The sequence below is a fragment of the Nocardioides sp. genome, assembly GCF_035697785.1.
Classification (GTDB): Bacteria; Actinomycetota; Actinomycetes; order Propionibacteriales; family Nocardioidaceae; genus Nocardioides_B.
In genome coordinates this window covers 1-55,471 of the sequence record NZ_DASSCL010000067.1, presented here as the reverse complement: position 1 = coordinate 55,471, position 55,471 = coordinate 1, and the positions used below count along the sequence as shown (strand labels likewise).

Sequence of the window (55,471 nt, the reverse complement as noted above, 5' to 3'; positions counted from 1 at the left end):
AGGACGGCGAGCAGGGTGCCGCCGCGGTCGGCACGGGCCAGGGCGTGCTCGATCCGGTCCAGCACCAGAGCCCGGTTGGGCAGGCCCGTCAACGGATCGTGCAGGGCCTGGTGCTGCAGGGCGTCCTCGAGCTCCGAGCGGCGTACCGCCGCGCCGAGCAGAGCGGCCACGGACTCGACGAAGGCGATGTCCGCACCGGTCCAGTCGCGCGGCTCCGCGCCCACGGCCTCGACGACCCCCCAGGCGCCGTCCGAGCCCGGCACCGGCGAGCTCAGGGCGCTGCCGGTGACGGGGGCCTCGGTGGTCGCGTGGAACCGCTCGTCCGTCGTCAGGTCGGCGGAGGTGGTCGTGCGGTCCTGGGTCACCGCGGCGCCCGACACGGTCGCCGGGTCGATCCTGCTGCTGAGTCCGTCCGCCGCCGGATCGGTGGTGCTGACCGTCACGAAGTGGTGACGGTCCAGGGATCGCTGCATGACGCCGCATCGCAGTCCGGGAAAGCGCGAGTGCAGCAGGCTCACCGTCTGGTCCATCAGTGCGTGGACGGGCTCGGTCACGGCGAGCCGGCTCAGCTCGGCGATCCGGCGCTGCTCCTGCAGCCGCCGGCCAAGGTCACGTTCGGCCGCGATCCGGGCGCGCAGGTCCCGCTGGACGGTTGCCAGCGCCAGCGGTTCTCCGGTGGACCGGCTGGTGACGAGGAACGAGTTGACGCTGACCGGGATCGACTCGCCGGTGCCGAAGTGGTGCAGCTCGCTCTCACCCTGCCAGTAGCCCCGGGTCCGCACCGCCTCCTCCACCTCCTGGGACTTCGCCCGTCCGGTCTCGGTGAAGTAGTCGTCGGTGGGTCGGCCCAGGGCCTGGTCGTGAGGGCCGAGGCCGACGAGCTCGCGTCCCGCGGCGTTGAGGTAGGTGACCGTGCCGTCGGGCTCGGCCATCGCGATGAAGTCGGCGGACAGCTCGACGAGGGCCGCGAGCTTCTCCAGCTCCTCGCGGCGCGCGGCGAGGTCCTGGGCGACGGTCTCGTCGTCGTAGGTGAACACGGCGACGGCGCCTCCACCGGCGACCGGGCGGGCCTCGAACGCCCAGTCCTGGTCCTGGAGCGAGACGTCCGTGCCGGCGGGCTCGCCGTCCATCGCCCGTGCGATGCACGCGACGAGCGGGTCCGGCAGGTCGAGGTCGGTGTAGTGGTGACCAACGATCACCGCGGGGGTCAGCCCGAGCCGGTCGAGCAGCGGCCCGCGGAGGTCGGCCACGGTGCCGTCCGCTGCGAAGCGACTGAGCACCACGGGTGCGTGCGCGCCCACCATGGCCAGGGCGACCTCGACCGGCGCGGCGGCATCGTCTCCGAGGGGAGTGGAGGGCACCCAGCCAGCCTGAGGCACGCGTACCCCCCTCGCAACGAGTTCACGGACTTCGGACAGGGGAGCCGTGGACGCTTATCAGATCCACTGCCTGAACCAGATGCGCTCCAGCCACTCGGGCGTGGTGATCAGCTCCCCGGTGTAGATCGGCCAGAACCAGGCGAAGTTGACGACAACGAGGACCACGAATGCCCCGACCACCCCGGTGCCCCACATCCGGCGGTTCGCGGAGGCTCGGGGCCCGCCCAGGACGGTGCCGAGCAGCAGCGTCAGCCCGATGATCATGAAGGGCAGGATCGACACCGCGTAGTAGGAGAAGATCGGCCGGTCGTCGTAGCGGAACCAGGGCAGCCAGGTGGAGGCGACGCCCACGACGACCAGGCCGTAGCGCCAGTCCCGACGGGCGATCCAGGCGTACACCGAGTAGACGAGCGCGGCGGTCGCGCCCCACCACAGCACCGGTGTGCCGAGCAACAGCACCTGGCGCAGGCACGTGCTGGTCGGAGCCGCGTCACAGCCCTGGGTGCCGGGCTGGACGTCGAGGTCGGCCAGCATCCCGACCGGGCGGTTCACGACCAGCCACCACTGCGGCTTGGACTGGTAGCTGTGTGTCGCGTCGTTGAGGAACTGCGTGTGGAACGTGTAGACGTCCTGGTGGTAGTTCCACAGCGAGCGCAGCGACTGCCACAGCTCGGGGAGGAAGCCGGTGGCGTCCTGCTCGATGTAGCTGCCCCAGTAGGCGCCGTACTGCGTGTTGGAGAGCGTCCGTTCGTACTCCTCAGCGTGCAGCAGCCAGCCGGTCCACGACGCGACGTACACGACCAGCGCGACGACGACGAGGTAGCCGAACGCCGGCAGCGCGTCGGCCACGAACGAGCGGAGCCGCGAGTTGCGTACGCCGAGCGCGCGGCGCGCCCCCGCGTCCCACATCCACACCAGCAGCCCGAACGCCGCGAGCGGGAACAGCGCGTTCCACTTCGTGGCGCACGCCAGTCCGAAGGCGAGGCCGGCGGCCAGCCGCCACGGCCGCCAGAGCAGGCCGCGCACCGGCCCCCAGTCCGACGCCGACGTGCGGTAGCCGGAGGGGACGAGCCGCGCCATCCGCAGCCGGCCCCAGTCGCGGTCGGCCACCAGGCAGCCGACCGCGCAGAGCAGGAAGAACGCCAGGAAGATGTCGAGCAGGGCCGACCGGGACATCACGAAGTGCAGGCCGTCGAACGTCAGCAGCACGCCGGCGGTGCAGCCGAGCAGGGTGGACCCGGTGAGCCGGCGGACCAGCCGGATCAGCACCAGGACCATGAGGGTGCCGACGATCGCCGCGGAGAACCGCCAGCCGAAGGAGTCCAGGCCGAACAGCTGCTCGCCGAGCGCGATCACCCACTTCCCGGCCTCCGGGTGCACCACCATGCTCGGGTCGTCCCTCATGAGCCCCGTGGTGCGGCCGGCGATGATCGACTTGTCGGCGCCGACGACGTAGTCGGTGACGTAGCCGTGCTTCAGCAGCGACCATGCGTCCTTGGCGTAGTAGGTCTCGTCGAAGAGGAACCTGTTGGGCGAACCGAGGTCCCACAGCCTCAGGAACCCGGCGAGCACGGTGACCGCCGCTGTCGCGCCCCAGCCGGAGCCGTGCCCGTCCCGGTGCAGAGGCGGCACCAGGCGCCGGCGGGCGCTGGGCACGGGGCGGCCGTCGGCGGTGCGGGACAGACCCATCGTGCGGCCGCCCGCGTCGTGCGGGGCCTCGTGGGTGACGGTCACCGGGCAACTCTAGACACGCCCGGGACAGCAGGCTGGGAGGATCGGCCCCGTGAACACCACCGACCGCGCACCCGGCGTCCTCGTGCTCGCGGCCACCCCCATCGGCAGGTCCGCCGATGCCCCGCCCCGGCTGGCCGAGGAGCTCGCGACCGCGGACGTCGTGGCGGCCGAGGACACCCGACGGCTGAGGCGGCTGGCCGCCGACCTCGGCGTCACCGTCACCGGCCGGGTGGTCTCCTACTTCGAGGGCAACGAGGCGGCCCGGACCGGCAGCCTGGTCGAGGCGATGGAGTCCGGCGACCGGGTGCTGCTCGTGACCGACGCCGGTATGCCATCCGTGTCGGACCCCGGCTATCGGCTCGTCGCCGCCGCCGTCGAGCACGGCCTGCACGTGACGGCAGTGCCCGGCCCGTCGGCGGTGCTCACCGCGCTCGCCGTGTCGGGGCTGCCGGTGGACCGGTTCTGCTTCGAGGGGTTCCTGCCCCGCAAGGCCGGGGAGCGGTCGCGGCGGCTGGCCGGGCTAGCCGACGAGCAGCGCACGATGGTGTTCTTCGAGGCGCCGCACCGGACCGAGGCGGCGCTGGCGGCGATGGCCACCGCCTTCGGTGACGACCGAGCTGCCGCCGTGTGCCGTGAGCTCACCAAGACCCATGAGGAGGTACGCCGGGGCGGGGTGGCGGAGCTGGCCGCCTGGGCCGCCGACGGCGTGCGCGGTGAGGTGACGATCGTGGTGGCGGGGTCCGTCGGCGGTTCCGACGTACCGACCGACCCGGCGTCCCTCGCGGCCCTGGTCGCGGAGGCGGAGCAGGACGGTCTGCCTCGCAAGGACGCGATCCGCGACGTGGCCCGGCGTGCGGGGCTGCCCAAGCGCGAGGTGTACGACGCGGTACACAAGTCGCCATGACCCACCGCCCACCCGCACCCGAGGCACTGCCGCACCCGGTGGTGGACAACCACTGCCACCTCGACATCACCCGCGACGGCGACACCGCGCTGCCCACGGAGGAGGCGCTCGCGGCCGCGGCGGCCGTCGGCGTCACCCGGATCGTCCAGATCGGCTGCGACCTGCCCGGCGCCCGCTGGGCCGTCGAGGCGGCCAACGACCACGCCGCGATCGTCGCCGGGGTGGCCCTGCACCCCAACGAGGCGCCGCGGCTCGCCGCCGCCGGCCGGCTCGACGAGGCCCTCGACGAGGTTGAGGCACTGGCGGCGTCGAGTGACCGGGTCCGGGCCGTGGGGGAGACAGGGCTCGACTACTACCGCACCGGCGACGACGGGCGGGCCGCTCAGCACGAGTCGTTCCGCCGGCACATCGACGTCGCCAAGCGGCTCGACCGCACCCTGGTCATCCACGACCGGGACGCGCACGACGACATCCTGCGGATCCTCGACGAGGAGGGCGCGCCGGACCGCTTCGTCATGCACTGCTTCTCCGGCGACGCCGACTTCGCGAAGGCCTGTCTCGACCGCGGCGGGTGGCTGTCGTTCGCGGGCACAGTGACGTTCAAGAACGCCGAGCTGCTGCGCGAGGCGCTCCGGGTGACCCCGCGGGACCGGGTGCTGGTCGAGACCGACGCGCCGTACCTCACCCCGATGCCGTACCGCGGCCGGCCGAACGCTTCCTACTTGGTGCCGCTGACGATGCGGTCGATGGCAGCCACCCGAGGCGAGGACCTGGCGGAGCTCTGCGCCGCGGTCGACGCCAACACCGAGGCCGCGTTCGGCCGGTGGTGAGGGGTCTCGCCGGGCTGGACCACGCTCGGCACTGTTGTATGCAACAGGCGGAGCCGCTGGTCTGATCCGGGTGATTCGCACCACCTGCGCCGGGGTAAATCCTCCCCAACGGCACGATCCCGGCTTGGTGCTCGGGCCCACTGCCGTTATCGTCTTGAGACTGTTGGCCGGGAGCGGGGAAGTTCTCGGGCGGCATCCGGGGCCCACACAGCGACCTGGCGGTGCAATTGCCGCCGAGGTGAGGTGCGGGCCATTGCGTTGTATGACCGCGGTACCAGGCCCACAGGTCGGTCCCGCACGCGCGTCGGAGTGTCGCCCCCGTGGCCCGGGGAGCACCACCATTGGAGAAACGTGCGGAATCGCATCGCACTGCTGACCAGGAGCAAGTCCGCCCTCGCCGTCCTCGTCACGGCCGTCACGCTGGCCGTCGCGGCCACCGGTGTCGGGTACGCCGCGATGAGCAAGACAGTGACCCTGTCGCTCGACGGCCGGGAGACCGAGGTCCGCGTGCTCGGTGACACCGTGGCCGACGTCCTCGAGAGCCAGGACATCAGCGTCGGAGAGCGCGACGTCGTCGCCCCCGGCCTGGACTCCACCGTGAGCGACGGGAGCAACGTCGCGGTGAAGTTCGCCCGACCGCTCGACGTCAACCTCGACGGCGAGGAGTCCCGCTACTGGGTCACCGCCACCGACGTGTCCTCCGCGCTCGACCAGGTGGGGATCCGCGTCGCGGCCGCCGACCTGTCGGTCAGCCGTGGTGCCCCGATCGGTCGTGACGGTCTCGACCTCGACGTGGTGACCCCCAAGAAGCTCACGGTCCGCCTGGCGGGCGACAAGCCGGCCAAGAAGACCCTCACCGCGCTGACGGTGGGGCAGGCGCTCGACGAGCTGGGTGTGGACGTCGACAAGCACGACAAGGTCCGGCCCAAGCTGGGCGCCACCCTCGAGGACGGCGACCGCGTGGTCTTCACCAACGTGCGCAAGGTGACCAAGAAGGTCACCGAGGCCGTCTCCCACGACACCGTGGAGCGCACCGACTCCTCGATGTTCGACGACGAGTCCGAGACCGTCCGCGCGGGCCGCGACGGCACCCGCCGCGTCGTCTACAAGATCACCCTCGAGAACGGCAAGGTCGCCTCGCGCAAGGCCGTCGAGACGACCGTGCTGCGCAAGCCGGTCGCCGCGGTCGTCCGCGTCGGCACCAAGGAGCGTCCGGTCGAGGCCCCCGCCGCGCCGAACTACGCCGGTGGCAGCACCGTGTGGGACCAGATCGCCAACTGCGAGTCCGGCGGCAACTGGGCCATCAACACCGGCAACGGCTACTACGGCGGACTGCAGTTCTCGCTGAGCACGTGGCGCGCCTACGGCGGTCCGGGCTACCCGCACCAGCAGAGCCGCGAGACCCAGATCGCGATCGCGACCAAGGTGCGCGACGCCAACGGCGGCGGTTACGGCTCCTGGCCGCACTGCTCGCAGCAGCTCGGCCTGCCCCAGTAGGTCCCCGCCTGGCGACGGATAGTGTCGCCCGCGTGGGCGACGACGACATGACCTCCGCCGGTCCGAGGCTCCTCGGGCCGGCGGAGGTCCGTTCGCTCGCGGCCGCGCTCGACCTGCGACCGACCAAGCAGCGCGGGCAGAACTTCGTCATCGACGCCAACACCGTGCGTCGGATCGTGCGTGCCTCCGGCGTCGGCCTCGACGACGTGGTCGTCGAGGTCGGGCCGGGCCTGGGCTCGCTCACGCTGGCCCTCCTCGACGAGGTACGCCGGGTGGTGGCGATCGAGATCGACCCGGTGCTCGCCGCCGCGCTCCCGGACACCATCGCCGACCGGGCACCGCACCATCTGGACCGCTTCGAGGTCGTCGCCGCCGACGCCCTCCGGGTCACCGAGGTGCCGGGACCGCCACCCACCGCCCTGGTCGCGAACCTGCCCTACAACGTGTCGGTCCCGGTGCTGCTGCACCTAATGGCGCTGCTGCCGTCGCTGCGCCGCGGGCTCGTCATGGTCCAGTCCGAGGTCGCCGACCGGCTCGCCGCCGCGCCCGGGTCGCGCACCTACGGTGTTCCGTCGGTCAAGGCCGCATGGTTCGCCGAGGTGCGCAGGGCCGGCGCGGTCAGCCGCTCGGTCTTCTGGCCGGCCCCCAACGTCGACTCCGGCCTGGTGGCCTGGGAGCACCGCGACCCGCCCCCGGTCTCGGTCTCCCGCGAGGAGGTGTTCGCGGTCGTCGATGCCGCGTTCGCCCAGCGTCGCAAGACGCTGCGCTCGACGCTGAAGCGCATGGCCGGCTCCGCCGCTGCCGCCGAGGCGGCACTCGCCCACGCCGGGATCGACCCGCAGCAGCGCGGCGAGCAGCTCCGGGTGGAGGACTTCGCGCGGATCGCCGAGGGTCTGGCGGCCGCGAGGTGAGGGCGTCCTGGGTGCGGGCGTCCGCCCCGGCCAAGATCAACCTCCATCTGGGCGTCGGGCCGGTGCGACCGGACGGCTACCACCCGCTGGCGACGGTCTACCAGGCCGTCGGGCTGCTCGACGAGGTCACCGTGAGTCCTGCTGACACCTGGTCGGTCACCGTCGCGGGGGACGAGCGGCTGGCGCTCTCCGACGTACCAGCGGACGGGTCCAACATCGCCGTCCGCGCCGCCCAGCTGCTCGCCGAGCACGCCGGGGTGAAGACCGCCCTCGACATCCGGATCGACAAGGGCATCCCGGTCGCGGGCGGGATGGCCGGCGGCAGTGCCGACGCCGCGGCCGCGCTCGTCGCCGCCGACGCGTTGTGGGAGCTGTCGACCCCGCGCGAGGAGCTGATGGGCCTGGCCGCCGAGCTCGGCAGCGACGTGCCGTTCGCCCTCGTCGGCGGCACCGCCGTCGGCACCGGGCGCGGTGAGGTCGTGGTGCCGGCGATGGTGCGTGGCGACTACTGGTGGGTGGTGGCGCTGTCGGGCCAGGGACTGTCCACCCCGGCGGTCTACGGTGAGTTCGACGTGATCTCCGAGGAGCTCGGGCTCGACGACCCGGAGATCCCCGACGAGCTCATGGAGGCGCTGCGCGCACACGACCTGGAGAAGCTCGCCCTGTCGCTGCACAACGACCTCGAGCCGGCCGCGCTGCGGCTCCGGCCGGCCCTGTCCGACGTGCTCGCCGCCGGCATCGAGGAGACCGCTCTCGCGGCGCTGCTCTCCGGGTCCGGGCCCAGCTGCCTGTTCCTGTGCTCCTCGCGCGACCACGCCCAGCAGGTCGGCTACGGCCTGCGCAGCTCCGGCCGCGGACCGGTGACGATCGCCGAGGGCCCGGTCGGCGGCGCGCGCGTCGAGATGGTCGGCTAAGGCGTGCCCTGATGGCGAACCTGGTCAGCCTCGAGCGGGTGCACAAGGCCTACGGCGTCCGGCCGCTCCTCAACGACGTCAGCATCGGCGTCGGCGCCGGCGAGCGCATCGGCGTCGTGGGCCGCAACGGCGACGGCAAGACCACGCTGCTGCGCGTGCTCGCCGGCCTGGAGGGGCCCGACGAGGGGCGGGTGGCCCGCAACCGCGGGCTGCGGCTGGGCTTCCTGACGCAGGGCGACGACCTCGACCCCGGCACGACGGTGCGGCAGGCCGTCCTCGGGGACCGCGCGGACCACGAGTGGGCCGCGGACGCGACGACGCGGGAGACGGTCGAGGTGCTGCTCGCCGGGGTGGCCCTGGACCGTTCGGTCGACGGTCTCTCCGGCGGCGAACGTCGACGGTGCTCGCTGGCCCGGCTGCTCCTCGGCGACCACGACCTGGTCGTCCTCGACGAGCCCACCAACCACCTCGACGTCGAGGCGGTGGCGTGGCTCGCCCGGCACCTGCTCCGGCGTACCCCCAACGGCATGGGGCTGGTGGTCGTCACCCACGACCGCTGGTTCCTCGACGCGGTCTGCGAGCGGACCTGGGAGGTGCACGACGGCGTCGTCGACGTGTACGACGGCGGCTACGCGGCGTTCGTGCTCGCCAAGGCGGAACGGCAGCGGCAGGCGGCGGCCTCGGAGACGCGGCGGCAGAACCTGATGCGCAAGGAGCTCGCCTGGCTGCGCCGCGGGGCGCCCGCGCGGACCAGCAAGCCGAAGTTCCGCATCGACGCGGCGACCGCGCTGATCGAGGACGAGCCGCCGCCTCGCGACCGGCTGGCCCTCCAGCAGTTCGCGACCCAGCGGCTCGGCAAGGACGTCGTCGACCTCGAGGACGTCGACCTCGTGCGCGGCGAGCGGACGCTGCTCTCGCACGCCACGTGGCGGCTAGGGCCCGGCGACCGGGTCGGCCTGGTCGGCGTGAACGGCGCTGGCAAGACCTCCGTGCTGCGGCTGGTCGCCGGCGAGTTGGCGCCGACCGCCGGCCGCGTCCGGCGCGGCCGCACCGTCGCCCTGGAGCACCTGACCCAGGCGCTCGACCAGATCGACCCCGAGGAGCGGGTGCTGCCGTCGGTCGAGCGGATCAAGCGGGTTACCCGGGTCGCCCCTGGCGGAGCCGGGAGTGGGCGGGGCGGCGAGGTCACGGCGACGTCGATGCTGGAGCGGTTCGGTTTCACGGGCGACCGGCTGACCGCCCGGGTCGGCGACCTCTCCGGCGGCGAGCGGCGGCGGTTCCAGCTGCTGCGGCTGCTGCTCTCGGAGCCGAACGTGCTGTTGCTCGACGAGCCGACCAACGACCTCGACATCGAGACCCTGAACGTCCTGGAGGACTTCCTCGACGGGTGGCCCGGGACGCTCGTGGTGGTCTCCCACGACAGGTACTTCCTCGAGCGGGTGTGTGACTCGGTCTGGGCCCTCCTCGACGACGGGAAGATCTCGATGCTGCCCCGCGGCGTCGACGAGTACCTCGAGCGACGCGAGGCCGCGCTGGCCGCCGCCGTACTGCAGGCGTCGTCGGCCGAGACGACAGCCTCTCCCGCTTCACCCGCGGCGTCCACCCAGGAGATTCGCGAAGCCCGCAAGGCGATCGCTCGCATCGAGAAGCAGCTGGCCCGAGTCTCCGAACGTGAGAGCGCGCTGCACGCGGAGCTGGCCGAGCATGCCGCCGACTACGAGAAGCTGGCCGAGCTCGACTCGGCGCTGCGCGCGGTGACCGCCGAGAAGGAGGCACTCGAGGAGGAGTGGCTCGAGGCGGCTGCCGTCCTGGAGTGAACAACGATTCGTCTGCGAGATATGGGGTGATTCACGCAGGTGGATCGCAGACGAATCGTTGTCTCAGCTCGTCTCGAACGGGACGACGAGGGAGCGCAGGAGTGCGGCGAGCTGCTGCTGCTCGGCGGCATCGAGCCCGGTGAGCAGGTCGCGCTCACGGTCGAGCAGCGCGGACATCGCCCCGTCGACGGTGGCACGGCCGACGTCGGTGAGCCGCACCAGCACGCCGCGGCGGTCGCGCGGGTCCGGGAGGCGCTCCACGAGGCCGCGAGCCGCGAGCCGGTCGACCCGGTTGGTCATGGTGCCGCTGGTCACCAGGGTCTCCCGGAGCAGCCGGCCGGGGGACAGCTCGTACGGCGGGCCCGCCCGGCGGAGCGCGGCGAGGACGTCGAACTCCCAGGACTCGATGCCGTGCTCGGTGAACGCCTGGCGCCGGGCCCGGTCGAGGTGATGGCTGAGGCGGCTGACCCGGCTGAGCACCTCCATCGGGCGCAGGTCGAGGTCGGAGCGCTCGCGGCGCCACGCCTCGACCAACCGGTCCACCTCGTCCTGCATGCGCTCAGGGTACTGGTCGAGATTCTTGACATCGAGATAATCGCCCGAAATGAAACACTGGCGAAGTCTCTCGAATCCAAGTATCTTGACATCAAGAGAGTTGTTGAAACCGCCCGACCCGTCAGGAGCGTCATGACGCACGTGTGGGACCCGGACCGCTACCTCGTCTACGCGGACGAACGAGGTCGGCCGTTCGTCGAGCTGCTGGCCCGCGTCGGGGCCGCGGCGCCACGCCGCGTGGTCGACCTCGGCTGTGGGCCCGGCAACCTGACCCGGCTGCTCGCGGAGCGCTGGCCCGAGGCCGAGGTGCGCGGCCTGGACTCGTCCGCCGCGATGGTCGAGCAGGCGCGTTCGGTGCCGGGCGTGCGGTTCGACGTCGCGGACCTGCGCTCCTGGCGGCCCGACGAGCCGGTCGATGTGCTCGTCTCCAACGCCACGCTGCAGTGGGTTCCCGGCCACCTCGACCTCCTGCCCCGGCTCGTCGAGCACGTCGCGCCCGGCGGCTGGTTGGCGTTCCAGGTGCCCGGCAACTTCGAGGAGCCCAGCCACGTGATCCGGCGCGCGCTCGCGGCCGAGGAGCCGTTCGCGGCGCACACCGCCGGCGTCGCGGCTCCCGACGCCTTCGGCCCCGAGACCTACCTCGCCTTGTTGGCGGGGCTCGGCTGCACGGTGGACGCCTGGGAGACGACCTACCTGCACGTGCTGCACGGCGAGGACCCGGTGTTCACGTGGGTCAGTGGCACCGGCGCGCGGCCGACCATCCAGGCCTTGCCGGACGGGCTGCGCGAGCGTTTCGTCGCGGAGTTCAAGGCCCGGCTGCGCGCGGCTTACCCGCCGGCGCGACACGGCACGGTGCTCCCGTTCCGTCGGGTGTTCGTCGTCGCGCAGGTGCCGGCATGAACATCCGCGAGGCCCGGCCGGCCGACCTCGAGGCCGTCGTGCAGCTGCTCCGCGAGGACGTGATCCGGGAGGTCGACGAGTCAGAGGTGCCGGTCTCGTCGTACGCCGACGCGTTCACGGAGATCCTGGGCGACGCCCACCAGCAGCTGCTCGTCGGCGAGCTCGTCGGCGAGGTGGTCGCGACCGCCCAGGTCACCTGGGTCAGGCACCTGACCTACGTCGGCGGCCTGATGTGCTCCCTGGAGTCGGTCCGGGTCCGCTCCGACCTGCGAGGCAAGGGGCTCGGCGGCGAGCTGATCCGTCACATCGTGGGCCTCGCGCGCGACCGCGGTGCCGCACGTGTCGAGCTGACCACCAACGCCAGACGCACGCGGGCTCGCGAGTTCTACGAGGACCTCGGGTTCGTCCCGTCCCACATCGGCATGAAGCTGTACCTAGGAGAGATGGCATGAGGCTGCATCACGTGCAGGTGTCCTGTCCCGTCGGTGGCGAGGACGCCGCCCGCCGGTTCTACCGCGACGTGCTCGGGCTGCCCGAGGTGGAGAAGCCGCCGGCACTCGCGGCGCGCGGCGGTTGCTGGTTCCGCGACGGTTCCGTGGAGGTGCACGTCGGGGTCGAGGAGGACTTCGCGCCGGCTAGGAAGGCGCACCCCGCCTTTCTCGTGGACGACGTCGACGCCGTCGCGTCCCGGGCCGGGGACGCCGGCTTCCCGGTGACCTGGGACGGCGACTTCCCCGGCTACCGCCGCTTCCACACCGCCGACGGCAACGGCAACAGGGTCGAGCTGCTGGCCACGTCGTGAACCACGGTTCGCAACCTACGGTTGCGTAGGTTACGGTGGCTGGGACGGGTCCGACCGCCACCGATGAGGGAGAGACCCATGACCACGATGACCCAGACCCAATTCCTGCTCGAGCTCGAGCAGGTGGTCGAAGAGAACCTCAACCGGCACCTGAAGGTGGCCAAGGAATGGTTCCCGCACGAGTACGTGCCGTGGACCGACGGACGCAACTACGACGGGCCACTCAACGGTGACCCGTGGTCGCACGACGACTCCCAGATGTCGGACGTCGCCAGGTCGGCCCTGATCGTCAACCTGCTGACCGAGGACAACCTGCCCAGCTACCACCACGAGATCGCCTCGCTGTTCGGCCGTGAGGCCGCCTGGGGCGAATGGGTGCACCGGTGGACCGCCGAGGAGGGTCGGCACGGCATCGCGATCCGCGACTACCTGCTCACCACGCGCGCCGTCGACCCGATCGAGCTCGAGCGGCTCCGGATGGACCACATGTCGACGGGCTACGAGTCGGCGCACAGCCAGGACCTGCTCCGGTCGCTGGCCTACGTGTCGTTCCAGGAGCTCGCCACCCGGGTGTCCCACCGCAACACCGGGAAGGTCACCGACGACCCGGTCGCCGACCAGCTGCTCGGCCGCGTCGCCGCGGACGAGAACCTGCACATGATCTTCTACCGCAACCTGCTGCAGGGCGCCCTCGAGCTCGACCCCGACCAGGCCATGCGCGCGATCACCGATGTGGTCACCACCTTCGCGATGCCCGGCACCGACATCGCCGGCTTCCAGCGCAAGGCCGTGCAGATGGCCGTGGCCGGCGTCTACGACCTGCGCCAGCACCGCGACGACGTGGTCGCGCCGGTGCTCCGTTTCTGGAACGTCTTCGAGATCGAGGGACTCTCGGCCGAGGGCGAGCAGGCACGCAACGAGCTCGCCGAGTTCATGGAGAAGCTCGAGAAGCAGGCGCTGCGGTTCGAGGACAAGCGCGACATGCTCAAGGCCCGGATGGACGCGAGCTGACCGCGGGTCAGGACACCGTCACCAGGGTGGTGCTCGGCGCGGCGGCGTACCGCCCCAACGCGTCGATGGCCCAGGCGGTGAAGCACTGCACGCCGGCCGGGAAGAAGCCGTCGAGCACGAGCTCAGGGGTGCCGGGGGCCGCGGTCCACGGGTAGCGCTTCTCGATCGTCAGCTCGTTGCCGGCCGTCGCGGAGCACGCGCCCGGGGTCAGGTGCACCTCGTACATCGGGGGAGCAGCCGAGCCGACGAGCCAGCTCGGGAGCGCCGGCTCCGGGTGCCGGTGCAGCGTCACCTGCGCCCCGCTGCCGCCGGTCGCGACGGCCGTGACCGGACCGGTGGCGGGCAGCAGCGGCACGATGTCGCACCAGGGCGTGACGGGCACCTGGACCCTGCCGCCGTACATGCGCTTGGCGCGCTTGATGTCCTTCTTCACCAGGCCGCCGCACCACCACCGGCCGGGTGACTCGTCGAAGTCGGCGGGGTCGGGGGTGAAGCACTGGCCGGGCGCCACCCCGTTGACGTGGTAGCTGTTCATCACCGAGCAGCGGGAGTCGTCGTGCTGCAGGCCGAGGACATGGCCGAGCTCGTGTGTCAGCACCAACGTCTGGCCGGGCCACGCGCAGGACTGTCCGTCGGCGTCGGTGCCGTGCAGGATGCGCACGAAGGCCTGGCGCCGTCCGGTGTAGCCGAGCGTCGCGACGCCGGTGCCGCAACCAGACGGCACCTTCTTGGAGTTCTTCAGGACCAGGTCGGCCGTGCGCTTGCTGGAGATCTTCTTGAAGCGCATCTTCATGCCGCTGGTGTTCCAGATGCGCACCGCTCGCTTCACCGCGTCGGGGTCCAAGGTGTCGTCGTAGTAGGTGATCTTGCGACCCGGCCACTTGCGGACCTTGGCGATCCGCGCGTGGTCGAACGACTGCACGACCCGGGCGCCGGGTCGGGCGGCCGGGGACGAAGGCTGGGCCGGGTCCGCGGCGTCGCGGTCGCTGGCCGCGGCAGGTGCGACGGGTGCCAGCAGGGCGACGATGAACAGCAGGACCAGAGCGGCGGCGGGTCGCGTCACCCGCGGCACATTAGCGGACCAGGGCGTCTCGGACAGGTGGTTTCGGCGGCGGCAGGAGGGCTACATCGTGCTGCGCAGCGTCGGCTTCTTCTCCAGGCCGGCCAGGCCGTGCCAGGCGAGGTTCACCAGGTGGGCGGCGACCTGCTCCTTCGACGGCTTGCGCTCGTCCAGCCACCACTGCCCGGTGGTGCCGACCATGCCGACCAGCATCTGCGCATACATCGGCGCCGCCTTGGCGTCGAAGCCGCGGCTCTTGAACTCCGCGGCAAGGATGTGCTCCACCCGGCTCGCGATGTCGCCGATGATCGAGACGAACGAGCCGGACGCCGAACCGATCGGGCTGTCGCGGACCAGGATCCGGAAGCCGTCGGGCGTCTGCTCGATGTAGTCGAGGAGCGCCATCGCTGCCTGCTCCAGCAGCATCCGCGGCTGTCCCGCGGTCAGGGCGGTCTGCATCATCGTCAGCAGGCTGCGCACCTCGCGGTCCACGACCACGGCGTACAGGCCCTCCTTGCCGCCGAAGTGCTCGTAGACGACCGGCTTGGAGACCTCGGCCCGGGAGGCGATCTCCTCGATGGAGGTGCCGTCGTACCCGCGCTCGGCGAACAGCCCGCGCGAGATCGAGATGAGCTGCTCGCGACGCTCGGCTGAGCGCATCCGTCCGCGTGAGCTGCGCTTGGCCTTGGGCTCGCTCACGTCGTCCGCCACTTCCTCATTGAAGCAGCGCAGAGGACTGACGCTGGTACGTCGGTCGGGTGCGCGCGGCGAACGACGATCGGGGTCAGGCCGCCTCGGCCTGGGGCGCCTGGTTGGCGACCAGCTTGGCGTCGATCCGCGAGCGGACCGGCCAGCGCACGTCGTCGACCCAGCCCAGCTTCTCCATCACCCAGATGATCCGGGCGCTGGTGTCGAGCTGGCCCTTGAGCACACCGTGCCGGGCGCAGGTCGGGTCGGCGTGGTGCAGGTTGTGCCACGACTCGCCCATCGACGGGATCGCGAGCCACCACACGTTGGCGGACTTGTCGCGGGAGACGAACGGGCGCTCGCCGATGGTGTGGCAGATCGAGTTGATCGACCACGTGACGTGGTGCAGCAGCGAGACGCGCACCAGGGAGCCCCAGAAGAACGCGGTAAGAGCGCCCTGCCAGGACATCGTCACCAGGCCACCCGCGACGGCGGGGAGGAGCAGCGACACGAGCACCCAGACCGGGAACTGCCGCGACACCTTGACGATGTCGGGGTCCTTCATCAGGTCGGGGGCGTACTTGCGCTGCGGGGTCTGCTCCGGGTTGAACAGCCACATCATGTGGGCGTAGAGGAAGCCCTTGGTCAGGGCGCCGACGCCGGTGCCGTAGCGCCACGGCGAGTGCGGGTCGCCGTCGCGGTCGGAGAACTTGTGGTGCTTGCGGTGGTCGGCCACCCAGCGCACGACCGGGCCCTGGATCGCCATCGAGCCGGCGACCGCCCAGAAGATCTTGACCGCACGGTTCGGCTTGTAGGACTTGTGCGTGAACAGCCGGTGGAAGCCGACCGTGATGCCGTGACCGGTCAGGAAGTACATGAAGACGGCGATGGCGACGTCGGTCCAGCCCAGCCAGCCGCCCCAGGCGATCGGGACGGCGGCGACGAGGGCCAGGAACGGGACGACGATGAAGATGCCGAGCACGACCTGGTCGAGGCGGGAGAGCGTGTCCCCGCCGAGGGTGGCGCTGATGCTGGAGAGGTCTTCGGACCCGGACGGGGAGGGGTCGGGGGATGTTCTCACGAGCTCGGGGGCAGGTGCGGACATGCAGTTCGTTCCTTCGGGCTCGAAAAGCGCTTACCTACGCAACCGTAACCTACGGGACCGTAAGTTCAAACCGAACGGCGGTGCCGGGGCCGTGATCCCGCGCACGCGGCGGTGGGTTCCCGGGCGTCCCGAGGGTCGGGTTTGCGTAGTCTGTTGCCCGCGGCGGCCGCTGCTCAAACGGTCGCGATCCCCGGTAGGTCTGTCGGGCGAGGCTTCGGTCCCGCCAGACGGGCCGGCGGGGGGTGATCCCCGGTTGGTCTGTCGGCAGGGCCCGCCTGACTTTGAATCAGGACAAGCGACGTAGGTTCGACTCCTACCCGGGGAGCGAAGCGGGAGACCGCGAGCGTGCTGCGTCGCGTGCAAGCTCCCCCCGCCACGGGCTGCGCCGACATATCGAGGAGAACCACGTGGAGCAGGTACGACCGGCAGCGGTGATCGTGCTGGCGGCAGGCAGCGGCACCCGGATGAAGTCCAAGCTGATGAAGGTGCTGCACCCGGTGTGCGGCCGCAGCATGATCGGCCACGTTCTCTCGGCGGCGCTCGCCGTGCAGCCCGACCGCGTGGTGGCGGTCGTCGGACACGGCCGCGACCAGGTCGGTCCGCACGTGCTCGAGCAGGCGCCGGGTGCGTTGCTCGCGGTGCAGGAGACCCAAGAGGGCACCGGGCACGCCGTACGGATGGGCCTGGAGGCGCTTCGGGCGGCGGTCGGTACGACGAGCGGCACGGTCGTCGTGATGGCCGGCGACACGCCGCTGATGGAGGGCGCGACGCTGTCGGCGCTCGTCGCCGACCATGCCGCGGCAGGCCGGGCGATCACGGTGCTGAGCGCGGAGCTGGACGAGCCGTTCGGCTACGGCCGGGTCATCCGCGACGCGGACGGCTCGGTCACCGCGATCGTGGAGGACAAGGACGCGACGCCGGAGCAGGCGGCGGTCCGGGAGATCAGCAGCGGCGTGTTCGCGTTCGACGGGGAGTTCCTCGCCGATGCGCTCTCCCGGATCACCAACGACAACGCCAAGGGGGAGTACTACCTCCCCGACGTCGTCGGCATCGCACACGCGGACGGCCGGCCCGTCGGCGCCCACCTGATCGACGACGTGATGCAGACCGAGGGTGCGAACGACCGTGCCCAGCTCGCCGCGCTCGGTGCCGAGCTGAACCGCCGGATCGTGAACCGCTGGATGCGCGACGGCGTGACGGTGATGGACCCGGCCACGACGTGGGTCGACGCCGACGTGGTGCTCGAGCCGGACGTGACGCTGCTGCCGGGCGTGCAGCTGCTCGGGGCCACCGTCGTGGCCGAGGACGCCGTCGTCGGTCCGGACACGACGCTCAAGGACGTCGAGGTCGGCCGCGCCGCCCGCGTCGTACGAACCCACGGCGAGCTGGCGGTTGTCGGCGAGGGCGCCGACGTGGGTCCGTTCGCGTACCTGCGGCCGGGCACCGTCCTGGGGGCGCGCGGCAAGATCGGCACGTTCGTGGAGACGAAGAACGCCCAGGTCGGCGACGGCGCGAAGGTGCCGCACCTCTCGTACGTCGGGGACGCCGAGATCGGCGAGGGCACGAACATCGGGGCGGGCACGATCTTCGCCAACTACGACGGGGTCGCCAAGCACCGCACGACGGTGGGCCGGCACGCCAAGACCGGCTCCAACAACACGTTCATCGCGCCGGTCACGATCGGCGACGGCGCCACCACCGGCGGCGGCACCGTGGTACGACGCGACGTGCCCCCGGGCGCGCTCGCGGTGTCGACCGGGCCGCAGCGCAACCTCGAGGGCTGGGTGCTCAAGAGGCGGGCCGGCACGGCGTCGGCCGAGGCGGCTGCGGCTGCTGGGGCACAGCCGAGCGAGGCGCCGCACAGCGAGCCGCCCCGAGTCGCCTCCGACGGCGGGTCTGCGGGACAATCGGGTTGACCCCGAGCTCGAGGAGACCTTTGTGGCGAGCGGACTGAAGCGCACGACGGAGAAGAACCTGATGGTCTTCAGCGGCCGCGCCCACCCCGAGCTCGCCGAGGAGGTCGCGGAGCTGCTCGGCACGGGGCTGGTGCCCACCTCGGCGTACGAGTTCGCGAACAGCGAGATCTACGTCCGCTTCGAGGAGTCGGTCCGCGGCTCCGACGCCTTCGTGATCCAGAGCCACACCGCTCCGATCAACGAGTGGATCATGGAGCACCTGATCATGGTCGACGCGCTGAAGCGGGCGTCCGCCAAGCGGATCACCGTGGTGATGCCGTTCTACGGCTACGCCCGGCAGGACAAGAAGCACCGCGGCCGCGAGCCCATCTCGGCACGGCTGATGGCCGACCTCTTCAAGACCGCCGGCGCCGACCGGCTGATCGCGGTCGACCTGCACACCGCGCAGATCCAGGGCTTCTTCGACGGCCCGGTGGACCACCTGATGGCGCTGCCGATCCTGTCGCGGCACGTCGCGGCGAAGTACGGCCACGAGCGCTTGGCCGTCGTGTCGCCGGACGCAGGCCGGATCAAGGTGGCCGAGCAGTGGTCCAACCGCCTCAACGGCGCCCCGCTGGCGTTCATCCACAAGACCCGCGACGAGCACCGGCCCAACGAGTCGGTCGCCAACCGTGTCGTCGGCGACGTCACCGGCCGGATCTGCGTGCTGGTCGACGACATGATCGACACCGGCGGCACGATCGTGAAGGCCGCCGACGCGCTCATGAACGACGGCGCCGCAGGCGTGGTGATCGCCGCGACGCACGCGATCCTCTCCGACCCCGCCGTCGACCGGCTGAAGAACTGCCCGGCGGCGGAGGTGGTCGTCACCAACACGCTGCCGATCCCGGCGGAGCGGCGGTTCGACAAGCTCACCTGCCTCTCCATCGCGCCGCTGATCAGCCGCGCGATCCGCGAGGTCTTCGAGGACGGCTCGGTCACTTCGTTGTTCGACGGTCAGGCCCAGTAGCCAGACCCGCCTCGGCCGCCCGGCCGGTGACGAGCATCAGCAGCTCCTCCATCGGCGCCTCGACGACCTTGCCGCGCCCGCGCGCCCAGTCGGTGTCGGTGGCGACCAGTCGATGGGTGCGCACGAGCCGCGCGGTCCCGAACAGCGGCGCCGCCAGCCGGGCCCGGTCGGCCGCGACCGCGGCGGCATCGGGTGGCATGTGGTGCTCCACCCCCAGCGGCCGCAGCATGTCCTGGGTGTGCACGAGGACGTCTATGAGCGGATCGACGACCGTCGTGAGCGGTACACGGTGCCGGGAGCCGTCGAACCGCTCGTAGTCGGCGAGGATCGCATCGGGCGTGGCCAGCCCGCGCCGCTTCACGTCCCGGAAGATCGCCTGGTTGTAACCCCGCAGCAGGGACGGGGCCAGCCGCAGAGTCTCGCCGAGACCGATCTGAGGTGTGGAGATCACGTGGGCGGCAACGTCGCGGACGGTCCAGCCCGAGCAGAGCGAGGGCTGCTCCCACTGGTCCGCGTCGAGAGTCGCGAGGTGCGCGGCCAGCGCCCGACGCTGCTCGTGGATGTGTCGCCAGACCTCGTCCTTGTCCATCCACGCCAGCGTAGGAGGCCGGTTCGACGACGGCACCCTCGCTCTCCCTCGCCGACCTGCGCACCCGGACCGATCCGTGGCGGTGACGCTCGTCGGATTCGCGTGCTCCGGCTGCCGCGGCTAGACTCGGGCAGTTGCCTCGGCGAGGGAGACGTTCTCGCTCCGTGATCGACGCGGTGGCTCGACCGGCCTGCTGGTTCTCCGGCCCGGTCGTGCGCCCGTGTCCGGTGCGCCCCCTCCTCGATCGCCGTGGCCCGACGAACGCACGAAGTTGATCGCATTCAGTTGAGGAGTTTCACGCATGTCCGAGAGCAACATCCAGGCTGAGCCGCGCACCGAGTTCGGCAAGGGTGCCGCACGCCGCATCCGTCGCGCCGACAAGGTCCCCGCGGTGCTCTACGGCCACGGCACCGACCCGGTCCACATCACCCTGCCCGGCCACGACACCATGCTGGCCCTCAAGCACGGCGGCGCCAACGCGCTGCTCACGCTGACAGTCGACGGCAAGGAGCAGCTCGCGCTGCCCAAGCAGATCCAGCGGGACCCGATCAAGGGCTTCCTCGAGCACCTCGACCTGATCCTGGTCCGCAAGGGCGAGAAGGTCACCGTCGAGATCCCGGTCCACCTCAACGGTGAGCCCGGCCCCGACGCGCTCGTGGTGACCGAGCACTCGACCATCACGGTCGAGGCCGAGGCCACCCACATCCCCGAGTACGTCGAGGTCTCGATCGAGGGCGCCGAGGTCGGCACCCAGATCTTCGTCCGCGACCTCGAGATGCCCAGCGGCTCCACGATCCTCGCCGACGAGGACACGCTGATCGTGAACATCACCCACGCGCCCACCGCCGAGGAGCTCGAGGCGGAGCTGGAGGAGGCCGAGGCCGAGGCCGGCATCGAGCGCGAGGAGGCCGAGGAGCCGGTCGCCGAGGGCGAGGCCGCTGCGGGCGAGGGCGAGGCTGCCGCCGAGGGCGGGACCGCCGAGGAGGAGTGACCTCCTGCTGTCGCACTACTCTCGGCGGGTGTGGCAGCGCCTGAAGTCGATCGTGAACAGGAAGGCCGGGGTACCCGTGAGCACCGAACCGACCAGCTCCGACGGAGTCTGGTTGGTCGTGGGTCTCGGGAACCCCGGCCCTTCCTATGCCGGCCACCGGCACAACGTCGGCCACCTCGTCGCCGCCGAGCTGGCCAGCAGGATGGGGTCGGGGTTCCGGCCGCACAAGTCCGGCCGCGCCGACGTCGTCGAGGGCCGGCTCGGTGGCTCGGGGGGCGTCGGCGGCGTGCGCGCCGTACTCGCCCGTCCGCGTTCGTACATGAACGAGTCCGGAGGTCCGGTGTCGACGCTGGCCAAGTTCTACAAGGTGCCGGTCGAGAGGATCGTGGCGATCCACGACGAGCTCGACATCCCCTTCGACACGCTGCGGATCAAGCTCGGCGGTGGCGACAACGGCCACAACGGGCTCCGCTCGCTGCGCAAGTCGCTCGACTCCGGTGACTTCCACCGGGTGCGGGTCGGCATCGGTCGTCCGCCCGGCCGGCAGAACCCTGCCGACTTCGTGCTGTCCGACTACTCGTCGGGCGAGCGCAAGGTGCTGCCGTTCCAGGTGGACCGCGCCGCCGACGCCGTCGAGTCCCTCCTGACCGAGGGCCTCGCCCAGACCCAGAGCCGCTTCAACAGCTGAGGAGAACCCCGTGACCCAGACCCACGACCTGCCCGTCCCGTCCGCGGACGTGGTCGCCGACGACCACCTGTTCGCCGCCTGGACGGCCACCGTCGCGGGCGAGCTGCTGACCGAGGTGCGCGGCCAGGGACTCGAGGGCAAGGCGCTCAAGGACGCTGGAGACCAGGCGGCGCACGAGCTGCTGGTCGCGCTGCTCGCCGAGCACCGGCCCGGCGATGCCGTGCTCTCCGAGGAGGGCAAGGACGACAAGGCGCGCCTCGGGGCCGACCGGGTCTGGATCGTCGACCCGCTCGACGGCACCCGCGAGTTCTCCGAGCCGCCCCGCGAGGACTGGGCCGTGCACGTGGCGCTGTGGTCCCGGACCGGTGCCGACGCCGGCGAGCTCGTCGCCGGGGCCGTCGCGCAGCCCGGCCTGGGGACGACCTTCCACACCGGCCAGCCGCCGAAGGTGCCCGCGCGCACGTCCGACCGCCCGCGCATCGCGGTCTCGCGCACCCGCCCGCCGGCGTTCGTGCATGCGCTCGCCGAGGAGATCGACGCCGAGCTGGTGCCGATGGGCTCGGCCGGCGCGAAGGTCATCTCCGTGGCCCGCGACGTCACCGACGCCTACGTGCACGCCGGCGGCCAGTACGAGTGGGACTCCGCGGCGCCGGTCGCCGTGGCCCGCGCGGCCGGGCTGTTCACCAGCCGGGTCGACGGTTCGCCGCTGGTCTACAACCAGGACGACGTACTGCTCCCGGACCTGATCGTGTGCCGGCCGGAGCTCGCCGACCGGATCGTCGACTTCGTGCGGCGGCACGGCACCGAGTGAGGCCGGCGAGTCGATGACCGTGCGGGCGATGCTGTGGGACGCCGACGGGGTGCTGCAGGGTCTCCCGGCCGGCTGGGAGGCGTCGATGCGCCCGGCCGTCGGTCACCTGGTCGACGACGTCGAGGGGTTCCTCACCGAGGCGTTCGCGGCGGAGAAGGCGACGCTGACCGGGCAGGCCCGTTGGGTGGACGTGCTGCGGGACCTGATGCGGCGCTGGGACATCGAGGACGCCTACGAGGACGCGCTGGCCGTGTGGCTCACCATCGAGCCGGTCGTCGAGAGCCGCGAGCTCCTCGAGAAGGTCCGCACGTCCGGGGTGCCGTGCTACCTGGCGACCAACCAGGACGTGCGCCGCGGCACGTACATGCACGAGAACCTCGGGTACGCCGACATCCTCGACGGCGCGTTCTACTCCTACGAGCTCGGCCTGGCCAAGCCCGACCCGGCGTACTTCGAGGAGATCGCGCGCCGGCTCGACCTGCCCGCCGGTGACGTGCTGTTCGTCGACGACAACGTGGCCAACGTGGACAGCGCCCGTTCGGTCGGCATGCGCGCCGAGAAGTGGCACCTCGACGACGGGGTGGACGCGCTGCGCGAGGTGTTGGGTCGGCACGGGTTGCTGGCGGGGTGAGGGTGAATTACCACGGTCCCGTGGTAATCGCCCGCTTCCCGGTGTGAACTCTCCGCGGGGAGCGGCAGTTCACCACGGGACCGTGGTAATCGGCCACCCGGCGCCGGTCACTCCTCGGGTACGTCGGGGACCTCGGCGCCCTCGGCCTCGTCGCGGTCCGCCCACTCGAGCAGGGGCGTGAATTCGAAGACGTGGTCGTCGATGTCGCGGTGCAGGTCGCCGAGCTCGGCGTAGCGCTCGGGGACGGTCGCGATCGTGAAGTCGGCCGGTTCGGCGTCGTCGACCTCGTCCCAGCGGATCGGGGTGGACACCGTGCCCTCGGGGTTGCCGCGCACGGAGTAGGCGGCAGCGATGGTGTGGTCGCGGGCGTTCTGGTTGTAGTCCACGAACAGCTTGGTGGGGTCGCGATCCTTGCGCCACCAGGTGGTCGTGACGTCGTCGGTACGTCGCTCCACCTCCCGCGCGAACGCCAGCGCCCCGCGGCGCACGTCCTTGAAGCCGTGGTCGGGTGGGATCCGCACGTAGACGTGCATGCCCTTGCCCCCCGAGGTCTTCGGGTAGCCGGTCGCGCCGAGCTCGTCGAGCACCTCGTGCACGACGTGCGCCACCCGCCGGACCGTCGCGTAGTCGCACTCGTCGCCGGGGTCGAGGTCGATGCGCCACTCGTCGGGCTTCTCGGTGTCGGCGCGGCGGCTGTTCCAGGGATGGAACTCGACCGTGGACATCTGCACCGCCCAGACGACCTGGGCGATCTCGGTGACGCACAGCTCGTCAGCGGTCCGGTTCCAGCGCGGGAAGTGCAGACGCACGGTCTCCATCCACGGCGGCGCACCTGACGGCAGCCGCTTCTGGTGCACCTTCTCGCCGCTGACGCCGGTCGGGAACCGGTGCAGCATGCACGGGCGCTCGCGCAGGGCGTTGACGATGCCGTCGCCGACGGCCAGGTAGTACTCGACGAGGTCCATCTTGGTCTCGCCGCGCGCCGGGAAGTACACCCGCTCGGGGTTGGTGATCCGGACGACGCGGTCCTCGACCTCGAGCTCGACCGCCGGGGCCTTCGAGGACGCCATGTCCCCGAACCTAGCCGACCGTGCGGGCGGGCTGCGGCGGGCCGGTGAGGAAACCCGGTTGACGGCGGACCAGCGCCGCACCGAGAGTCGGCAGATGACCGAGACGACCCGCGGACTCACCGACAGCAAGGTGCTGGTGGCGGACACCACCCCCTTGCACACCCTCACCGACGTGGTCGACCTCGTCGGCAACGCGTCGTACCAAGGTGTCGCCTGGGTGGCCGTCCCCGCCGACCTGCTTCCCGCCGACTTCTTCCGGCTGCGCACCGGGTTCGCCGGCGAGGTGATGCAGAAGTTCGTCAACTACCGCGTCGGCTTGGCCGTGGTCGGCGACATCTCGGCCCACACCCAGGAGAGCACGGCGCTGGCCGACCTGGTCCGGGAGAGCAACGCCGGCACCCAGATCTGGTTCCTGCCTGACCTCGCGACGCTGGAAGGACGGCTGGCCCGGTGACGTCGTACGTCTCGCACACCACCGTCGACTGCGCGAACGCCTACGAGCTCTCCGAGTGGTGGAAGCAGGTGCTCGGGTACGTCGACGTCGAGGGCGACCCCAACGAGCCCGGGCACGAGGAGTGCATGATCGTGTCCCCGGACACCGGTCACCACCTGCTGTTCATCGAGGTGCCCGACACCAAGACGGTCAAGAACCGGCTGCACCTCGACCTCCGGCCGCAGACCGGCACCCGTGACGAGGAGGTCGCCCGGGTCGTCGGCCTCGGTGCCACCGAGATCGACGACCAGCGCGACCACTACGGGCCCGGGATCGGCTGGGTCGTGCTGGCGGACCCAGAGGGCAACGAGTTCTGCATCCTGCGCAGCGAGGCCGAGCGCGCGGCCGCGTCGTCGTGACCTGGACCCTCCGCACCGGCAAGCACGCCGGGCTCGAGGACGCCGTCACCGAGCAGCTCGTCGCGCACAACATCGCTGCCTCGGCGATCGTCCGGCAGCGGTTCGAGCCGGAGCACCTGCGATCCCGGCCGGTCGCCGCCTACGCCGTCGAGGACGACCGGTTGGTCGGCGGCTGTGTCGGCCACTCCGAGGATCTCTGGCGCTGGCTGACGATCGACACGATGTGGGTGGATCCCGCGCGACGAGGGGCGGGGATCGGCCGCGCGCTCCTGGAGTCCGTCGAGCAACAGGCCCGCGAGCGCGGCTGCTCGTGGTCGAAGCTCAACACCTTCGACTTCCAGGCGCCCGGCTTCTACGAGCAGTGTGGGTACGTCGAGTACGGCCGCGAGGTGGACTACCCGCCCGGCCACGTCAACCATCTGCTGCGCAGGACCCTGTAGGGCCGACTGGGCCGTTGTCGAGCGAACCTCTACGCGGAAGACTCGATCCGTGTCCCCGCCCGTCGTGCCCGAGGTGCCCGAGGTGCCCGAGGTGCTGAGCGAACGTCTGGACGGGCTCACCGCGCAGGTCCACGAGACCGACCAGATGGTGCGCGACGAGCACCCCGACGGCGTGCATGACCTGCGCGTGGCCATGCGGCGCACCCGCAGCCTGCTCACGACGTTCAAGCGCGAGCTTGGCCCCGATCGGTGCGCCCCGTTGAAGGACGAGCTGCGCTGGGCCGGCGGCGAGCTCGGCCCGGTGCGTGACCTCGAGGTGGTCCACGAGCGGATCGGGGCCGTGCTCGGCGACCAACGCGTCGAGCTGGTGCTGGGCGGGGTGCAGGCGCGCGTCGACGACCACCTCCGGCGGCGCCGTCCGGAGGTGACGGCCCGCGTGGAAGCCCTGCTCGACTCCGAGCGCTGGCGGCGGCTGCTGGCCGACCTGGACCGGTTCGGGCGGGAGCCGCCCACCGGCACCGAGGTCGACGCGCGCCGCCGGCTGAGCAAGGACTGGCGACGGCTGCGCCGCCGCGCGAGGCAGGCAGCACAGGCCGTCGACGAGCGCGCCCACGAGACCGCCCTGCACGAGGTGCGCAAGGCCGCGAAGCGGGCGCGGTACGCCGCGGAGACGCTGGGTCCGCTCTTCGGCGAGGACGCCGCCCGCATGGAGGCCGCCGCCGAGGCCGTACAGCAGTCGCTGGGCGACCATCGCGACACCCTGCTCACCCGCCGCGTGCTCCGCGAGCTGGGGGTGCAGGCGCACCTCGACGGCGACAACGGGTTCACGTTCGGCCGGCTGCACGCCCTCGAGGAGGCCGCCGCGTCGGCCGCGCTCGGCGCCTACGAAGAGGCGCACGCGCTCGTGGAGCGGCCCCGGCTGCGCCGCTGGCTGCGGTAGCCCGGCGACGTCGCCGGCCACGTAGACTGGTTGCCCAACCCCCTGTCGTCCGCGACCGGGGGCCGTCGTGTTGCGGTGAAGGAGATGACCGACAGGTGACCGACGTGGCTGCCCCCACGCTCTCAGGCCTCGCCGAGCTGGTGCTGGCGGACAAGACGTTGAGCGGCGCCCTCGACGACGCCCGGTCCGGCGCCGTGCCGTCGCTGGACCTCACCGGTCCCGCCGCGTTGCGGCCGTTCGTGGTCAAGGGCCTGGTCGACGCCGGCCGCACCGTGCTCGCGGTGGCCGCGACCGCCCGCGAGGCCGAGGACCTCGTCGACGCGCTCGGCGGGCTGATGGACGCGGCGCTGGTCGGCTACTACCCGTCCTGGGAGACGCTGCCGCACGAGCGGCTCTCACCCCGCAGCGACACCGTCGGACGCCGGCTGGCCGTGCTGCGTCGACTCCGGCACCCCGGCACCGACCCGAGCAACGGTCCGCTGAAGGTCGTCGTCGCGCCGGTCCGCTCCGTGCTGCAGCCGCAGGTCAAGGGGCTGGCGGACCTGGAGCCGGTCGAGCTCACGGTCGGCCAGGAGGCGGACCTCGAGGACGTCGTACGACGGCTCGCCGGCGCGGCGTACGCCCGGGTGGACCTGGTCGAGAAGCGCGGCGAGTTCGCCGTGCGGGGCGGCATCGTCGACGTCTTCCCGCCGACCGAGGAGCACCCGCTGCGCGTGGAGTTCTGGGGAGACGAGGTCGAGGAGATCCGCTCGTTCGCGGTGGCCGACCAGCGCACCCTGGAGTCGGCGAGCCGGCTGTGGGCGCCACCGTGCCGCGAACTGCTGCTCACCGACGAGGTGCGCGAGCGGGCCCGCGTGCTCGGCGAGGAGCACCCGCAGCTGCTCGAGATCACCGAGAAGCTCGCCCAGGGCCACGCCGTCGAGGGCATGGAGTCGCTGGCGCCCGCGCTCGTCGACGACATGGAGATGCTCGTCGACCTGATGCCGCAGGACACCCACGTGCTCGTCCTCGACCCCGAGCGTGCGCGCAGCCGGGCGCACGACCTGGTCGCCACCAGCGAGGAGTTCCTCGGCGCCTCGTGGGCCGCGGCCGCGGGCGGCGGGCAGGCACCGATCGACCTCGGCGCCGCGTCGTACCGCGCTCTCGGCGACGTCCGCGCCCACACGCTCGAGCAGGGCAAGCCGTGGTGGAGCGTGTCGCCGTTCGGCATCGCGGACGAGGGTCTCGACGGGCTCGACCACCGGGGTGACGGGCTCGACCAACGGGGTGCCGGCCCGCTCCGGGACTCGCTGGGGGAGATCGTCCGGGCGGACGTCGACTGGGAGTCCGGCGCGGTCGAGAGCCGGCCCGTCGACGTGCGGCCGGCGGAGGAGTACCGCGGCGACATGGAGCGGGCGATCCTCGACATCAAGACCTGGCTCACCGGCGGCAGCCGGGTGGTGCTGGTCAACGAGGGCCACGGTCCCGCGCAGCGGCTGACCGAGGTGCTCCAGGAGCACGACGTGCCGGTCCGGCTCGTCTCCGCGATCGGGTCGCCCTCCGACATCCCCACGGACGTCGCCCTCGTCACCTGCGCCACGCTCGCCCACGGCCTCGTCGCCGACGGGCTCGCGGTCATCACCGGTGACGACCTGTCCGGCCAGCGCGCGTCCACCAAGGACATGCGCAAGATGCCGACGCGGCGCAAGCGGCAGATCGACCCGTTGGAGCTCAAGCCCGGCGACTACGTCGTGCACGAGCAGCACGGCGTGGGCCGCTACGTGGAGATGAAGCAGCGCGAGGTGCAGGGCGCGACCCGCGAGTACCTGGTGCTCGAGTACGGCGCCTCGAAGAAGGGGCACCCTCCGGACCGGCTGTACGTGCCCACCGACCAGCTCGACCAGGTCACCCGCTACGTCGGCGGCGAGCAGCCCAGCCTCGACCGGCTGGGCGGCGCCGACTGGTCCAAGCGCAAGGGCCGGGCCCGCAAGGCGGTGCGCCAGATCGCGGCGGAGCTGATCAAGCTCTACGCCGCGCGGCAGGCGACCAAGGGGCACGCGTTCGGGCCTGACACCCCGTGGCAGCGTGAGCTGGAGGACGCGTTCCCGTTCGTGGAGACGCCGGACCAGCTGTCGACCGTCGACGAGGTCAAGGGCGACATGCAGCAGGTCGTGCCGATGGACCGGCTGGTCTGTGGCGACGTCGGCTACGGGAAGACCGAGATCGCGGTGCGGGCGGCGTTCAAGGCCGTGCAGGACGGCAAGCAGGTCGCCGTGCTGGTCCCCACCACGCTGCTGGTGCAACAGCACTTCTCGACGTTCGCGGAGCGGATGTCGAGCTTCCCGGTCGTGCTCAAGGGCTTGTCCCGGTTCCAGACCGACAAGGAGGCGGCCGAGGTCATCGAGGGCCTGCGCGAGGGCTCGGTCGACATCGTCATCGGCACGCACCGGCTGCTCAACCCCGACATCAGGATCAAGAACCTCGGGCTGATCGTCGTCGACGAGGAGCAGCGGTTCGGCGTCGAGCACAAGGAGCAGATGAAGCGGCTGCGCACGTCGGTCGACGTGCTCTCCATGTCCGCGACCCCGATCCCGCGCACGCTCGAGATGGCGATCACCGGCATCCGGGAGATGTCCACGATCACCACCCCGCCGGAGGAGCGGCACCCGGTGCTGACGTACGTCGGCGCCTACGAGGACCGCCAGGTCACCGCCGCCATCCGGCGCGAGCTGCTCCGCGAGGGCCAGGTGTTCTACATCCACAACCGGGTGCAGTCGATCGAGAAGGCCGCCGCCCGGATCCGGCAGCTGGTCCCCGAGGCCCGGGTCGCCACCGCGCACGGTCAGATGGGCGAGCACCAGCTCGAGCAGGTGATGGTGGACTTCTGGGAGAAGCGGTTCGACGTGCTGGTGTGTACGACGATCGTGGAGTCGGGTCTCGACGTCTCCAACGCGAACACGATGGTGATCGAGCGCGCCGACATGCTCGGGCTCTCGCAGCTGCACCAGCTGCGCGGCCGGGTCGGTCGCGGCCGCGAACGTGCCTACGCCTACTTCCTGTACCCGCCCGACAAGCCGCTCACCGAGACCGCCCACGAGCGCCTCGCCACGCTGGCCCAGCACTCCGACCTCGGCGGCGGCATGGCGATCGCGATGAAGGACCTGGAGATCCGCGGCGCCGGGAACCTGCTCGGCGGCGAGCAGTCCGGGCACATCGCCGACGTCGGCTTCGACCTGTACGTGCGGCTGGTCGGCGAGGCGGTGCACGAGTTCCGCGGCGACGGCGTACCGGAGCCGGCCGACGTCAAGATCGAGCTGCCGATCGACGCGCACCTGCCGCACGACTACGTGCCGAGCGAGCGGCTCCGGCTGGAGATGTACAAGCGGCTCGCGGAGGTCCGCGCCGACGAGGACGTGACGCTGCTCCGCGAGGAGCTGGTGGACCGCTACGGCGAGCCGCCGCAGCCGGTCGCGTCCCTGCTCGACGTCGCCCGGTTCCGGGCCCGGATGCGGGGGGCCGGGCTGACCGACGTGACGGTGCAGGGCAAGTACCTCCGGTTCGCCCCGGTCGAGCTGCCGGACTCCGCGGTGGTGCGCCTGAACCGCCTGCACCCCAAGAGCATCGTCAAGGCCAACCTGCGTACCATGCTCGTGCCCCGTCCCTCGACCGCCGTCGTGGGTGGCAGCCCCATCCGCGACGAGGCGCTGCTGACGTGGGCGCGTCAGGTTGTCGACACAGTGATCGACCCGGCCGGGGCCGCGCAGGCCGCGGGACGGGACGGGAAACCACGAGCATGATCGGGATGGTGGAGAAGTCGTGACCCGTGCGTTGCACGCCAAGCAGGTCAAGGTGTCGCTGGTCGTCGCGTCCGCGGTGATGCTGGTCGCCGGATGCGGGACGCACCCGGGTGCCGCCGTCGTGGTCGGCGACACCAGCATCTCCAACCAGGAGGTGAACGACGCAGCGGCCGCGCTGTGCGCGTCCACGATCTCGTCGGCCGAGGCCCAGGGGCAGCCCCGCCCCGAGCTCGCGGCCCGCGGTGCCCGCCAGGCCGCCGTCCAGCTGATGCTCGACAGCGAGCTGACCCGTCAGTTCGGTGAGGCGGAAGGCATCGAGCCCAGCCAGGGCGACGTCTCGGCGGCGCTGGCCCAGAACGCGCAGGGCATCGACGCGATCCCGGCGGAGCAGCGCGACGACTTCCGCGCGCTCTTCCGCGGCTTCCAGGAGTCGCAGCTGATCATCGAGGAGGCCGGCCGTGCCTCGCTGACCAGCCAGGGCAACGCCGAGCCGACCCCCGAGGAGGTCACGGCCGAGGGCACGCGGCTCCGGAACCGGTTCGCGAGCGACCTCGACGTCGAGGTCGACCCGCGTTTCGGCGAGCTCGCCAATGGCACCGTCACCCCGACGAGCGGCTCGCTGTCGATCCCGGTGTCCGAGCGTGCCGCCCAGGGCGCCGCCGCCGAGCCCGGTCCCGAGTGGACCTCGGGGCTGCCCGCGTCCCAGAAGTGCTGACCCTCCTCGTCACCAGCCCCCGGGTCGCACCGGGTCTGATGTCCTGGCCGGCCTGGCAGGCGGTGAGCGGGTCCGCCACCCTGCTCGCCTCGTCGCTCGACCACCCGGTCTGCCGCGCGGTGACGGCGGCCGGATTCGAGGTCTCCGTGCTCGAAGCCCCGACCGGACCGACCCTGCTCGAGGCGGGCGCGTCCGGACCGGTCGTGTGGCTGGCCGACGACGCCGAGGCGGACCGGCTGCCCGGCGAGCTCGCGGAGGCGATCGTCGACGCGTCAACGGGCTCGGGACGCGGCGCGGCGGTCGAGGTCGAGGTGCTGCACGCGTCGTACGACGTGCCGGGCGCCCGGCTGCTCGACCTGGTCACGGTCATGGACCAGCTACGTCTGCACTGTCCCTGGGACAAGGAGCAGACGCACCGCTCGCTGGCGACGTACCTGGTCGAGGAGGCCTACGAGACGCTCGAGGCGATCGAGAACGGCGACACCGACCACCTCCGTGAGGAGCTCGGTGACCTGCTCCTCCAGGTGTACTTCCACGCCCGCATCGCCGCCGAGTCCACGCCCGAGGAAGGCGGCTTCACCATCGATGACGTCGCCGCCGGCATCGTCGACAAGCTGGTCAGCCGGCACCCGCACGTGTTCGCCGGTCTCGACGTCGCGGGAGCCGACGAGGTGGAGGCCAACTGGGAGACGCTGAAGGCCGCCGAGAAGGGCCGGTCGTCGGTGCTCGAGGGCGTGCCGACGGCGTTGCCCGCGCTCCACCTCGCCGACAAGGTGGTCGGCAAGGCGGCCAAGATCGGTGTCTCGCCGGGCGCCGTCGGATCCGCCCGGGACGCCGTGTCGATCGGCGACCGGCTGCTCGCCCTGGTGGTCGAGGCCCGCGCGGCCGGGGTCGACCCGGAACAGGCGCTCCGTGACGTCGTACGCCGGCTCGCCGACGCGGTCCGCGCCGCCGAGGCCCAACCCCCCATGTAAAGCGGAGTTATGGCCGCATCGCGGCCCGCCGGCGCCCCGCGAGGGCCCCATAACTTCGCATTACATAGGAGTGGGGGGTCAGCCGCCGAACAGCTGCTTGGCCTGGTCGATCAGCAGCACCACGGAGAAGAACCCGTAGAAGGCGACGGCCCAGATGATCGCGGCGAACCGACCGCCGCGCAGCCCGATCTCGCGAGGCAGCACGCCCCGGTTCAGCTGGAGCAGCAGGACCGAGTAGACGAACATCACCAGCCCGTTGAGGGCAGAGGCGATCACCAGCAGCACCAGCGGCTGGTCCACTCCGGACAGCAGGATCAACGAGCCGAAGAGGATCATCGCCCAGACCGTGACGAAGTACAGGCGGCTCTCGCTCCAGCGGTCGTTGTCGCGCAGGCTCGTGGTCTTGAGCGCATCGGCGGTGAGCCGGCCGATCATGTCGAGCACGGTCAGGTTCGTCGAGAACAGCACCACGCTGCCGATCAGCCAGAACACCGTGCCCAGCCAGGCGCCCTTCTCGGCCTGCAGCGCCTCACCCTGCACCTGGATGAAGTCGAAGCTCTCCACGTCGGTGCTGCCGACGCCGATCGTCACGTAGGTGAGCGCCATGAAGACCAGCAGGGTGACCCCGCCGATGACGAAGAACGTCGTGAACTGCTCGCGGTTGGCGACCTTCCACCAGGCGTTCCACCGGCGCATGTTGTCCTCGTCGCGGCGGAAGAAGTAGCCGGTGGTCGGTGCGGCGATCTCCTCGCCGGTGAACGGCGAGACCACCTTGGGCAGCTTGGCGCCCATGCCCAGGCCCTTGTCGCGGACCCAGTTGGACTGGACGAGGTTCATCACGCCGCCCGCGCCGGCGAAGGCGATGGCGCCGAGCAGCGTGGCCGCCCCGATGTCGCGGATGCCGTCGGGGATCTTGTCCACCTCGACGAACCCGCGGGCGAGGCCGGCGTAGCCGTCGCCGCCGATCAGCGCCACGATCGCGTAGAGGACGAACAGCACGATGAGCGCGACCATGAAGAACTGGATCTTCTCGACCGTGCGGTAGACGACCGGTGACACCGTCAGCACGATGCCGATGAGCACGAGTACGCCGATCGTGACGTAGGGGATCGCGTCCTCGGAGAAGCCGAGCGCGAAGCTCAGCGTCGTGGTGCCGCCGGTGGCCCATCCCGGCCACATCCAGGCGACGACGCCCATGATGATGAACAGCACTCCCCAGGGCTTCCAGAGCCGGGTGAAGCCGGTCACCGCGGTCTCGCCGGTGGCGAGGGTGTAGCGCTCGATCTCCATGTTGAGGAAGTACTGGGTGCCCACGCCCAGGACGACCAGCCAGACCAGCACCAGCCCCACCTGCGAGGTGATGTACGGCCACAGGACGTACTCCCCGGAGCCGATGGCGCCGGCGAGCAGCAGGACGCTCGGGCCGATCACCTTGCCGATCGGCAGCGGCTCCGGCAGGTCGGTGTAGGTGACCGGTGGTACGTGCTTGTCGGGTATCTCGGTGGCCATCGACCCTTGGTCGGCGGCGCCGGTCGACTTGCTCATTGTTCTCGTCCCTTCGGTGGGGGTTCTCCTCGGCCCGTCAGGGCATCCGTTCGTAGGCGGGGATGGTGAGGAAGTCCTCGTAGTGGTCGGACAGCGCCATCTCGGTGAACAGGTCGCGGGCGTCGGCCAGCCCGGGCGAGGCGTCGTCGTCGGCGAGGTCGGCGTACTCGTCGTCGATGAGCTTCTCCACCAGCTCGCGGGTGACGACGCGACCGTCGGCCAGGGTGGTGCCGGTGTGCAGCCACTGCCAGACCTGCGAACGCGAGATCTCGGCCGTGGCGGCGTCCTCCATCAGGTTGTGGATGCCGACCGCGCCGGTCCCACACAGCCAGGAGTCGAGGTAGCGGATGCCGACCTCGATGTTGGAGCGCAGCCCCTGCTCGGTGACCTCGCCGGGCGTGCTCGCGATGTCGAGCAGCTGCTCGGCGGTGACCTCGACGTCGTCACGGGTGCGGTGCCGCTGGTCGGGGTCGTCACCGAGGACGTCGGTGAACACCTCCGCGCAGAGGTCGACCATCCCGGGGTGGGCCACCCAGGAGCCGTCGAAACCGTCGCCGGCTTCACGGGTCTTGTCGTCGCGCACCTTGGCGAACGCCTGCTCGTTGACCGACTCGTCGCGGCTCGGGATGAACGCCGCCATCCCTCCGATCGCGTGCGCGCCGCGCTTGTGGCAGGTGCGCACGAGCAGCTCGGTGTAGGCGCGCATGAACGGCACCGTCATCGTGACGGTGTTGCGGTCGGGAAGCACCCAGTCGTCGCCGCGGCTGCGGAAGCTCTTGATGACGCTGAACATGTAGTCCCAGCGGCCGGCGTTGAGCCCCGAGGAGTGCTCACGGAGCTCGTAGAGGATCTCCTCCATCTCGAACGCCGCCGGGAACGTCTCGATCAGCACGGTGGCACGGATCGTGCCCCGCGGGATGCCGAGCCGCTCCTGGGCGTGCACGAACACGTCGTCCCACAGGCGCGCCTCGAGGTGGCTCTCCATCTTCGGCAGGTAGAAGTACGGACCGACACCGCGTTCGACCAGCGCCCGCGCGCAGTGGAAGAAGTAGAGGCCGAAGTCGAACAGGCTGCCCGACATCCGCTCGTCGTCCACCAGGACGTGCTTCTCGGTCAGGTGCCACCCGCGCGGGCGTACGACGACGGTGGCGGTCTCGTCGCGCAGCGCGTAGTGCTTGCCGTCGGGACCGGTGAACTCGAGCCGACCGGCGACGGCCTCGCGCAGGTTGAGCTGGCCCTGCACCATGTTGTCCCACAACGGGGTGTTGGCGTCCTCGTGGTCGGCCAGCCACACCTTGGCGCCGGAGTTCAGCGCGTTGATGGCCATCTTGGCGTCGGTCGGGCCGGTGATCTCAACCCGCCGGTCCACCAGGCCCGGCGCGGGGTCGGCCACCCGCCAGTCGCCGGTGCGGATGCCGGCGGTCTCGTCGAGGAAGCCAAGGGTGCCGCCGGCCGCGAGGTCCTCGTAGCGGCGCGCACGCGCCTCGAGCAGCGCGCGGCGGCGGGCGTCGAAGGTGCGGTGCAGGCCGGCGAGGAAGTCCAGCGCGTCGTGAGTGAGGATCTCGTCGTAGCGCGCGGACCGCGCGCCGGTGATCTCGATTCCGCCGGGCACCCGAGATGCTCCTTCCACCATGCGGAAGTGATCTTCTACACTTCGGAACCTAAACCCGCCGTCGAGGGTGGTCAACAGTCTCGGAGGGTGAAGTGGCCGGTGGGCAGCACGATGCCGATGTGCAACGGGAGTCGCGCGGAGCGGTCCAGTCCGTCAGTCGCGCGTTCGAGGTGCTCGAGACGCTCGCCGAGCACGGCCCGCTCACCCTGTCCCGCCTCGCCACCGAGTCCGGGCTCCCGCTCAGCACCGTGCACCGGCTCGTCGGCAGCCTGGGCGCCCTCGGCTACGTCCGGGTGGGGGCGGACAAGCGCTACATGCTCGCCCCCCGGCTGATCCACCTGGGCGAGCGGTCCGCACGGACGCTGTCGCGGTGGGCGGTGCCGCACCTCGCCCCGCTCGTCGACGAGCTCGGCGAGACCGCCAACCTCGCCATGCTCGACGGCGACCACGTCGTCTACGTCGCACAGGTGCCGTCGCGACACAGCATGAGGATGTTCACCGAGGTCGGCCAGCACGTGCTGCCGCACTGCACGGCGGTGGGCAAGGCGCTGCTCGCCGAGCTGTCCGGCGCCGAGGTCGGTTCGCGGGTGCGGCGCACCGGCCTGCCCGCACGCACCGAGCGCACCTTGACCACCCTCGAGGACCTGGACGCGGAGCTCGAAAAGGTCCGGACGCGGGGGTACGCCGTCGACGACGGAGAGCAGGAGGTCGGGGTCCGCTGCGTGGCGGTCGCGGTCCGCGACTCCGTGCTGCCGCTGGCGATGTCGGTGTCCGGGCCCGCGACCCGGCTGACCGACGAGGTCGTGGAGCGGGCGGTCCCCGCGCTCCGCGCCGCGACCGAGGCCCTCGCCAGGGACCTCTCCGGCTCCGGCCGGCCAGCGGGCTGACCACGGGGCGAGCCGTCGCGGCGACGCGGCCCGTCGCCGTTAGGCTGGGGCGCGTTCGTCATCCCCTGGTACTAGGAGCATGCGTGGCCACCATCGAAGCCGTCGGCGCCCGCGAGATCCTCGACTCGCGAGGCAACCCCACCGTCGAGGTCGAGGTGGCCCTCGACGACGGCACGATCGGTCGCGCGGCCGTCCCGTCCGGTGCGTCCACGGGCGCCTTCGAGGCGGTGGAGCTGCGCGACGGCGGCAAGCGCTACCTCGGCAAGGGAGTCGGGAAGGCGGTCGACGGGGTGCTCGACGTGATCGGTCCGGAGCTGGTCGGCTTCGAGGCCTCGGAGCAGCGCCTCGTCGACCAGCGCCTGCTCGACCTCGACGGCACCCCCAACAAGGCCAAGCTCGGCGCCAACGCGATCCTCGGCGTCTCCCTGGCGGTCGCCCGGGCCGCCGCCGACTCCGCCGGCCTGCCGCTCTTCAGGTACGTCGGAGGGCCCAACGCACACCTGCTGCCGGTGCCGATGATGAACATCCTCAACGGCGGCGCGCACGCCGACACCGGCGTCGACGTCCAGGAGTTCATGGTCGCCCCGATCGGCGCCCCCACGTTCCGCGAGGCGCTCCAGCAGGGCGCCGAGGTGTACCACGCGCTGAAGTCGGTGCTGAAGGAGAACGGCCTCGCCACCGGGCTCGGCGACGAGGGCGGCTTCGCCCCCGACCTGGCCAGCAACCGGGCGGCGCTGGACCTGATCTCCACCGCGGTCGAGAAGACGGGTCTCAAGGCCGGCGACGACATCGTGTTCGCGCTCGACGTCGCGGCCACCGAGTTCTGGTCCGACGGCGGCTACACGTTCGAGGGCGCCACCAAGTCGAGCGACGAGATGATCGCCTACTACAGCGAGCTCGCGTCGTCGTACCCGATCGTCTCCATCGAGGACCCGCTCAACGAGGAGGACTGGGAGGGCTGGAAGGCCATGACCGCCTCGCTCGGGGAGAAGGTGCAGCTCGTCGGTGACGACCTGTTCGTGACGAACGTCGAGCGCCTCGGACGCGGCATCGACGAGAAGTCGGCCAACGCCCTGCTGGTCAAGGTCAACCAGATCGGCTCGCTGACCGAGACCCTCGACTCCGTCGACCTCGCGCACCGCAACGGCTTCCGCTGCATGATGAGCCACCGTTCCGGCGAGACCGAGGACACCACGATCGCCGACCTCGCGGTCGCCACCAACTGCGGCCAGATCAAGACCGGCGCCCCGGCCCGGTCTGAGCGGGTCGCGAAGTACAACCAGCTGCTCCGCATCGAGGAGGAGCTCGACGACGCCGCCCGGTACGCCGGTCGCGGCGCCTTCCCGCGCTACACCGCCTGACCGACCGTCACCGACACCGAACGCCGCACCGGACGCCGCAGGGAGGATCATGGCCGGCCACCGCCCGACGTCGCGGGGAGCGCGCCCCCGGGCAGCCGGGAGCAACGGGCGTCCCCGCAGCGGGCCTTCCCGCCCCGGTGCCCCCCGGGTGCGGGCCCAAGCAGCCGGCCGCCCGGCCGCGCCGCGGCGTCCGCGGTTCACGGGGCGGGCCGCGATCCTGGTGCTGGTGCTGGCCGTGCTGATGGTGTCCTACGCGTCGAGCATGCGTGCCTACCTCGAGCAGCGGCACCACCTCGACACCCTCGCGGACAGCATCGCGACCTCCGAGGCCAACATCGCCGAGCTGGAGCGCGAGAAGGCGCGGTGGGAGGACCCGGCCTACGTGCGCTCGCAGGCGCGTGAGCGCTTCGGCTGGGTGCTTCCCGGCGAGATCGGCTACCAGGTGATCGACGAGGACGGCAAGCCGCTCGGTCACGACGACTCGCTGACCGACGCGGCGGCGCCGTCGGAGGAGGACGAGCGTCCCGAGTGGTGGCAGGCGGCCTGGGAGAGCATGGAGGTCGCCGGCAACCCCGAGGAGCTGGCGCAGCAGCCGGAGCCCGCCGACCGGATCCGGGTCCCGAAGCGGCAGACACGTTGATAGCGCCTCGCGACGAGGCGGTCATCGGGGCGCAGCTCGGACGGCCGCCCCGCTCGATCCACGGCATCGGGCACCGCTGCCCCTGCGGCAACCCCGACGTGGTCGCCACCGAGCCGCGGCTCGACGACGGGACGCCGTTCCCGACGACGTTCTACCTGACGTGTCCGCGCGCCTCGTCGCTGATCGGCACCCTCGAGGCGTCCGGGCTGATGAAGGAGATGACCGACCGGCTGGAGTCGGACCCCGAGCTGGCGGCGGCCTACCGGCGCGCCCACGAGCAGTACCTGGCCTACCGCGAGGCGATCGGGCACGTCCCGGAGATCGCCGGCGTGTCCGCCGGCGGGATGCCGACCCGGGTCAAGTGCCTGCACGTGCTCGCCGGCCAAGCGCTGGCGCAGGGTCCGGGCGTGAACCCGCTCGGCGACGAGGTCGTCGACGCGCTCGGCGAGTTCTGGGCGGCAGGTCCGTGCGTCGATCCCGTCGAGACCCCGGACGAGGCCCCGTGACGCGCGTCGGCGCGATCGACTGCGGCACCAACACGATCAAGCTGCTCGTCGCCGACCTCGACACGACCACCGGTGAGGAGTACGTGCTGGCCCGGGAGGTGCGGATCGTCCGGCTCGGTCAGGGCGTGGACCGCACCGGTCGCCTGGCCGAGGAGGCGGTGGCCCGCACCCTGGCTGCCGTGGACGAGTACGCCGCGCTGCTCGACGAGCACCGGGTCGACGCGCTCAGGTTCTGCGCGACCTCGGCGAGCCGCGACGCGTCCAACGCGGCCGAGTTCAGGGCCGCGGTGCGCCAGCGGCTCGGCGTCGAGCCGGAGGTGCTCTCGGGCGACGAGGAGGCTGCGCTGTCGTACGACGGCGCGACCCGGTCGCTCCGGTCCGCCACCGAGCTGTCGCGGCCCTTCCTGGTCGTCGACATCGGCGGCGGCTCCACCGAGCTGGTGCTCGGCGACGGCGAGGTCGAGGCGGCCCGGTCGCTCGACATCGGGTCGGTGCGGATGACCGAACGGCTGATGCCGTCCGACCCGCCGACGGCGGACGAGGTGAGCGCGGCGACCACCGCGATCGACGAGGCCCTCGACACCCTCCCCGACGCCGGGGTCGAGCCCGCTCGGGCCGGCACCGTCATCGGGGTCGCCGGCACCGTCACCACGGTCGCGGCGCTGCTCAAGGGGCTCGACCACTGGGACCGCGCGGTCATCCACCACGCGACGTTCCCGGTCGGTGACGTGCATGAACTGACCGAGCGGCTGCTCGGCATGACGACGGCCGAACGGGTGGCGATCCACGTGCCCGAGGGCCGGGCCGACGTGATCGGGGCCGGCGCCCTGGTGCTCGACCGGGTGCTCCGGCGTACCGGCGTGACCTCGTTGCTGGTCTCAGACGCCGACATCCTCGACGGCATCGCCTGGTCCCGAGCCTAGGGAACGGTCTGCGAGCGACACCAAGCCTCACTGGATCCGGACCAGGATCCGGCCTGTGCCGTCGTTCTCGTTGAACTCGGTGGCGATACCGGTCATCCCGGTGAACCGACCCGTCCCGCCGGTGACGGCGATCCGGTTGACCTCGGCGTCCGTCGACAGCAGCGCCGACCCGATCAGGGTCCCGCCGGGTAGTCGGTAGACGCCGGTGCACAACAGCGGGGTATTGCCCGGGCTGGTGCCACGGTTGGTGATCACGCAGGTGGCGTGCAGAGCGCCCAGGCGCCGGTCGCCCTTGAACAGCCGGTTCTTGAGCACGAAGTAGTCGCCGGGGCCGGGCGGCGACGTCTCCGAGGCGGCCGCCGGCGGCACGTCGACCAGCTTGAAGCTCGCCGGCTCGAACCGCATCGTGAAGACGGAGGCGTCGTCGGCGCCCGTCGCGGTCGACTGGTGACCGGCCAGGACCAGCAGGGGCACCGCCGCGAGGGCGGCGCCGACGGCAAGGGTGCGAATAGGGGATCTGAGCAGGGGCATGACGACTTCCCGATCGGAGGGGTCCACGGTGGCCCCCTCTCGCACGGTAGGACCCTCCAGGTGTGGCGACCATCCACAGGACGTGCCACCCCGGGTAGTCAGTACCGCGGACGAACGCGGCAAACCGCGCGTTCGCCGTGGGCTTCAGTCCTGCGTCACCGTCGTCGACATCATCGGGCATCGCCAGGTCCTGCGGCCGGTCCCGTGTCGGCGCGACCCCGAGGGTTGCCGATCGTCGCAGTGGGTACTCGGTGGATGACCGACATCGCGACGAAGGAGCGAACATGAAGAAGCTGACCCTGCTCGCCGCGGGTGCGGTGGGATACGTCCTCGGCACACGCGCCGGCCGCGAGCGTTACGAGCAGATCAAGGCCGGCGCCAGCAAGATCGCGTCCGACCCGCGCGTGCGCTCCAAGGCCGCCGACGCCGGCCACGCCATCAAGGAGCAGGCACCGGTCGTCAAGGACAAGGTCGTCGACGCCGCGTCCACCGCCAAGGACAAGATGCACGGCAGCAACGGCAGCACGTCCGACACCACCGGCACGCCCACCACCACGGTGTAGCACGGACGGTGTAGGACGCCCACCCGAGCACGGGCCGGGCCGCGGACCCCTGGAGGATGGGGCCATGGCTCGGCCCGTTTCACGTCCGCACCCGGTGACCGGTCGGCCGTTTCCGAGCCCCGTACCGCCGGGGACCGGCTGGCCCGAGGACCCCGCCGCGCCCGAGACACCCGTCGCCCGGACGCCTGCCGCCGTACGCCGGGCCGCCGCCACCGCCACGCTCGATGAGCTGGGGGCCGCGGTGTCGGTCTGCCGGGCCTGCGACCGCCTCGTCCGGTGGCGCGAGGACGTCGCACGGGACAAGCGGGCGTCGTTCGCCGACCAGCCCTACTGGGGGCGGCCGATCGCGGGCTGGGGCGACCCGGCCCCGGGCGTGCTCATCATCGGCCTGGCGCCGGCCGCCCACGGAGGCAACCGGACCGGCCGGATCTTCACCGGCGACCGCTCCGGCGACTGGCTCTTCGCGTCCCTGCACCGGGTCGGGCTCGCCGTCCAGGAGACCTCGCTGCACGCGGGCGACGGCCAGCGGCTCGTCAACGCCCGCATGGTCGCCACGGTGCGCTGCGCCCCGCCGGACAACAAGCCGACGACGGAGGAGCGCGACACCTGCGCCCCGTGGCTGCTCCGCGAGGTCGCGCTGGTGGAGCCGAGCGTGCGTGCCGTCGTCTGCCTCGGGTCCTACGGCTGGGACGCCGCGCTCCGGGTGCTCCGGGAGGCCGGCTACACGATCCCGCGGCCCAAGCCGCGGTTCGGCCATGCTGCCGAGGCCGTGCTGACCGCGCCGGACGGGCGCGACGTGCACCTGCTGGGCAGCTACCACCCGTCGCAGCAGAACACCTTCACCGGCAAGCTCACCGAGCCGATGCTCGACGCCGTGCTCGGACGCGCGGCGGCGCTGGGTCGAGGGGTGGAAGACTGACCGCCGTGACTCTCCAGGCCATCACCGTCCTCGGCCACGACCGGCCCGGGATCATCGCCGAGACCACGCGGATCCTCGCCGACCTCGGGCTCAACCTCGAGGACTCGACGATGACGCTGCTGCGCGGCCACTTCGCGATGACGCTGATCTGCGCCGGGGACACCGGCTCCGCCGACGTCGAGGCCGCACTCGCCCCGCTCACGGCCGACGACACGCTGATGGTCGCCGTGCGTGAGGTGCCCGTGGAGTCGGTGCCCGAGGCGGTGGGCGCGTCCTACGTGCTGACCGTGCACGGCGGTGACCGCCCCGGGATCGTGTCCCGCGTGGCCGGCGAGGTCGCCCGGGTCGGCGGCAACATCACCGACCTGACCACCCGGTTGGCAGGTGAGCTGTACATCCTCGTCGCCGAGGTAGACCTCCCGGCCGCCGCCGACGTCGACGTGCTCCAGGAGTCGCTGCGGGCGGCGGCCGCCGACCTCGGCGTCGGTGTCACCCTGCGCGAGGTGGAGAGCGACGAGCTGTGAGCGCCGAGTCGGACGCGCGGCTCGTCGACGACGCGGTCGGGCGCTGGACCGAGTCGGCGCTCGGCGTCGAGGGGCGGGTGCTCGACGTCGTGCGCGCGCCGGCCGGTGTGCTCTCCACGGCCGGCGAGGAGGTGGACCCGGCCGCCACCGACGTCGTACGGCTGGCGGCGGACCTGGTCGCCACCATGCGGGTCTCGCCGGGGTGCGTCGGGCTGGCCGCACCGCAGGTCGGGGTGAACGCGAAGGTCTTCTGCGTCGACGTGACCGACCACCCCAAGACCCGCAGCCATCACGGCACGTTCGTGCTGTGCAACGCGGTCGTCGTCACGTCGTCCCGGAACGAGAGGGCGCGCGAGGGCTGCATGAGCGTGCCGGACCTCACCGGCGACGTGAAGCGGGCCGCTCGCGTGTTGGTGCGCGGCGCGTTGCCGGGCTCGGGTGCGCCGGTCGAGCTCGCGGCCGAGGCGTTCGAGGCACGAGCGCTCCAGCACGAGATCGACCACTGCGAGGGACTGTTGTTCCTCGACCGGGTGGCCGGTGCGCACGCGATCCACCCTCGCAAGACCTATCTTTGATCGCGCTCGCCCCCGTAGCCCAATGGCAGAGGCAGAGGTCTTAAACACCTCTCAGTGTGAGTTCGAGTCTCACCGGGGGCACTGCGTCGGCCCTGCTGCGCGGAAATGGGTGGCACCACCCATTCAGTCACGGCCCCGGGGCCCGTTGACTTGACGCATGGGCCGCCGCCGTTCGTTGACCCACTGCCACGACGGCGTCCAGCCCAGCCCGCACCCACGAGGTGGAAGCACCGATGGGACCCGCTGAGCTCGAGCTGGCCGTCTCCGCCGGGATGCTCTGCGCGGCTGTGGGCTTCACCGTCGGCCTGGCGATCGGCCGCGGCCGGCAGCCCCGCTGGAACGAGAAGGGCAGCTTCGTCCACAAGGTCTCCATCGGGTTCGCGACCCTCGACCGGCTCGATGCCGTGCTGCTCCGCTTCGAGGTCGAGCCGGAGTCGCGGTTGGCCGGGGTGGAGGTGGACGAGCTCCGCCTGCCCACTGGGTCGACCGTCGCTCTCGTCACCCGGGGGTCGAAGGTCTTCGTGCCCGGCGGGTCGACCGTGCTCCGGACGGGTGACCAGGTCCTCGCGGTGACCGCCCGCGACCGGGTCGGCGAGGTGGAGGACCGACTGCGCTCGGTCAGCCGGTTCGGGCGGCTGGCCGGCTGGTACGAGAGACTCGAGCCGACCATCGCCGGCCGAGACCGCGACGTACGGCGGAGACCGGCGTGATCCTCACGTCCGCCGCCATCTCCGTCTTCATCGTCAGCTACGCCCTCATCGCGACCGAGCGGGTCCACCGGGTTGCCGCCGCGCTCGGGGGCGTGGCCGCGATGATCGTGATCGGCCTGGTCGACGCCGAGACGGCGTTCTTCGACCAGGAGACCGGCATCGACTGGAACGTCATCTTCCTGCTCTTCGGGATGATGGTGATCGTCGGCGTCCTCAAGCAGACCGGGCTCTTCGAGTTCCTGGCGCTGTGGGCGGCCCGGAGATCGGACGGGCACCCCTACCGGCTGCTGGTGCTCCTGGTGCTGGTCACCGCCACCGTCTCGCCGATCCTGGACAACGTCACCTGCGTGCTGCTCGTCGCCCCCGTGACCCTCTCGGTCTGCCGCCGGCTCGGGCTGCCCCCGGCGCCGTACCTGATCTCCCTGATCCTGGCCTCCAACATCGGCGGTACCGCGACCCTCATCGGCGACCCGCCCAACATCATCATCGGCAGCCGGGCCGGGTTGAGCTTCGACGACTTCCTGGTCCACTCCCTTCCGCTCACGGTCGTCCTGCTCGGCGGCTTCCTGCTGCTGGCGCGGCTGCTGTTCCGCCGCCAGCTGACGACCCCGGTCGACGTCGACGGCCGGCTGGGCGACCTCGACCCGCGAGCCGCCATCACCAACATGCGGCTGCTGGTCCGCTGCCTGGTCGTGCTGGGACTCGTCATGGTCGCGTTCGGGCTGCACACGGTGCTCCACCTCGACCCGTCGATGGTCGCGATGATGGGCGCCGGCGCGGCCGTGCTGGTCTCCCGCACCACGCCGGAGGAGTTCCTCGAGGAGGTGGAGTGGGGCACGCTCGCCTTCTTCATGGCGCTCTTCGTGCTCGTCGGGTCGCTGGTGAAGGTCGGTGTCATCGGCGAGCTCGGCGAGCTGGCCGCGGGCGCCATGGGCGACCGCGAGCTGCTCGGGGCCACCGCCTTGCTCTTCGGATCGGGCCTGATCGGTGCCTTCGTCGACAACATCCCCTACACCACCGCGATGGTGCCGATCGTCGAGGACATGGTCGCGGCCACGCCGTCCTCCGGACCCGAGAGCCCGCTCTGGTGGGCGTTCGTCTTCGGCGCCGACCTCGGCGGCAACGCCACCGCCGTGGCCGCCGGCGCCAACGTCGTGGTGCTGGGCATCGCGGCCAAGGCCGGGGAACCGATCAGCTTCTGGGGCTTCACGAAGTACGGCGTCGTGGTGACCGTGGCCACGCTCGCCGTCGCCTGGCTCTACGTGTACCTGCGCTACTTCGCGATGACGTGACGGGTCAGTGTCCCGACCCTCGGCGCCGGAGCTCGAACTTCTGGATCTTGCCGGTCGCCGTCTTCGGCAGCGGGCCGAACACGACATGCTTCGGGGCCTTGAAGTGGGCGATCCGTGAACGTACGAAGTCGACCAGCTCCGCCTCCGTCACGTCGTCACCGGACGCGGTGAGCGTCACGTAGGCCACCGGGACCTCCCCCCACTTCTCGTCCGGGTGCGCGACCACGGCCGACTCGCTCACCGCCGGATGCTCGGCGAGCACCCGCTCGACCTCGATCGAGGAGATGTTCTCGCCGCCGGAGATGATGATGTCCTTCGCCCGGTCCTGGAGCTGGTAGTAGCGGTCGTCGTGCTGAACGCCGAGGTCCCCGGTGCGGAACCGGGTGCTGGCGACAGACGCACGCGCGGTCGCCTGCTCGTCGCGGTAGTAGCCCGCCATCACGGTGTTGCCCTCCACGGTCACCTCGGCCAGCCCACGGGCGTCCCCCTCGACGGCCTCCAGCACGACCGAGGACGAGATGATGTTCGGAATCCCCTGCCGGGACAGGCGATCCGCCTGCTCGTCCTCGCCGAGCGCGTCCCACTCCGGCTGCCACTCGCAGATCAGCGAAGGTCCGTAGGTCTCGGTCAGGCCGTAGAGGTGCACGACGTGCAGTCCGAGCTGCTCGGCACGGCGGATCAGGGCCGGGGTCGGCGGCGCGCCGCCAGTGGCGACCGTGAGCGGGTGCTCGACGCGCGCCGCCGCCGCGGACGTCAGCAGACCGGTCAGCAGGGTGGGCGCCGCACAGAAGTGGGTGACCCGTTCGGTGCGGATCAGGTCCCAGAGCCGCTCCGGATCGGTGGTGTCCGTGCACAGCGACGTCGCGCCGGCCGCGGCCACCGCCCACGGGAACGCCCAGCCGTTGCAGTGGAACATCGGCAGCGTCCACAGGTAGACCGAGTCCAGCCCGAGGCGCAGGTGGTAGGCCATCGCGAGTGCCTGCAGCGCGGCGCCGCGGTGCCGGTACATCACCCCCTTGGGCGCCCCGGTCGTCCCGCTCGTGTAGTTGAGGGTGATCAGCCCGAGCTCGTCGGTCACCGGGTGCCGGGTCGGCACCTCGCCCGGGCTGGCGGCCATCGCGTCGTCGCCGGGCACGACCGGCACGTCGAGTCCCGTGACCGCCTCCCCGGCGAGGCCGGCCAGCGCCGGCTCCGTGAGGAGCAGCCGCGGCTCGGCGTGGCGCAGGATGCCGTTGAGCTCACCACCGGCCAGCCGGTGGTTGAGTGCGACGAGCGTCGCGGCGGCGTACGGCACGGCGAAGTGGGCGAGCAGGCTGAGCGGGACGTTGCGGGCCAGCAGGGCGACCCGGTCGCCGGGTCGCACACCCTGGTCACGCAGGTGCGCCGCCAGCCTGCGGACCTGCCCGCGCATCTCGTCGTACGACGTGGTGGCACCCTCGAACCGGTAGGCCACCCGCTCCGGGAAGTAGTCGGCGGCCCGGTCCAGCTGGGCCAGCGGTGTCAGTGGGGCGACCCCCATCAGCTGCTGCGACATCGCGCTCCTTCGGTGGACCGGCATCGACCGTCTCCACCCTGTCAGACCGCGGCCGAGGCCCGGTATGACCCGGGACGCGCAGGTTTACCATCCGGTGACCTGGGCACGGGTCAGACATGTCCGAGACCCAGCAAACCAGCACCGCCCAGGACCCCACCCTCGGCGCCCTGGTCCATGACCTCAGCGAGCAGACCAGCGCACTGGTCCGCAGCGAGGTCGAGCTCGCCAAGGCCGAGCTCGCCGCGAAGGGGAAGGCCGCCGGCATCGGCGCGGGTCTGTTCGGCGCCGCCGGGCTGCTCGGTGTCTTCGGCGCCGGCGTCCTGATCACCACAGCCATCCTCGCCCTGGCGCTGGTCCTGCCCGCCTGGGCGGCCGCACTCATCGTGGCCGTCGTGCTCCTCGCAGCGGCCGGCATCGCGGCCCTCCTCGGCAAGGGCAAGGTGAGCGAGGCGACCCCGGCCGCGCCCGAGCGCGCGGTCGAGGGTGTCAAGCAGGACGTCGAGACGATCAAGGGAGGCCACCCCGCATGAGCGACACCATCGCCGCGAAGGAGCGCGAGGTCGAGCGCAACCGCGAGCAGCTCGCCCAGACCGTCGACGCCCTGCACGACAAGCTCGACGTGAAGGCGAAGGCACAGGCCCGACTGCGCGAGACCAAGGACCGCGCCACCACCGCCGACGGCAAGCCGAAGCCGGTGGTCATGGCCGGCGCCGCGGCCGTCGTCGCCGGAGTCGTCGGCCTGATCTGGTGGCGGCGCCACTAGGGGTGCCGCCGGCCCCATCGGGACCACCTGCACCGCGGGTCACGGGAACACCGGCCCGGCCGCGCACGTTGAACGTGCGAAGGGTCCGTACGATAAGAGTGCAGACCCGCGGGATCTCTCCAGACGGGGGAGACCTCAGGCCTCCAAGGAGGAGACCACAGATGCAGAGCAGCAACCCGGTGTTCGCGCGCTCAGAGGGCTTCAACGGTCGCGGCAGTAGCAGCGGAATGCGCTACCCCGGACAGAACGCTCCTCAGGCGCCGCAGTACGACCAGTCGGCGTACACCCAGACGCAGTACGGCGGCGGCACGCCGCCGACCCAGACGCCGGTGGGCACCGGTCGGATGACCATCGACTCGGTGGTGCAGAAGACCGGGATCAGCCTCGGCATCGTGATCGTCGTGGCGGTCGCTACCTGGATCATGACGGGCCCGATCGACAACCCGGACACGCTGACCACGCTCTACATGCTCTCCATGGTCGGTGCGCTCGGCGGCTTCGCGCTGGCGATGGTGAACTCGTTCAAGCGGGTCATCTCGCCGGCCCTGGTGATCGCCTACGCGGCGCTCGAAGGAGTGTTCGTCGGCGCGTTCAGCAAGGCGATCGAGGCGCAGTTCGGCGACGGTCTCGTGATGGGCGCGGTGATCGGCACCTTCGCGGCGGTCGCCGGCACGCTCGCGGCGTACAAGTTCTTCAACATCCGCGTGAGCAACAAGTTCCGCAAGTGGACCGTCGCCGCGCTGTTCGGCTTCGTCGCGGTGTCGCTGTTCGACTTCGTGCTCAGCTTCTTCCAAGCCGACTTCGGCATCAACGGCTTCGGCGGGCTCGGCCTGGTGATGAGCTTCATCGGACTCGGGCTGGGTGTGCTCATGCTGATCCTCGACTTCGACTTCGTCGAGCGGGGCATCGAGGCCGGTCTTCCCGAGCAGGAGTCCTGGCGCGCGGCCTTCGGCCTCACCGTCACCATCATCTGGATCTACATCGAGCTGCTGCGGATCCTCGCGATCCTCCGCGGCAACGACTGACCGCGACCCAGGCGGCCGTCCGCTCGAGCAGCGAGGGCCCCGAGGCGAGAGCCTCGGGGTCCTCGCCTTTCCTGCCTCAGGACGTGGCCGGCTCGGAGACCTCGGTCGACTCCGGTGCCTCGAGCTCCGGCTCGGCGTGCCGCCGCCGGCGGCGGATCTGCACCCAGCGGCCGAGCGTGCCGCGGGTGCTGCCGCCGACCTCGGTGCCGTCGATCTCGGTGCCGGGCACCTTGGCCGCCTCCACCGCTGCACGCGAGATCGGTAGCACCGTCTCGCCGCGTGCGGCCTCGAGCACGAGCTCCTCGTCGGGGATGACGCCCACCGCGGCGAGGATCGACGGCAGCAGCGCGGACGCCATGCTGGAGTAGCCGGCCGCTGACGGGTGGAACCGGTCGGGGCCGAACAGCTCCTTGGGGGTGGCCGCGAACTCCGGGCCGAGGATCGAGCCCAGCGACACGGTGCGACCGCCCGCCTCGACGACGGCGATGGCCTGAGCGGCGGCCAGTCGGCGCGACCAGTGCCGGGCCACCTGCCGTAGCGGCGGAGCGATGGGCTCGACGGTGCCGAGGTCGGGACAGGTGCCGACGACGACCTCGACGCCGGCCTCTCTCAGTCGGCGTACCGCCTCGGAGAGCAGCCGCACGGACTCCGACGGGAGTCGCCGATGGGTCACGTCGTTGGTGCCGACCAGGATCAATGCCACGTCCGGCCCGACCGGGAGCGCCTCGTCGATCTGCCGGGTCAGGTCCCGAGTCTGCGCGCCGACGAAGGCCACGGAATGCAGGTAGACACGGCGTCCCGCGGCCTCGGCCAGCCCGGACGCGAGGTGCGCGCCGGGCGTCTGCTCGACGCTGTCGACGCCGTACCCGGCGGCCGAGGAGTCGCCGAGCAGCGCGAGCTTGAGCGCGGGACCGGTGCGCCCGTGGCCGTACCAGCCCGTCGCCGACGGCGGCTCGCCCTTGGCGGTTCCGATCGAGCGGCGGGCGAGCAGCGCCTCGGCGTGCAGCAGGCCGTAGAGCGAGGCGCCCACGAGTGAGAGGCCACCGCCACCGTACGCGGCGGCAGCCGCCAGCTTCCGTGCCGCAGCCGCCTTCCCCACGTCACCAACCATATGGGGCTGGCCCAGTGCGCGTGGGCAAACCGACGGCCTGACCGGGCGTTCGATGTCACGCCCTAGAGTTGCCCCGTGGACTACGTGAACTCGCTCCTCGACCTGGTGGGCAACACCCCGCTGCTCCGTCTCTCGAAGACGACCGACGGCGCCGGGCCCCTCGTTCTCGCGAAGATCGAGTACCTCAACCCCGGCGGCTCGGTGAAGGACCGGATCGCGCTGCGCATGGTCGAGGCCGCCGAGGAGGACGGTTCGCTCAAACCCGGCGGCACCATCGTCGAGCCGACCTCCGGCAACACCGGCGTGGGCCTCGCGATGGTCGCTCAGGCCAAGGGCTACAAGTGTGTGTTCGTCTGCCCCGACAAGGTGAGCGAGGACAAGCGCAACGTGCTCAAGGCGTACGGCGCCGAGGTTGTCGTCTGCCCGACGGCGGTCGCGCCGGAGCACCCGGACTCCTACTACAACGTGTCCGACCGTCTGGTGACGGAGATCGACGGAGCCTGGAAGCCCGACCAGTACTCCAACATCAACAACCCCCGCTCCCACTACGAGACGACCGGCCCGGAGATCTGGGAGCAGACCGAGGGCAAGGTCACGCACTTCGTCACCGGCGTCGGCACCGGCGGAACGATCAGCGGGATCGGCAAGTACCTCAAGGAGAAGAACCCGTCGGTGCAGATCGTCGGCGCCGACCCGCACGGCTCGGTGTACTCCGGCGGCACCGGTCGGCCGTACCTCGTGGAGGGCGTCGGTGAGGACTTCTGGCCGACGACGTACGACCGCGACATCGCCGACCGGATCATCGAGGTCTCCGACGCCGACTCGTTCTCGATGACGCGGCGGCTGGCCCGCGAGGAGGCGCTGCTCGTCGGCGGCTCGTCCGGCATGGCGGCGTACGCCGCGGTCCAGCTCGCGCACGAGCTCGACGGCACGCCCGAGGGTGAGGACGCGGTCATCGTGGTGCTGCTGCCGGACTCCGGCCGCGGCTACCTGACCAAGGTGTTCAACGACGAGTGGCTCGGGCAGTACGGCTTCCTCCCGCCGACCGGCGAGCAGACGGTGGGGGAGGTGCTGCGCAGCAAGAAGGGCGAGATCCCCGCGCTGGTGCACACGCACCCGACCGAGACCATCGCCGAGGCGATCCACATCCTGCAGGAGTACGGCGTCTCGCAGATGCCGGTCGTGCGTGCCGAGCCGCCCATCGTCGCCGCCGAGGTGGCCGGGTCGGTCTCCGAGCGGGCCCTCCTCGACGCCCTGTTCTCCGGGCACGCGAAGCTGGTCGACCAGGTCGAGGACCACATGGACGCCGCGCTGCCCACCATCGGCTCCAACGAACCCGTCTCCGACGCCGTGAGCGAGCTCGAGAGCGCCGACGCCCTGCTGGTGCAGGAGGACGGCAAGCCGATCGGGGTCATCACGCGTCAGGACCTGCTCGCGTACCTCGCCACGTCTGCGTCCTGACCCGGGGGGGCCAATTACCACGGTCCCGTGGTAATCCACCCGTTCCCCCTGTGAACTCACCCCGGGAAGGGGCAGATCGCCACGGGGAGTGCACTCGGATCGCGTCCGGTGACGCCGTCCACGCGAGGCTCCGCTCTTCCCAAGTCGCCGCGTACGGAGCAATCTTGGGGTGGGCGTCCGGTGGGCCCCGGCGCCCGGGAGGTGCACGGTGACGTCAACCATCACCCGGTTCGCGGCGACAGCCGCGCCCTGCGGCCGCTCCCAGACGGGGGAACGCTCGGTGTCCGAGGACGAGCAAGGGCTGATCACCGAGGAGGTGACCTACGCCTGCGGCTGCCGCAGCTACAAGGAGGAGTTCCACGACGGCAGCGTCCACCGCATGGTGGTCAACCACCGAGGCAAGGTGATCCTCGAGGAGGAGCTGCGTGGTGAGTGACGGCGACTTCGCCGCCACGCACGACGTGCTCATGGTCGGCGGGGGTGGGGCCGGCCTGCGCGCAGCCATCGCCATCGCCGAGACGAACCCGCGCCTCGACGTGGCCGTCGTGTCGAAGGTCTACCCGATGCGCAGCCACACCGTGTCCGCGGAGGGCGGCGCCGCCGGGGTCATCGCCGAGGGGGACACGCTCGACGAGCACGCCTACGACACCATCTCGGGCAGCGACTGGCTCGGCGACCAGGACGCAATCGAGGCGTTCGTCCAGGAGGCGCCGCGCGAGCTCCTACAGCTCGAGCACTGGGGCTGTCCGTGGAGCAGGCAGCCCGACGGTCACGTCGCCGTCCGGGCCTTCGGTGGCATGAAGAAGATGCGCACCTGGTTCGCCGCCGACAAGACCGGCTTCCACATGCTGCACGCGCTCTTCCAGACGTCGCTGAAGTTCGACCGGTTGACCCGGTACGACGAGGGTTTCGTCACCAAGCTGCTCGTGGACGACGGCCGGGTGCACGGCGTGGTCGCCGTCGAGCTCGCCACCGGCAAGATCCACACGATCGGCGCGAAGGCAGTCATCCTGTGCACCGGCGGCTGCGGCAAGGTCTTCCCGTTCACGACGAACGCCAACATCAACACCGGCGACGGGATGGCGCTCGCCTACCGCGCCGGCGCACCGCTGAAGGACATGGAGTTCGTCCAGTACCACCCGACCGGCCTCCCGTTCACCGGCATCCTCATCACCGAGGCCGCCCGCGCCGAAGGCGGTTGGCTGCTCAACGGCGACGGCTACCGGTACCTCCAGGACTACGACCTGGGCACCCCCTCGCCGACACCGGTAATGCGCAGCATGGAGCTCGGGCCGCGCGACCGCCTCTCCCAGGCGTTCGTGCACGAGGTCGAGAAGGGCCGCACCAGCGACTCGCCGTACGGCCCGATCGTGCACCTCGACCTGCGCCACCTCGGTGCGAAGCTGATCGACGCCAAGCTGCCGTTCGTGCGTGAGCTGTGTCTGAAGTACGAGCGCATCGACCCGGTGCACGAGCTCGTGCCGGTGCGCCCGGTCGTGCACTACATGATGGGCGGCGTCCACACCGACATCCACGGCGCGACGCCGATCGCCGGCTTGTACGCCGCCGGTGAGACCGCGTGCGTGAGCATCAACGGCGCCAACCGGCTCGGGTCGAACTCGTTGCCCGAGCTGCTGGTGTTCGGCGCCCGGGCCGGGCGGGCCGCGGCCGAGTACGCCGGGAGCGCCGGGATCGCCCCAGCCGCCGTACGCGCCCAGGCCGCCGACGAGATCCACCGGCTCGAGCGCGACCTGCTCGGCAACCGCGACGGCACCGAACGGGTCTCGGCGATCCGCGACGAGATGCAGTCGACGATGGAGGACAGCGCGGGCATCTACCGCAGCGGCCCCTCGATGGCCGAGGGCGCGGAGACCCTGGCCGAGCTGCAGCAGAGGATGGCCAAGGTCGGGGTCGCGGACACCAGCCGGTCGTTCAACACCGAGCTGGTCGCGGCGCTCGAGCTGGCCAACATGCTCGACATCGCCGAGTGCATGCTGCGGTCGGGGCTGGAGCGCGAGGAGTCCCGGGGCGCGCACCAGCGCACCGACTTCCCCAAGCGCGACGACGAGCGGTTCCTCACCCACCAGCTGGTGCTTCGCGGCCCCGACGGCTCGCCGCGCGTCGACACGATGCCGGTGACGATCACGCGGTGGCCACCGGGCGAACGGGTCTACGGGAGGTAGCCATGACCGAACCCCAGCAGAGCATCGGTCTGCGGGTCTCGAGGTACCGCCCGGAGACCGACGACGCGCCCGGTTGGCAGGAGTACGACGTACCGCTCCGCGACGAGTGGACCGTCCTCGATGCGCTCAACCACGTCAAGAACGAGGTCGACCCGACCCTGTCCTTCCGGTGGTCGTGCCGGATGGGGATCTGCGGCAGCTGCGGCATGAACGTCGACGGTGAGCCCCGGCTGACGTGCGGCACGTTCCTGGTCGACCACCTGCCGGGGCCGGTGCGGGTGGAGCCGCTGGCCAACTTCCACGTCGCTCGCGACCTTGTCATCGACATGACCGACTTCATGGAGAAGCTGCCGAGGGTCAAGCCGTGGATCATCCGCGACGAGGAGATGTCCGTCGATGACGGCGAGTACCTCCAGACCCCCGAGGAGCTCGACGCCTACAAGCAGTTCAGCATGTGCATCAACTGCATGCTCTGCTACGCCGCCTGTCCCGTGTACGGCCTCGACCCCGACTTCATCGGGCCGGCCGCGATCGCGCTTGCCGAGCGCTACGACCTCGACTCGCGCGACCACGGCGCCCGGGAACGCCTCGACGTGCTCATCGAGCACGAGGGCGTGTGGGGCTGCACGTTCGTCGGCGAGTGCACGAAGGTGTGCCCCAAGCACGTCGATCCGGCCGGCGCCATCCAGCGCTACAAGCTGAAGGCGGCCAAGGAGTCGGTGAAGGCGGTCCTGCTGCCGAGGGGCGCGCGATGAGCGAGGTGCGCGCCTACCGGCGCACGCTGTCGACCTGGTGGTGGGTGCGCAAGCCGTCGTACTTCCTGTTCGTGATGCGCGAGCTCAGCAGCATCTTCGTGGCCTGGTTCGTGCTGTACCTGCTGCTGCTGATCGCCGCCGTCGGACGAGGCGACGCGGCGTACCAGGACTTCCTCGACTTCGCCGCTCACCCGGTCGTCGTCGTGGTCAACGTGGTCGCGCTGGCCTTTGTCGTGCTGCACACCGTCACCTGGTTCAGCCTGACCCCTAAGGCGATGGCCGCGCGCATCGGTGGGCGGCCGGTGCCGCCCGCGGCGGTGATCGCGTCGCAGTACGTCGGGCTGGCCGTCGTGTCCGCGTTCGTGGTGTGGCTGGTGTCGCGATGAGCACCCCACAGAACCACTCGCTGCGCTCGCGCTTCCGCGGGGACCCCGCATGACCAAGCGACGCGTGGAGCCGTTCGTGTGGCTGATGTTCAGCGGCGGCGGCGTGCTGGCGGCGGTGTTCCTGCCGGTGCTGGCGTTCCTGTTCGCGCTGGCGTACCCGCTCGGCTGGCTGTCCCCACCGGATCACGACCACCTGAGCGCGGTGCTCGGGCACCCGCTGACCGTGCTGTTCCTGCTCGGCTTCTTCGTGCTGCTGCTCGTGCACAGCGCGCACCGGTTCCGTTACACGCTCTACGACGGCCTGCAGATCAAGGCCCGCCGCGCCACCGCGGTGCTCTGCTACGGCGCGGCCGCCGTCGGCGCGCTTGCCGCGGTCGTATTACTCGTCTGAATGCCCCAATGATTCCTCAAAGTTGGCTCTTGCCACGGGCAAGCGGGCCATGGGGGGCTAGTCCAATCAGGCCATATCCGACGCCTCCTGTGGACTAGACGTCTAGCCCGTGATGGTCTCGAAAAGTAAAGGCTCATCGGAACCTCACAAGGGGGGTCGGGACCATGTCCCTACGGAATAGTCGTGTCGTTGCCATCACTGCCGGAGCCGCGATCATCGTCGCCGCCAGCTCGTTCGGTGCAGTGGCTGCCAAACTCGTCACGTCCGCTGACATCAAGGACCAGACCATCAAGAAGATCGACATCAAGAAAGGTGGCGTCGGCGGTTCGGAGGTCAAGGACAAGTCGCTGAAGGTGAAGGACCTGAGCGACGACGCACGAGCGAAGCTCAAGGGCAACACTGGTCCCCGTGGTCCACAGGGACCGGCCGGACCGGCCGGCCCCCCCGCGGCCACTACCGTGAGCAACCTGAACGGTGCCTTCACGGCAACGAATCCGACTGTCTCGTTGACGGCGGACGGCGTCGAGTTCGGGCCATATGCAGACGGCGGCGCAGAAGGCGGGTCGCTCTGCTACAACGGCCTCAACGGTCAGTCGCTGTCGGCGGCGAGGAACCTCGTGTACCACGCCCGGTACACGTCCACCAACGACACCAACGGCGTTGGTGCCCCGTATCTGCGCATCTTCACAGGCAACTCGGCGAGCCCGAACTCGTCGATCTTCTCGCCCAACACTCAGGCGCCGGACCCTGATGTCGAGGAGGGCCCGTTCCACGAGTGGGTCGCTACGAGTGGCAGCTGGCGCTACAACGACGACGCAGGCGCCAATCCTGACATCACGTTTGCTCAGCTCGTCGCCGACCACGGCACCGAGGTGGTCACCAGCCCGGGCGTCTGCATAACGGTCGGGTTCTCCGCGGGCGTGGACCTGGCGGGGCTGCTTCGGTCGTGGGAGATCAACGGCCGGACGTTCGACTTCCGCGGCTAGCCGCCGATTTCAGCAGATCGACCCCCGGGGGTTCGTGGGAAGCGAACCCCCGGGGGTTTTGCTTGCAACGCCGAGGCCTCAGGTCGGTCCGCTGGGTCGTGTCAAGGAGCAGGATCGGGGGCCTGCTGGCCGCGGGGTCCGACTCCCGTCGTTGCCGCTTGCACAAGCGTCCTTATGTGTTGGCGTCCCGCTAGATCATTCACAACTGAGCGCGGCGCCGGGCACCCTGACCCGCTGGTTCCTGCACGCCCATCCGAGCATCGGTCGTGTCGGCACCTGAAGGTCCCAACTTCATAGCCCCTTTGGGCCATTTGTGCCCCCGGAGGCCCGGATTGGTAAAGAGCACCCCCTCGCGACGATTAGTGTTCATCTTGTCGCTTTTCGACATCAATCCATACATATCGGGGAGTCAAATCAGCATGGCACTTCGCAACAGCCGCATCACTGCCGTCGCCATCGGCGCCGCCGTCATCGTGGGCGCGAGCTCGTTCGGCGCCGTCGCCGCCAAGCTCGTCACGTCCGACGACATCAAGGACCAGACCATCCAGAAGGTCGACATCGCCAAGGACGCCGTGGGCGGCTCCGAGGTCAAGGACGGGTCGCTGAAGGCGAAGGACTTCGACGCCGATGCGCTCGCGGGCCTCAAGGGCGCCAAAGGCGACACGGGCGCCAAGGGCGACACGGGCGCCAAGGGCGACGCCGGCGCCAAGGGCGACAAGGGTGACAAGGGCGAGGACGGGATCGCCGGTGTAGCGGCGGGCGCTGGCTACGCCGGATTCC

57 protein-coding genes, 2 tRNA genes and 1 pseudogene (1 of these 60 cut by a window edge) are annotated in these 55,471 nt (G+C 71.1%); 47 read left to right on the top strand and 13 right to left on the bottom strand.

Features of this window, described 5'->3' with window-relative positions; genetic code table 11:
- Both VFH10_RS07025 and VFH10_RS07020 read right to left on the bottom strand, forming a co-directional pair.
- Positions 1 to 1,361, bottom strand: the 5' portion of a protein-coding gene (locus tag VFH10_RS07025; RefSeq protein WP_325127320.1) for a sensor domain-containing protein. 1,180 nt of this gene lie to the left of the window's left edge; 1,361 of the gene's 2,541 nt are visible here — the first part of the coding sequence; it begins with the start codon at positions 1,359 to 1,361; the stop codon falls past the left edge of the window.
- A 75-nt stretch (positions 1,362 to 1,436) separates the two neighbouring features.
- Entirely contained in the window at positions 1,437 to 3,113 is a 1,677-nt protein-coding gene (locus tag VFH10_RS07020; protein WP_325127318.1) for a dolichyl-phosphate-mannose--protein mannosyltransferase, read from the bottom strand.
- 49 nt (positions 3,114 to 3,162) lie between these two features.
- Between VFH10_RS07020 and rsmI the strand changes: the two genes are divergently transcribed.
- The 6 genes from rsmI to VFH10_RS06990 all read left to right on the top strand — a co-directional run bounded on the left by rsmI (position 3,163) and on the right by VFH10_RS06990 (position 9,986).
- Positions 3,163 to 4,017, top strand: a complete 855-nt coding sequence (gene rsmI / locus VFH10_RS07015; RefSeq protein ID WP_325127316.1) for a 16S rRNA (cytidine(1402)-2'-O)-methyltransferase — start codon at positions 3,163 to 3,165, stop codon at positions 4,015 to 4,017.
- Positions 4,014 to 4,847, top strand: coding sequence for a TatD family hydrolase (locus VFH10_RS07010; RefSeq protein WP_325127314.1), 834 nt, complete (start codon positions 4,014 to 4,016; stop codon positions 4,845 to 4,847). The genes rsmI and VFH10_RS07010 overlap by 4 nt, the downstream gene beginning before the upstream one ends.
- Before the next feature lie 351 nt (positions 4,848 to 5,198).
- Positions 5,199 to 6,344, top strand: a complete 1,146-nt coding sequence (locus VFH10_RS07005) for a transglycosylase family protein (protein WP_325127312.1) — start codon at positions 5,199 to 5,201, stop codon at positions 6,342 to 6,344.
- Positions 6,345 to 6,391: 47 nt separating this feature from the next.
- Positions 6,392 to 7,255: a 16S rRNA (adenine(1518)-N(6)/adenine(1519)-N(6))-dimethyltransferase RsmA gene (rsmA, locus tag VFH10_RS07000; RefSeq protein WP_325127349.1), complete on the top strand. Its 864-nt coding sequence runs from the start codon at positions 6,392 to 6,394 to the stop codon at positions 7,253 to 7,255.
- On the top strand, positions 7,252 to 8,169 hold the full coding sequence (locus tag VFH10_RS06995) for a 4-(cytidine 5'-diphospho)-2-C-methyl-D-erythritol kinase (RefSeq protein ID WP_325127310.1): 918 nt from the start codon (positions 7,252 to 7,254) through the stop codon (positions 8,167 to 8,169). The genes rsmA and VFH10_RS06995 overlap by 4 nt, the downstream gene beginning before the upstream one ends.
- A gap of 11 nt (positions 8,170 to 8,180) precedes the next feature.
- Positions 8,181 to 9,986 (top strand): ABC-F family ATP-binding cassette domain-containing protein, encoded by a 1,806-nt coding sequence (locus tag VFH10_RS06990; protein ID WP_325127308.1) that lies wholly within the window; start codon positions 8,181 to 8,183, stop codon positions 9,984 to 9,986.
- Positions 9,987 to 10,049: 63 nt separating this feature from the next.
- On the opposite strand, the gene VFH10_RS06985 is transcribed toward VFH10_RS06990, so the two are convergent.
- Entirely contained in the window at positions 10,050 to 10,541 is a 492-nt protein-coding gene (locus tag VFH10_RS06985) for a MarR family winged helix-turn-helix transcriptional regulator (RefSeq protein WP_325127306.1), read from the bottom strand.
- A gap of 132 nt (positions 10,542 to 10,673) precedes the next feature.
- Here VFH10_RS06985 and VFH10_RS06980 point away from each other — a divergent pair, with 132 nt between their 5' ends.
- The 4 genes from VFH10_RS06980 to VFH10_RS06965 all read left to right on the top strand — a co-directional run bounded on the left by VFH10_RS06980 (position 10,674) and on the right by VFH10_RS06965 (position 13,254).
- On the top strand, positions 10,674 to 11,441 hold the full coding sequence (locus VFH10_RS06980) for a trans-aconitate 2-methyltransferase (protein ID WP_325127305.1): 768 nt from the start codon (positions 10,674 to 10,676) through the stop codon (positions 11,439 to 11,441).
- Positions 11,438 to 11,893, top strand: a complete 456-nt coding sequence (locus tag VFH10_RS06975; RefSeq protein WP_325127303.1) for a GNAT family N-acetyltransferase — start codon at positions 11,438 to 11,440, stop codon at positions 11,891 to 11,893. The genes VFH10_RS06980 and VFH10_RS06975 overlap by 4 nt, the downstream gene beginning before the upstream one ends.
- Positions 11,890 to 12,243 (top strand): VOC family protein, encoded by a 354-nt coding sequence (locus tag VFH10_RS06970; RefSeq protein WP_325127301.1) that lies wholly within the window; start codon positions 11,890 to 11,892, stop codon positions 12,241 to 12,243. The genes VFH10_RS06975 and VFH10_RS06970 overlap by 4 nt, the downstream gene beginning before the upstream one ends.
- Before the next feature lie 78 nt (positions 12,244 to 12,321).
- The gene (locus VFH10_RS06965) at positions 12,322 to 13,254 is read left to right on the top strand and encodes an acyl-ACP desaturase (protein WP_325127299.1); all 933 of its coding nucleotides are present in this window, start codon (positions 12,322 to 12,324) and stop codon (positions 13,252 to 13,254) included.
- A gap of 7 nt (positions 13,255 to 13,261) precedes the next feature.
- On the opposite strand, the gene VFH10_RS06960 is transcribed toward VFH10_RS06965, so the two are convergent.
- From VFH10_RS06960 to VFH10_RS06950, 3 genes are all read right to left on the bottom strand, one after another.
- Positions 13,262 to 14,317 carry a M57 family metalloprotease gene (locus tag VFH10_RS06960; protein ID WP_325127295.1) on the bottom strand — a complete coding sequence of 352 codons (1,056 nt, stop codon included), beginning with the start codon at positions 14,315 to 14,317 and terminating at the stop codon, positions 13,262 to 13,264.
- A gap of 60 nt (positions 14,318 to 14,377) precedes the next feature.
- On the bottom strand, positions 14,378 to 15,025 hold the full coding sequence (locus VFH10_RS06955) for a TetR family transcriptional regulator (RefSeq protein WP_414689844.1): 648 nt from the start codon (positions 15,023 to 15,025) through the stop codon (positions 14,378 to 14,380).
- Between the two features lie 73 nt (positions 15,026 to 15,098).
- Entirely contained in the window at positions 15,099 to 16,106 is a 1,008-nt protein-coding gene (locus tag VFH10_RS06950) for an acyl-CoA desaturase (protein ID WP_325127293.1), read from the bottom strand.
- 246 nt (positions 16,107 to 16,352) lie between these two features.
- On the opposite strand from VFH10_RS06950, the gene VFH10_RS06945 reads away from it, so the two are divergent.
- The 3 genes from VFH10_RS06945 to VFH10_RS06935 all read left to right on the top strand — a co-directional run bounded on the left by VFH10_RS06945 (position 16,353) and on the right by VFH10_RS06935 (position 19,031).
- Positions 16,353 to 16,431 (top strand) — tRNA-Gln (locus tag VFH10_RS06945).
- An 82-nt stretch (positions 16,432 to 16,513) separates the two neighbouring features.
- A complete protein-coding gene (glmU, locus tag VFH10_RS06940) occupies positions 16,514 to 18,022 on the top strand; it encodes a bifunctional UDP-N-acetylglucosamine diphosphorylase/glucosamine-1-phosphate N-acetyltransferase GlmU (RefSeq protein ID WP_325127291.1) in 1,509 nt (502 codons plus the stop codon).
- 61 nt (positions 18,023 to 18,083) lie between these two features.
- Positions 18,084 to 19,031: a ribose-phosphate diphosphokinase gene (locus tag VFH10_RS06935; RefSeq protein WP_325127345.1), complete on the top strand. Its 948-nt coding sequence runs from the start codon at positions 18,084 to 18,086 to the stop codon at positions 19,029 to 19,031.
- Here VFH10_RS06935 and VFH10_RS06930 read toward each other — a convergent pair.
- Positions 19,000 to 19,620, bottom strand: coding sequence for a maleylpyruvate isomerase family mycothiol-dependent enzyme (locus tag VFH10_RS06930; RefSeq protein WP_325127289.1), 621 nt, complete (start codon positions 19,618 to 19,620; stop codon positions 19,000 to 19,002). The genes VFH10_RS06935 and VFH10_RS06930 overlap by 32 nt on opposite strands.
- Positions 19,621 to 19,921: 301 nt before the next feature.
- Between VFH10_RS06930 and VFH10_RS06925 the strand changes: the two genes are divergently transcribed.
- From VFH10_RS06925 to VFH10_RS06910, 4 genes are all read left to right on the top strand, one after another.
- Positions 19,922 to 20,611 carry a 50S ribosomal protein L25/general stress protein Ctc gene (locus tag VFH10_RS06925; protein ID WP_325127287.1) on the top strand — a complete coding sequence of 230 codons (690 nt, stop codon included), beginning with the start codon at positions 19,922 to 19,924 and terminating at the stop codon, positions 20,609 to 20,611.
- Between the two features lie 76 nt (positions 20,612 to 20,687).
- Positions 20,688 to 21,299, top strand: a complete 612-nt coding sequence (gene pth / locus VFH10_RS06920; RefSeq protein ID WP_325127342.1) for an aminoacyl-tRNA hydrolase — start codon at positions 20,688 to 20,690, stop codon at positions 21,297 to 21,299.
- A 10-nt stretch (positions 21,300 to 21,309) separates the two neighbouring features.
- On the top strand, positions 21,310 to 22,110 hold the full coding sequence (locus VFH10_RS06915; protein WP_325127285.1) for a 3'(2'),5'-bisphosphate nucleotidase CysQ: 801 nt from the start codon (positions 21,310 to 21,312) through the stop codon (positions 22,108 to 22,110).
- 13 nt (positions 22,111 to 22,123) lie between these two features.
- Positions 22,124 to 22,741, top strand: coding sequence for an HAD-IA family hydrolase (locus VFH10_RS06910; RefSeq protein ID WP_325127281.1), 618 nt, complete (start codon positions 22,124 to 22,126; stop codon positions 22,739 to 22,741).
- 107 nt (positions 22,742 to 22,848) lie between these two features.
- Here VFH10_RS06910 and ligD read toward each other — a convergent pair whose 3' ends face one another.
- Entirely contained in the window at positions 22,849 to 23,811 is a 963-nt protein-coding gene (ligD, locus tag VFH10_RS06905; protein WP_325127279.1) for a non-homologous end-joining DNA ligase, read from the bottom strand.
- A gap of 94 nt (positions 23,812 to 23,905) precedes the next feature.
- Here ligD and VFH10_RS06900 point away from each other — a divergent pair, with 94 nt between their 5' ends.
- The 7 genes from VFH10_RS06900 (at position 23,906) to VFH10_RS06870 (ending at position 31,508) form a co-directional block, all read left to right on the top strand.
- Positions 23,906 to 24,265 (top strand): DUF4180 domain-containing protein, encoded by a 360-nt coding sequence (locus VFH10_RS06900; RefSeq protein WP_325127278.1) that lies wholly within the window; start codon positions 23,906 to 23,908, stop codon positions 24,263 to 24,265.
- Positions 24,262 to 24,663: a VOC family protein gene (locus tag VFH10_RS06895; RefSeq protein WP_325127276.1), complete on the top strand. Its 402-nt coding sequence runs from the start codon at positions 24,262 to 24,264 to the stop codon at positions 24,661 to 24,663. Before VFH10_RS06900 ends, VFH10_RS06895 begins: the two co-directional genes overlap by 4 nt.
- On the top strand, positions 24,660 to 25,103 hold the full coding sequence (locus VFH10_RS06890; RefSeq protein ID WP_325127274.1) for a GNAT family N-acetyltransferase: 444 nt from the start codon (positions 24,660 to 24,662) through the stop codon (positions 25,101 to 25,103). Before VFH10_RS06895 ends, VFH10_RS06890 begins: the two co-directional genes overlap by 4 nt.
- Positions 25,104 to 25,152: 49 nt before the next feature.
- Entirely contained in the window at positions 25,153 to 26,043 is an 891-nt protein-coding gene (locus tag VFH10_RS06885; protein ID WP_325127272.1) for a CHAD domain-containing protein, read from the top strand.
- 104 nt (positions 26,044 to 26,147) lie between these two features.
- Complete coding sequence (gene mfd, locus VFH10_RS06880; RefSeq protein WP_325127270.1) at positions 26,148 to 29,819, top strand: transcription-repair coupling factor; 3,672 nt, start codon at positions 26,148 to 26,150, stop codon at positions 29,817 to 29,819.
- Positions 29,820 to 29,838: 19 nt separating this feature from the next.
- Positions 29,839 to 30,534: a SurA N-terminal domain-containing protein gene (locus VFH10_RS06875; RefSeq protein WP_325127268.1), complete on the top strand. Its 696-nt coding sequence runs from the start codon at positions 29,839 to 29,841 to the stop codon at positions 30,532 to 30,534.
- A 368-nt stretch (positions 30,535 to 30,902) separates the two neighbouring features.
- Positions 30,903 to 31,508 (top strand): MazG family protein, encoded by a 606-nt coding sequence (locus tag VFH10_RS06870; protein ID WP_325127340.1) that lies wholly within the window; start codon positions 30,903 to 30,905, stop codon positions 31,506 to 31,508.
- A gap of 78 nt (positions 31,509 to 31,586) precedes the next feature.
- Here the strand turns inward: VFH10_RS06870 and VFH10_RS06865 are convergent, their stop codons facing one another.
- Positions 31,587 to 33,053 (bottom strand): Nramp family divalent metal transporter, encoded by a 1,467-nt coding sequence (locus VFH10_RS06865; RefSeq protein ID WP_325127267.1) that lies wholly within the window; start codon positions 33,051 to 33,053, stop codon positions 31,587 to 31,589.
- A gap of 37 nt (positions 33,054 to 33,090) precedes the next feature.
- Positions 33,091 to 34,665 (bottom strand): malate synthase A, encoded by a 1,575-nt coding sequence (gene aceB, locus VFH10_RS06860; protein ID WP_414689843.1) that lies wholly within the window; start codon positions 34,663 to 34,665, stop codon positions 33,091 to 33,093.
- A 119-nt stretch (positions 34,666 to 34,784) separates the two neighbouring features.
- On the opposite strand from aceB, the gene VFH10_RS06855 reads away from it, so the two are divergent.
- The 5 genes from VFH10_RS06855 to VFH10_RS06835 all read left to right on the top strand — a co-directional run bounded on the left by VFH10_RS06855 (position 34,785) and on the right by VFH10_RS06835 (position 38,982).
- Positions 34,785 to 35,552 (top strand): IclR family transcriptional regulator, encoded by a 768-nt coding sequence (locus VFH10_RS06855; protein ID WP_325127262.1) that lies wholly within the window; start codon positions 34,785 to 34,787, stop codon positions 35,550 to 35,552.
- 83 nt (positions 35,553 to 35,635) lie between these two features.
- On the top strand, positions 35,636 to 36,913 hold the full coding sequence (gene eno, locus VFH10_RS06850) for a phosphopyruvate hydratase (protein ID WP_325127260.1): 1,278 nt from the start codon (positions 35,636 to 35,638) through the stop codon (positions 36,911 to 36,913).
- A gap of 148 nt (positions 36,914 to 37,061) precedes the next feature.
- A complete protein-coding gene (locus VFH10_RS06845; protein ID WP_325127258.1) occupies positions 37,062 to 37,553 on the top strand; it encodes a septum formation initiator family protein in 492 nt (163 codons plus the stop codon).
- On the top strand, positions 37,550 to 38,059 hold the full coding sequence (locus VFH10_RS06840; RefSeq protein WP_325127256.1) for a DUF501 domain-containing protein: 510 nt from the start codon (positions 37,550 to 37,552) through the stop codon (positions 38,057 to 38,059). Before VFH10_RS06845 ends, VFH10_RS06840 begins: the two co-directional genes overlap by 4 nt.
- A complete protein-coding gene (locus VFH10_RS06835) occupies positions 38,056 to 38,982 on the top strand; it encodes a Ppx/GppA phosphatase family protein (protein ID WP_325127254.1) in 927 nt (308 codons plus the stop codon). Before VFH10_RS06840 ends, VFH10_RS06835 begins: the two co-directional genes overlap by 4 nt.
- Before the next feature lie 27 nt (positions 38,983 to 39,009).
- On the opposite strand, the gene VFH10_RS06830 is transcribed toward VFH10_RS06835, so the two are convergent.
- Positions 39,010 to 39,513 carry a hypothetical protein gene (locus tag VFH10_RS06830; protein ID WP_325127252.1) on the bottom strand — a complete coding sequence of 168 codons (504 nt, stop codon included), beginning with the start codon at positions 39,511 to 39,513 and terminating at the stop codon, positions 39,010 to 39,012.
- Positions 39,514 to 39,797: 284 nt separating this feature from the next.
- Here VFH10_RS06830 and VFH10_RS06825 point away from each other — a divergent pair, with 284 nt between their 5' ends.
- The 7 genes from VFH10_RS06825 (at position 39,798) to VFH10_RS06795 (ending at position 44,096) form a co-directional block, all read left to right on the top strand.
- Entirely contained in the window at positions 39,798 to 40,076 is a 279-nt protein-coding gene (locus VFH10_RS06825; protein ID WP_325127250.1) for a hypothetical protein, read from the top strand.
- Positions 40,077 to 40,140: 64 nt separating this feature from the next.
- Positions 40,141 to 40,995 (top strand): uracil-DNA glycosylase, encoded by an 855-nt coding sequence (locus VFH10_RS06820; RefSeq protein WP_325127248.1) that lies wholly within the window; start codon positions 40,141 to 40,143, stop codon positions 40,993 to 40,995.
- 5 nt (positions 40,996 to 41,000) lie between these two features.
- Positions 41,001 to 41,519 (top strand): glycine cleavage system protein R, encoded by a 519-nt coding sequence (locus VFH10_RS06815; protein WP_325127245.1) that lies wholly within the window; start codon positions 41,001 to 41,003, stop codon positions 41,517 to 41,519.
- On the top strand, positions 41,516 to 42,094 hold the full coding sequence (locus VFH10_RS06810) for a peptide deformylase (RefSeq protein WP_325127243.1): 579 nt from the start codon (positions 41,516 to 41,518) through the stop codon (positions 42,092 to 42,094). The genes VFH10_RS06815 and VFH10_RS06810 overlap by 4 nt, the downstream gene beginning before the upstream one ends.
- A gap of 8 nt (positions 42,095 to 42,102) precedes the next feature.
- A tRNA-Leu gene (locus VFH10_RS06805) sits at positions 42,103 to 42,175 on the top strand.
- 152 nt (positions 42,176 to 42,327) lie between these two features.
- Positions 42,328 to 42,804 (top strand): TrkA C-terminal domain-containing protein, encoded by a 477-nt coding sequence (locus VFH10_RS06800; RefSeq protein WP_325127241.1) that lies wholly within the window; start codon positions 42,328 to 42,330, stop codon positions 42,802 to 42,804.
- Positions 42,801 to 44,096, top strand: a complete 1,296-nt coding sequence (locus VFH10_RS06795) for an ArsB/NhaD family transporter (RefSeq protein ID WP_325127239.1) — start codon at positions 42,801 to 42,803, stop codon at positions 44,094 to 44,096. The genes VFH10_RS06800 and VFH10_RS06795 overlap by 4 nt, the downstream gene beginning before the upstream one ends.
- Positions 44,097 to 44,100: 4 nt before the next feature.
- On the opposite strand, the gene VFH10_RS06790 is transcribed toward VFH10_RS06795, so the two are convergent.
- Positions 44,101 to 45,630 (bottom strand): AMP-binding protein, encoded by a 1,530-nt coding sequence (locus VFH10_RS06790; protein WP_325127237.1) that lies wholly within the window; start codon positions 45,628 to 45,630, stop codon positions 44,101 to 44,103.
- A gap of 116 nt (positions 45,631 to 45,746) precedes the next feature.
- On the opposite strand from VFH10_RS06790, the gene VFH10_RS06785 reads away from it, so the two are divergent.
- From VFH10_RS06785 to VFH10_RS06775, 3 genes are all read left to right on the top strand, one after another.
- A complete protein-coding gene (locus VFH10_RS06785) occupies positions 45,747 to 46,160 on the top strand; it encodes a phage holin family protein (protein ID WP_325127236.1) in 414 nt (137 codons plus the stop codon).
- The gene (locus tag VFH10_RS06780) at positions 46,157 to 46,393 is read left to right on the top strand and encodes a DUF3618 domain-containing protein (protein ID WP_325127234.1); all 237 of its coding nucleotides are present in this window, start codon (positions 46,157 to 46,159) and stop codon (positions 46,391 to 46,393) included. Before VFH10_RS06785 ends, VFH10_RS06780 begins: the two co-directional genes overlap by 4 nt.
- Before the next feature lie 161 nt (positions 46,394 to 46,554).
- The gene (locus VFH10_RS06775; RefSeq protein WP_325127232.1) at positions 46,555 to 47,418 is read left to right on the top strand and encodes a Bax inhibitor-1/YccA family protein; all 864 of its coding nucleotides are present in this window, start codon (positions 46,555 to 46,557) and stop codon (positions 47,416 to 47,418) included.
- 76 nt (positions 47,419 to 47,494) lie between these two features.
- On the opposite strand, the gene VFH10_RS06770 is transcribed toward VFH10_RS06775, so the two are convergent.
- Positions 47,495 to 48,517, bottom strand: coding sequence for an SGNH/GDSL hydrolase family protein (locus tag VFH10_RS06770; protein WP_325127230.1), 1,023 nt, complete (start codon positions 48,515 to 48,517; stop codon positions 47,495 to 47,497).
- Positions 48,518 to 48,604: 87 nt separating this feature from the next.
- Here VFH10_RS06770 and VFH10_RS06765 point away from each other — a divergent pair, with 87 nt between their 5' ends.
- From VFH10_RS06765 to VFH10_RS06730, 8 genes and pseudogenes are all read left to right on the top strand, one after another.
- On the top strand, positions 48,605 to 49,990 hold the full coding sequence (locus VFH10_RS06765) for a cystathionine beta-synthase (RefSeq protein WP_325127228.1): 1,386 nt from the start codon (positions 48,605 to 48,607) through the stop codon (positions 49,988 to 49,990).
- A 208-nt stretch (positions 49,991 to 50,198) separates the two neighbouring features.
- Complete coding sequence (locus VFH10_RS06760; protein WP_325127226.1) at positions 50,199 to 50,426, top strand: hypothetical protein; 228 nt, start codon at positions 50,199 to 50,201, stop codon at positions 50,424 to 50,426.
- Positions 50,419 to 52,173, top strand: coding sequence for a fumarate reductase (quinol) flavoprotein subunit (gene frdA / locus VFH10_RS06755; RefSeq protein WP_325127225.1), 1,755 nt, complete (start codon positions 50,419 to 50,421; stop codon positions 52,171 to 52,173). Before VFH10_RS06760 ends, frdA begins: the two co-directional genes overlap by 8 nt.
- Before the next feature lie 2 nt (positions 52,174 to 52,175).
- Positions 52,176 to 52,928 carry a succinate dehydrogenase/fumarate reductase iron-sulfur subunit gene (locus VFH10_RS06750; protein WP_325127223.1) on the top strand — a complete coding sequence of 251 codons (753 nt, stop codon included), beginning with the start codon at positions 52,176 to 52,178 and terminating at the stop codon, positions 52,926 to 52,928.
- Positions 52,925 to 53,314 (top strand): fumarate reductase subunit C, encoded by a 390-nt coding sequence (locus tag VFH10_RS06745; RefSeq protein WP_325127221.1) that lies wholly within the window; start codon positions 52,925 to 52,927, stop codon positions 53,312 to 53,314. Before VFH10_RS06750 ends, VFH10_RS06745 begins: the two co-directional genes overlap by 4 nt.
- 49 nt (positions 53,315 to 53,363) lie before the next feature.
- Entirely contained in the window at positions 53,364 to 53,705 is a 342-nt protein-coding gene (gene frdD, locus VFH10_RS06740; protein ID WP_325127219.1) for a fumarate reductase subunit FrdD, read from the top strand.
- Between the two features lie 164 nt (positions 53,706 to 53,869).
- The gene (locus VFH10_RS06735) at positions 53,870 to 54,691 is read left to right on the top strand and encodes a hypothetical protein (RefSeq protein WP_325127217.1); all 822 of its coding nucleotides are present in this window, start codon (positions 53,870 to 53,872) and stop codon (positions 54,689 to 54,691) included.
- A gap of 419 nt (positions 54,692 to 55,110) precedes the next feature.
- A pseudogene (locus VFH10_RS06730) lies at positions 55,111 to 55,471 on the top strand (collagen-like protein); the annotation flags it as partial.

What these genes read in the sequence shown, in the direction of transcription:
- VFH10_RS07010 (WP_325127314.1), top strand. Translation starts at nt 4,014, where the DNA reads ATGACCCACCGCCCACCCGCACCCGAGGCACTGCCGCACCCGGTGGTG.
- rsmA (WP_325127349.1), top strand. Translation starts at nt 6,392, where the DNA reads ATGACCTCCGCCGGTCCGAGGCTCCTCGGGCCGGCGGAGGTCCGTTCG.
- VFH10_RS06990 (WP_325127308.1), top strand. Translation starts at nt 8,181, where the DNA reads ATGGCGAACCTGGTCAGCCTCGAGCGGGTGCACAAGGCCTACGGCGTC.
- VFH10_RS06985 (WP_325127306.1), bottom strand. Translation starts at nt 10,541, where the DNA reads ATGCAGGACGAGGTGGACCGGTTGGTCGAGGCGTGGCGCCGCGAGCGC.
- VFH10_RS06980 (WP_325127305.1), top strand. Translation starts at nt 10,674, where the DNA reads ATGACGCACGTGTGGGACCCGGACCGCTACCTCGTCTACGCGGACGAA.
- VFH10_RS06975 (WP_325127303.1), top strand. Translation starts at nt 11,438, where the DNA reads ATGAACATCCGCGAGGCCCGGCCGGCCGACCTCGAGGCCGTCGTGCAG.
- VFH10_RS06970 (WP_325127301.1), top strand. Translation starts at nt 11,890, where the DNA reads ATGAGGCTGCATCACGTGCAGGTGTCCTGTCCCGTCGGTGGCGAGGAC.
- VFH10_RS06965 (WP_325127299.1), top strand. Translation starts at nt 12,322, where the DNA reads ATGACCACGATGACCCAGACCCAATTCCTGCTCGAGCTCGAGCAGGTG.
- VFH10_RS06950 (WP_325127293.1), bottom strand. Translation starts at nt 16,106, where the DNA reads ATGTCCGCACCTGCCCCCGAGCTCGTGAGAACATCCCCCGACCCCTCC.
- VFH10_RS06935 (WP_325127345.1), top strand. Translation starts at nt 18,084, where the DNA reads ATGGTCTTCAGCGGCCGCGCCCACCCCGAGCTCGCCGAGGAGGTCGCG.
- VFH10_RS06930 (WP_325127289.1), bottom strand. Translation starts at nt 19,620, where the DNA reads ATGGACAAGGACGAGGTCTGGCGACACATCCACGAGCAGCGTCGGGCG.
- VFH10_RS06925 (WP_325127287.1), top strand. Translation starts at nt 19,922, where the DNA reads ATGTCCGAGAGCAACATCCAGGCTGAGCCGCGCACCGAGTTCGGCAAG.
- VFH10_RS06910 (WP_325127281.1), top strand. Translation starts at nt 22,124, where the DNA reads ATGACCGTGCGGGCGATGCTGTGGGACGCCGACGGGGTGCTGCAGGGT.
- ligD (WP_325127279.1), bottom strand. Translation starts at nt 23,811, where the DNA reads ATGGCGTCCTCGAAGGCCCCGGCGGTCGAGCTCGAGGTCGAGGACCGC.
- VFH10_RS06900 (WP_325127278.1), top strand. Translation starts at nt 23,906, where the DNA reads ATGACCGAGACGACCCGCGGACTCACCGACAGCAAGGTGCTGGTGGCG.
- VFH10_RS06870 (WP_325127340.1), top strand. Translation starts at nt 30,903, where the DNA reads ATGGACCAGCTACGTCTGCACTGTCCCTGGGACAAGGAGCAGACGCAC.
- VFH10_RS06865 (WP_325127267.1), bottom strand. Translation starts at nt 33,053, where the DNA reads ATGAGCAAGTCGACCGGCGCCGCCGACCAAGGGTCGATGGCCACCGAG.
- VFH10_RS06830 (WP_325127252.1), bottom strand. Translation starts at nt 39,513, where the DNA reads ATGCCCCTGCTCAGATCCCCTATTCGCACCCTTGCCGTCGGCGCCGCC.
- VFH10_RS06825 (WP_325127250.1), top strand. Translation starts at nt 39,798, where the DNA reads ATGAAGAAGCTGACCCTGCTCGCCGCGGGTGCGGTGGGATACGTCCTC.
- VFH10_RS06820 (WP_325127248.1), top strand. Translation starts at nt 40,141, where the DNA reads ATGGCTCGGCCCGTTTCACGTCCGCACCCGGTGACCGGTCGGCCGTTT.
- VFH10_RS06800 (WP_325127241.1), top strand. Translation starts at nt 42,328, where the DNA reads ATGGGACCCGCTGAGCTCGAGCTGGCCGTCTCCGCCGGGATGCTCTGC.
- VFH10_RS06790 (WP_325127237.1), bottom strand. Translation starts at nt 45,630, where the DNA reads ATGTCGCAGCAGCTGATGGGGGTCGCCCCACTGACACCGCTGGCCCAG.
- VFH10_RS06785 (WP_325127236.1), top strand. Translation starts at nt 45,747, where the DNA reads ATGTCCGAGACCCAGCAAACCAGCACCGCCCAGGACCCCACCCTCGGC.
- VFH10_RS06780 (WP_325127234.1), top strand. Translation starts at nt 46,157, where the DNA reads ATGAGCGACACCATCGCCGCGAAGGAGCGCGAGGTCGAGCGCAACCGC.
- VFH10_RS06775 (WP_325127232.1), top strand. Translation starts at nt 46,555, where the DNA reads ATGCAGAGCAGCAACCCGGTGTTCGCGCGCTCAGAGGGCTTCAACGGT.
- VFH10_RS06750 (WP_325127223.1), top strand. Translation starts at nt 52,176, where the DNA reads ATGACCGAACCCCAGCAGAGCATCGGTCTGCGGGTCTCGAGGTACCGC.
- VFH10_RS06745 (WP_325127221.1), top strand. Translation starts at nt 52,925, where the DNA reads ATGAGCGAGGTGCGCGCCTACCGGCGCACGCTGTCGACCTGGTGGTGG.
- frdD (WP_325127219.1), top strand. Translation starts at nt 53,364, where the DNA reads ATGACCAAGCGACGCGTGGAGCCGTTCGTGTGGCTGATGTTCAGCGGC.
- VFH10_RS06735 (WP_325127217.1), top strand. Translation starts at nt 53,870, where the DNA reads ATGTCCCTACGGAATAGTCGTGTCGTTGCCATCACTGCCGGAGCCGCG.